Below are 57,671 nucleotides of genomic sequence, written 5' to 3' on the forward strand. Positions count from 1 at the left end.
CGATTACATCGAGATGTTCTATAACCCTAAACGCCGACACAGCAGTGCTATGCAGCTGTCTCCAGTAGAGTATGAGAAACGCTATTTCCTGAGCTTGGAGAGTGTCTAGGAAACCAGGGGCGATTCAGTTATTCATGGCGTCGTCCGCAAAGCCCTGCAGAAACGCCTGAAACGCGGGAAGCGCATCAGACCCTCCTTCGCCGGGTTCGCCTTGAATCGTCCAGATTGCGCGGCTTTGGCCGTTGCCCAAATCCCTCACTTCCATGGCTGCCCATAGATTACCGATATTGAGGCTGGTATGGATCAGGCTCCAGGTCATGGTCATTGCCTGGTCGTCGTGGGAGTTGAGTTGTTCGATAACGAAGTTGTTGTCCTTGAAGAGCTTCTTGCGGATCGAGCGCACGCCACTGCCCGTCATCTCGATATGACTCAACGCCGGAATGAATACCGCGAAGCCGGCGAAATTACCGACGATGCTCCAGACACTCGCGGCATCCGCAGCAATATCGACCTGCGAAACGACCTGGCAGCCTTGTGGATTGCGAATCAGCGTATCGGGTTTCAGTGCTTGCATGGTGTTGCTCCTCTGGGTGGGATGGATCAGATGAACTGGATGTCCTGGAGATACCGGCAGCCGCGCGCCAGCAGTGCAGGGCTTTTCTCCGGATAGCGTTCGCCCATGCGTTGCACGCCATCACGGGCGTTGGCGTGGGCAATGTGCGAGATGTCGCCGATGTCTTCCTCGAAGCCGTCGAGATAGAAGCCGAGCACGTCGTACAGGGCGTTGTTGCGGTCGATCTGCTGCAACTGCTGCTGCCAGTGCTCGACGCTGACGAACTCGAATTGCCGACCGCACTGACGAAACGCCGCGACATAGCGTTCCCAGCGCAATGGTTCGGGGTTATGCAGGTTGAACACCGCTTGGGCCGCGCGATAACGACTGACGTGAAAGCCGATGAATCGGGCAAGGAAATCCACGGGCATCAGGTCGAATTCGAGGTCCAGCGCTGGCACCTGACCCAATTGGAGCGAACCCTTGAGCATCAGCATCAGACGGTTCTTCAGTGGCTGACAGACGCCGCTGTGGCTGTTGAAGCTGATATTCCCTGGGCGGAAGAGATTGGCCCACACCCCATCCTGACGAGCCCGTTCCACAAGGCGCTCACCCACCCATTTGCTCAGGTTGTAGCCGTTGCGGATGTACAGCGGAGGTGTCGTGGCCGGTGGCTGCTCCAGTACCCGCCCGTGCTCATCCCGGGCGCTGCAGGCTGAAAGGGTAGAGATGAAGTTGAAGATCTTCTTGCTACGCCCCTCACACAGGCGAAGGCATTCGAATAGCGGCTCTACGTTGTCTGCCGCCAGCGCGGGGTAGTCGAGCACGTGGTTTACCTGCGCCGCGTTGTGAACAAGCGCGCCATAGCGAAGATCCAGGTCTTCGTAGTCCGTTTCGCTCAATCCGAGTCGGGGTTTCCGAAGATCCGCTTCCAGAACGCGAATCCGGCGCCAGTCCAGGCCGTCGATGCGGTTGTCGATCACTGCCTGGGCGAAGCGCTCTTCGGCTGAACAACCGTTGCCGCGGCGGACCAGGCAAGCCACCTCCGTCGCGCCCCAGGAAAGCAGCGCCTCGACGATATGCACGCCGAGAAAGCTGTTGGCCCCGGTGACGATCACCTTGTGCGGGTCACCCAATCGATCGATTGGCAGCACCTGCAGATCCAGCTCGCGTTCGGCATCGGCCACGGCCTGTGGGTTGAGCGCGCTTGCGTTGATCGCCTCACCGCTGACCAGGCTGGCCAGCCGTTGCAACGTGGGTGACTCGATGAAGCGATTGATGGAGATGCCTCGACCGAAGCGGTCACGCAGTGCCAGCAACAGCCGCGATAGCAGGATCGAATGCCCGCCCAGGTTGAAGAAGCTGTCGTCGGTCGAGATGTCCTCTTGCGGCAGTTCCAGCAGCTCGCTCCATAGCTCCAGCAGTTGTTTTTCCAGAGGGTCCGCGGCGGGTACGTGCGACCGCTGTCCGGAAAACTCGACCCGCGTTGCCAAGAGCGCACGGCGATCAACCTTGCCGTTGCTCGTGTAGGGCATTCGCACAAGTTCCTGATAGAGCAGGGGGCGCATGTAGTCGGGCAGGTGCTGCCGGGCATGGGCGCGAAGCGCTTCGACAGCATCGGGATGACGGGGCTGCGCGAGAAACGCCAGCACCCGGCGTTGCTCATCGATCACCACGGCAACCTGAGCGAACAGCCGACTGGCGCGCAGGCAATGTTCGATCTCTTCCGGTTCAACTCGAAACCCACGGATCTTCACCTGATTGTCGCGGCGCCCGCAGATTTCGATGCCGTTGACGGTCCATCGAGCGAGGTCGCCCGTGCGGTACAGGCGCAAATACTCACTCCCCGGTAGCTCAAGGCTGATGAAGCGTTCCGCAGACAATTGCGGATTGTTCAGATAGCCCAGACCAACGCCGGCGCCGCTGATGTACAGCTCGCCGACGCCATCCTGCGGGACGGGCTCAAGCCCCTCATCGAGCAGCAACACGCGGGTGTTGGCGATCGGCAGCCCGATATCGCGGTTGCTGTCGCCGACGCTGAACACCCGGGTGGTGGCCAGCACCGTGGTTTCAGTCGGGCCATAGATGTTGTGAACGTGGCACCGCCCGGCCAGGCGCTCGATGACCTCCGGCTCGCACACATCGCCGCCGGTGATCAGGTGCTGCAGGCTGGTGTCCTCCAGTTTCAGCAGGCTGAGTAGGGCGGGGGGTAAAAAGGCGTGGCTGACTTCCTGTCGGTGGATTAGATCTTCCAGCCGCGCGGGATCCCGCCGCTGGTTTTCATCCGGCACCACCAGTTCGGCACCGCAGACCCAGGTGGGGAGGATGTCGAGCAACGAGGCATCGAAGTTGATCGTGGAGAACTGTAGCACCCGGCTCTGTGGGCTCAGTTGCACATGGTCGCCGTACCAGGCCTGGAAGTGGCTGAGGTTGCCTTGGCTCAGCAGCACGCCTTTCGGTTGGCCGGTGGTGCCGGAGGTGTAGATGGCGACACAGGGTTCATCTGTGTTGGGTCGGCGCTGCATAAGCCCGGACAGGGGTTGCGGTGCCGGCGGGGGAAGGTGACTCAGGTCCAGTCTGGGAATTGACTCATCACACGCTGGGAAACTTCCGTCATGAATCAGCACCGTTGCGTTGGCGTTTTTCAGAATGAAGCGCAGCCGCTCGGCCGGGGTATCTGGATCCAGTGGCAGGTAGATGGCGGCACAGCCGAGGACCGCCAGAAGGCTCGCATACAACGCCAGCGACTTCGGCAGGCAGATCGCGATCAGCGCCGTGTCGTACCGATCAGCGGTCGGCAGCAGCGTCAGCAATTGCTGCTGAATCGCCAGCGCTTGAGCATGCAACGCCGCGTAACTGATGCGCTGACCATCGACGTTCAAGGCCGGGTGCCTGGCGTGAACCAGTAGGCTGTGTTCGAGGCGCTCGATGAGCGGCGTGTGGCTTTCCCGCAGCAGCGAGGCATGTTCGCGACGATTGAACACATGGAAGTAGGCCAGTCGCTCCAGCCAGCAAAGCGTCTGCTCATGGGGTTGTTGCGTAGGGGGAACAACGGCGGCTTCGCGAAAGTACTCCGGGTTACGCGAGAAACGGCTGACATGCAGCGCCACACGTTCTTGCAGGCTATCGAGAACCGTCAAACGCAGTTGTTGGCCGTTGCCTGAGCATTCCTTCGCCACAGGTTGCCGGTCGATCAAGCGTTGAGCCTTGGCGGTGCCGGACCAGTAGAGCAATTCCAGCTCAGGCAGCTCGTCGACATCCAGGCTGCTGCTGGCCACCCGCACGCTGAGGTGCGGGCAGCCCCCGAGCGCCGGTACGTCCAGGCTACCGTCCTCGATCAACAGGTGCGGGGTGACAAAAGGGCATGCCTCCAGCAGCGCTGTGTCGATGGCGTGATGCAGCGTATGGCCGTGCTGTTCCAGTTCGTCGCGCAGCCGGGCAAGGGCCGGGCTCCTGCCGGCCAGCAGGATATCCAGGCGCCTCATGACGTGCTCCCTGACGGCAGGTATTCGGCCAGGGCCTGTTGCACGCAAGTCGCGTCGAGCAGTGAGCTGCTTCTGAAAAAACGCAGGATGTTGCCCAACAGCGGGTGCTGGTGATTGATCGGCCAGGCCATGGCCGTCACCTCGGCGCGCAGCGCGCAGGCCACGTGATCCGGCACCTCGAGCGCGGCGATCAACTGATGGTCGAAGGCTTTCTGGATGTCGTTGGTCAGGTAATGGCCGATGAACACCGGCAGAAGCTGGGCGATGTGTTCTCGGTCCTGTTCGGGTGCCTGGCTCCAGTAGATGCGTGTCAGGCGAGCCCAGAAGGTCGAATGGCGACCTTCATCGAGCAGGTGATCGGCCATCAGCCCCTTGATCGAGGGTTTGACGCTGTCATCGCGGGCGAACGCGGCAACATCGTTGGTCAGGGTGTTTTCCGCGATGCCCACGCAAATCAGTTCCACCGCGTCGCGCAGGTGCTCCGGGGCCAGTGCGAGGGCGGCGGGAATGGCCCGGCTCAGTTCGATTTCCGCGGGCAGGGCGATGGGCTTGATGCCGGTCAGCTCGACGGTCTGCTGCATGAAGTCCATGGCCACCAGAGCGTGGTAGTCCTCATCCACCACCACGGTCATGGCGTCGTAGCGGCAGGCGAAGGGGAAGCGCACGGCGAAGCGGTCCTTGGCGATGGCCCGGGCGGTGCGGTCGACGATTTCGGTCTCGAAGATCACCACATCGTTGATGAACTTGTAGAGGCTCTGGACCAGGGCGAAATCGCGCAGGTGCGGGCATTCGCGAATAAAGGTGTCGCTGAGCACCAGCGGCTGGCGGCTGAGCGGATAGATCAGCCGCTCGTCGTCCTCAACCTGGCGCCGCGGCCGGGTGCGGATGGTGGCGCGGCTCTCCCAGCTCTCGGCGAAGGATTGGTAGTCGAGGCTGTTCATAGGCTGGCCTCGGTGATGTCCGCGTGCATCGACAGCCGCAAGCGATCCCAGAATGCCAGGCGGCTCTCCACGGCAGCGATGGCGGCGGTGTAGACCTCGCGTTCGCGCTGAGGGTCGCCATTGACCAGGCGTGCCAGCAGTTGCTCGGCAGCGGGGCCGTGGTCGTCGGAGTCGACCTCGATGTGCCGTTGCAAGTAATAGCGGAACGTCGGGGCGTGGCTGCCGGTGATGCCCCAGTCGTCAAGGATGCGCTGGAACATGGTCGGGATGACGCTTTCGCGGCCATGCAGGAACGCTGCGGCAACGACATGGGCGGGCGCATTGAGCGCGGTATCCAGCGTCTGCTCGACAAAATGCCGGGCGGCCTCGCTGGCACCCGCTTCATGCAGGGCGGCCCGGTGGTGCAGGCCGTCGCGCTGTAGCAGGACAAAGCGCTCGATGCTCTGCGTGCGCGCGCCGACCTCGCGCATCGCATCCAGATACAACTCGAAGTGGCTGTAATGACCCTGCTCCAGGCGGTCATCCGACTCTTCACCCAGCACGATCTCATTGATCAAGCGCGCGGCTTTGGGGTCTTGGGGCGGTAACCAGGGCAGCCGGGTGCAGGTCAGTTCCTGCTGCAGGCGCTTGGTCAGGGACATGAAATCCCAGACGGCGAACACATGGGTTTCCATGAACCGGCGCAGGACCGGCAGCGAGTCGATTTCAGCGAAGACAGGATGACGCGCCAATTCGTTTTTCTTTTCATGCAGAAGGTGTTCGAGCCTGTTCATTGCAAGTTCCTTTTTAAACTTCGCGACGTGGAAGTTGGTGTCCGGGATAGTTTTGATAGTTGCCAGGCAGGTTATTTCAGGTGACAGAAATCCCCTGGACTGAATCGCCAGTGAAAACGAGTTGATGACATGCAAGTTGCCGAGTGCAGCGCGGGCCGTGGCGTTGGCCAGGTAAGCCGGGCGTTCTCCGGTGATCGAAAGCTAAGGCAACTTTTCAATGTTCTGCAAGAGGCGGTGTTGGATATATTTCAAAGCGTGTTTTTCAAGGTTGATAGTTGCTCTTTAAAACAACTTCTATTTGTTTTATTGGGGTGAGAGTGTCCGCCTCGGCTATAAAGGGCCAAAGTTTTAATGCGGCGAGTGAATGCCTCACTCCGGGCACTTTTTTACGTGGGATGTTGCAGATTCGAATGTGAGGGGCAGCTGATCGTTATCGGCTCCTGCCCGGGGATGAGGCTCCTTCTGCAGGTCAATGAGGAGCACGCAACCGGGCCATGCAAAGGCCGATCAGGGCTGCGTGCTGGACTTAGAGTGTGCAGCAAACGCGCGGGCTGTCATGGAATTGGGTGGTGCAGGGGAAGGTGCCGCCGAGACGGGAGGCGCATCAGGACCGCTGGCGCGGCCCATGGCGGGCAGGGAGGGTTACGGCTTGGGTTGTTTGTCGAGGTAGCCGCGGATGGTTTTCAGGGCATTGCTCAGGTGGCGGTGAAGAATCGCCACGGCGTCTTCGATGGCTTTGTCGTTGGCGGCGTCGACCAGGCCGTTGTGGTCGTCTTGGGTCAGCTTGCCCAGTCCCATCGAGGACAGGTGGAAACGCAGGAAGCGTTCTTCCTGGCACAGCTCGTTGTCGATCAGGCGCAGCAGCTTCTTGCTCCGCGCCTTGCTGTACAGGGTCATGTGGAACAGCCGGTTCAGGCGACCGATTTCAGAGTGGCGGGTTTCGTTCTCAAGCTGGCGGATGTAATCGCGGGCCAGGGCGATGTCGTTGGCGTCGAGCATCGGAATGGACTGGCGCAGCGCTTCGGTTTCGAGCATCTCGCGCAGTTCGTAGGTTTCGACGGCGTCTTCGCCGATCAGCGGAGCGACCACGGCACCCTTGTGCGCCACGACTTCGAGCAGCCCCTGCGCTTCGAGCTGGCGCAGGGCCTCGCGCACCGGCATGCGGCTGACGCCAAACAGGGTCGCCAGCTCTTGCTGACGCAATGCCATGCCGGGTGCCAGGCGTCCGTCGAGAATGGCGCCGCGCAGGCGCTCCTCGATCACGCTTCGCGCGAGGTGCGGGGGTACCTGTTCGTCGCCCAGGATGGTGTTGAGGAGTTTGGATTTTCCGGCCACGCTACTTCTGCCCAATATTGGATCCAATCAAGCTAGTAATGGAGGCGATCCTTGTCAAACCTTCGGTTTGAACTATTCCGGCCTGTGGATAAGAGGTCTTGGTGGGGAACCGCGGTGCTATCGTGAATGAACTCTCGATTTAAGGGAAGCACCGCTCCGGCATGGCCTCGAACCCTCCGTCGGGTGCGTTTTGGCTGATATCACGGTGATTGCTCGGTGTCATTGTCTTTTCCCCGCTCAGGCGTCACCATCGGCGCTTTCCAGGGACTTCGCGGACCGTTCGTCTTGGCGATACGTTGGGCTGTTTATCTGACCATGCGCCGGGTGGGGCTGGCTCTGTTGCTTGGCCTGGCGCTGCTGGGCGGATTGCGTGCGGACTGGGATTTTTCCCAGATCAGCCGCAAGGCCCAGGCCCTGTATGGCCCACTGGGCGCCGGCCAGCAGCGTATCGACGCCTGGCAGCAATTGCTGGCGACGAAAAAGCAGCTCGGCGATGCCGAACGTCTGGAGGTGGTCAACCAGTTCTTCAATCGGCAACTGCGCTACGAGGAGGACATCGACCTGTGGCACGAAGTCGATTACTGGGCAACGCCAATCCAGTCGCTGATCAAGGGCGCGGGGGATTGTGAAGATTACGCCATCGCCAAGTATTTCAGCCTGCGCCGTCTCGGCATCCCTGCGGACAAGCTGCGCATCACCTACGTCAAGGCCCTGCGCCAGAACCGCGCGCACATGGTCCTGACCTACTATTCAAGCCCTGACGCCATGCCCCTGGTACTCGACAGCCTGATCGACGCGATCAAGCCGGCCAGCCAGCGTACCGACCTGTTGCCGGTATACGCCTTCAACGGTGAAGGTTTGTGGCTGACGGGCGCTGCGGGCAACAAGAAAGTGGGCGATACCAAGCGCCTGTCGCGCTGGCAGGATCTGTTAAAGAAGATGCAGGCAGAAGGATTCCCTGCCGAGCCGGTCTACTGAGGAGCTCAGATGTCACTGTTCAAACAATTGTTGCTCGCCATCTGCCTGTTTCTGGTGGTCGCTTTCAGCGGCAGTTTCATGGTGAGTCTGGAAAGCTCGCGCAGCCAGTACGTCAACCAGTTGCGTTCCCACGCCCAGGACGCCGCCACCGCGCTGGCCCTGTCGCTGACGCCCAATCTGGATGACCCGGCGATGGTCGAGCTGCTGGTCAGCTCGATCTTCGACAGCGGTTACTACGCCAGCATCCGCGTGGTGGACCTCGCGTCCAATACGCTGCTGGTCGAGCGCCATGCCGATCCTGATCCGGGCGGCGTGCCGCAGTGGTTCATCAAGCTGATCGGGCTGGAAGCGGCGGGCGGCGATGCGATGGTCATGCGTGGCTGGCAGCAGGCGGCGCGGGTCGAGGTGGTCAGCCATCCGATGTTCGCGTTGTCCAAGCTCTGGCAGAGCGCGCTGGGCAGCCTCGGCTGGCTGCTGCTCTGCGGTGGCTTGAGCGCGGTGGCCGGCGCGCTGTTGCTGCGTCGTCAGCTCAAGCCGCTGGACTATATGGTCGAGCAGTCCCACGCCATCGCTCGCCGGGAATTCCTCAGCCTGCCGGACTTGCCGCGTACGCCCGAGCTGCGCCGGGTGGTCCAGGCCATGAACCAGATGGTCGAGAAGCTCAAGGCGCTCTACAAGGAGCAGGCCGAACGCAGCGAGAAGCTGCGTATTGAGTCCTATCAGGACAGCCTCACCGGCCTGGCCAACCGTCGTTATTTCGAGATGCAGCTCAATGCCCGGGTCAGCAATCTTGATGAGACCAGCGACGGCTATCTGCTGTTATTGCGGGTGCAGGACCTTGCCGGTCTGAACCAGCGCCTTGGCGGCCATCGCACCGACCAGTTGTTGCAAGCGGTCGGTCAGCAGTTGAAGAGCGCGTGCGCCAACTTCCCGGAAACCAACAACCTGATCACCCGCAGCCGCGGTGGCGAGTTCGCGGTGCTGGCGCCGGGCATGAGTCATGACGATGCGATCAAGCTGGCCGAAGCGCTGGAGTCCGGCTTGCGCGGCATTTCTGATGTCACCCCGTCGGCGTGCATCGGTCTGGCACCGTTCAGTCCGGGGGATGAGCCCAAGGCTCTGCTGGCGCTGGCGGACGAGGCCCTTGCGCGTGCGCAGAGCCAGCCGGAGCCATCGTGGGTTTGCCTGGAGCAAGGCTCGGCGACGCAGGCCAGTGATATCCATCGCCAGTGGCACTCGTTGCTGGACGAGGCACTGAATCAGGGCCGCTTCGAGCTGTTCTTCCAGCCCGTGGTGGACAGCAACGCGCTTGACCGAGTGTTGCACTACAAGGTGCTTTCGCGGCTGATCGATGACCAGGGCGAGACCATCGCCGCCGGCCGTTTCCTGCCGGCGCTGGAGCGTTTCGGCTGGGCGACCCGGCTCGACCTGATGATGCTGGAGAAAGTCCTCAAGCAGATGCATGGCCACGACCAGTCACTGGCGCTCAACCTCTCGGCGACGACCGTCGTCAATCCGGCCAGCCAGCAAAAAGTCCTGGACCTGTTGGCTCAACACGCCGTCCTTGGTCCGCGGCTGACCCTGGAAATCGCCGAAGAGCAATTGCCGGAACAGTCCGTGCTGGAGCAATTGACCCGTCGCCTGCGCACCCAAGGCTTCAGCCTGAGCCTGCAGCACTTCGGCGGGCGCTTCAGCATGATCGGCAACCTGGCCCATTTGGGCCTCGCCTATTTGAAGATCGACGGCAGCTACATCCGCGCCATCGACGAAGAGCAACACAAGCGCATCTTCATCGAGGCCGTGCAGCGCGCAGCCCACAGCATCGACCTGCCACTGATCGCCGAGCGCGTGGAAACAGAAGGGGAGTTGAAGGTGTTGCGGGAGATGGAGATCCAGGGCGTGCAGGGCCGGCTGGTGGGAGAACCGGCACCCTGGGCGTGAAACCCGGCCCTGTTGCCAGGGCCGACGGGATTCAGATCAGGCCGCCGTGATCGTCTTCGTCGATCAGGTTATTCAGCCCGCCGAGGGCGGCACGGGCGGTGTTGCGGTTGAGCAGCTTGGCCTGGGCGCCGGGCGGCAGGTCGGTGATGCTGATCACGCCTTTGGTGGTCAGCACGTCGATCAGGTCTTCCAGCACCCGAATCATGTCCAGGTCGCTCTGCTTGAGCTGCTTGAGGCTGTTCTCGACCACATCGTCGGCAAACCACTCTAGAACTTCGGCGTGATCGGCGGGCAGTGTTTCCGTGGCTTCGGCAAAGGCGGCGGCTTCGACCCGAAGCAACTGGCCTGCCATGTCGCGTTGCACGTAGAACATGGTCATCCCTCGTGATTGTGGTTCCATCATCTTCTTCTTAAAGCACTCAGCAGCTTAGGCCATAAACGGCGCACGAGTATGCGCCGCCTATGGCCGCCAGGCAAAAAACCGCAGTGTCGTGCCGACCCGTGAGGGTCGGCACACGCCCAGCGATTACGTGTTGTTGTGGTCGATCTTGATCGTTGGGTCGGCACCGGTTACCAGCGAGTTGATCGAGGTTGAGGACCAGTTCACCCCTTCGAGCTTGATCGTCACGTCCGCGTTGGCAATACCGCCGGCGGCATTGAGCTTGCCTTCGGAGCTGACCTGCAGCGTCGACTCGCCGTTAACCGTGGTGATCTTCAGGTAGTTGTCGATGGTGCTGGCCTTCTCGCCCTGGAGCAGGTCGCTCAGGTCCAGACGGTCACCTTCGGCCGCCTTGAAGTCCTTGATGATGTCGTTGCCGATATCACCCGCCTTCCAGACGAAGGTGTCGGCACCGCTGCCACCGGTCATGGTGTCGTTGCCCTGGCCGCCGAACAGGATGTCGTTGCCCTCGCCACCCAGCAGGGTGTCGTTGCCGGTACCGCCGAGCAGGATGTCATTGCCCTTGCCGCCATCCAGGTAATCGTTACCGCCCTGGCCGAACAGAATGTCGTTGCCATCGCCGCCGTACAGCGTGTCGTTGCCGTCACTGCTGCGCGAGATATCGAACTCGCTGACGTGCTCGGTGACGTACTGGTGCATGGCCTTGCTGTCCACCGCACTGGCATCCAGCCCGGTCTTCAGCGCGACGTAGCTTTGCAGCGCTTCCACACCGTTGCCCGACACCTGCGAGAACATGATCAGGTCGCCGAACACGATGTCGTTGCCGTCGCCGGCATTGACCGTGTCGTTGCCTGGCAGCGTCGCCTCGGTGTGGCCGAGGATGGCGTTGGCCAGGTTGCTCGGGTCGATGTTGGTCTGCGGCACGCCGTCGGAGTCGTACGGTTTCAGGTCGTTGACGTCCACGCCGCTGCCGATGCCGATGGCCTCGATGGTCGGCGAGAGCGCCTTGAGTACCGCGTAGGCGCTCTTCGAGTTGGAGGTGGTGTCGGAGTCGGTATAGCTACCTTGGCCGGCCAGGCTCGACAGTTCGTAGGTCCCGTCGCCCTGGGCGTGCAGGGTACCGCTGAGGGACGAATACCAACTGCCGTTCTTGTACAGGTTCAGGTTGCCGCTGCTGTCGATGGTCAGCTTGTTGCTGCTGTCCAGGTTGACGTTGATCACCTGGCCGATCTTGTAATTGATCGACGTGAGGTAGGTGTCCATCGTCAGGTTGGCCTTGCTGCCACTGTAGGTGATCAGCGTCGGGTTGGTGCGTTCGCCGGTCTGGTAGTAGGTCGGCTGGCCGTCGGTAATGAAGAACGTCTGGTTGGTACCGGTGGCACCGGAGTCCTTCAGGGCCTGGAACCAGTTGGCCGTGGTCTTGAAGGCGTCCTCGTAGTTGGTGCCGCCGTTGGCCGTCATGGCGGTCAGGGCGTTTTTCAGGGTCTGCAGGGAACCGCTGTCGGCCAGGTTGACCGAAACGGTGGTCTTGACCTGCGTGGCGAAGTCCACCAGCAGGATGTTGACCGTACCGGAGCTGGCGCCCTGGACGCTGTTGGACAGCGTGGTGAATACCGACTGCAGGGCTTTCTGCGCCGCGTCCACCGAGTCTTTCATACTGCCCGAGGTGTCGACGATGAACGCCAGGTTGTAGTTCTGCCCGGCGACCACGTGCAGGCCGTTGATGTCGGCGGCGATGATGTCGTTGCCATCGGTACCGTTCCAGTTGTCACTGTCGGCGGTGGCGTTGGTCGCCACGGCGTAAGTGTCGCCGTACACGGTGACCTTGATGGTGCCAGGGGTGTTGGCGGTGCTGCCGTTGATGGTCTCGGTGGACGTGGCGTTGACCGTCACATCGAAGCTGCCGCTGTAGTAGGCCGGCGGCTTGATGGTCAGGGTGCTCAGGTTCCAGCCGGTGACGTCCACCGCGGTTGCGCCGACGGAGATGCTGTGACCGGCGCCGTCGCTGATCACCGAACCGCTCGGGATACCGGCGAGCTTGACCGCCAGGGTCTCGGAGCCGTCGGTGTCGGTCAGCGCCGAGCTGATGCCCACCAGCTTGACGGTGCCGTTCTCGCGGCCTTCGTTGAGTTTATAGCCGTCGTAGTAGCCCTTGCCGCTGGAGCCGTGCAGGTCGGAGACGGTGACGCCGGCCGCTGCCAGTGCGGCGACGGTCGGATACAGCGCGGTGCCGACCTGGCTCACGTCGATGGTTGCCCCGCCGTTGACCGACAGGTTGACGTCGTAGCTGCCCGGACCTGCCTGGTTGTAGTGGTAGATCTCGACGGTGTAGTAACCGCTCTTGGTCGGCGTGAAGGTGCCGTTGAGCTGGCCACCGGCGCCCCAGGTGGTGCTGGCCACGTCTTTACCGCCGACCACTACCGCCAGGCTGTCGTCGCCGACGCCGGTGAATTTGTAGGTCGAGCCGGCTTCCATGTACATCAGGCCGGAGGTCTTCGAGGCGATGCCCGGAGCAACGTCTCCGGTGGAAGCGACGTTGGTGGCGATGGCACTGGTCTGGCCTTTGCCGGCAGCGTCGATCACCGATTTCAGGGTGGCTGCGTCGGCGCCGTTGCCGTTGGTGCCCAGGCCGGACAGGCCGGTCCAGGTTTCTTTGGTCAGGCCGATCGAGGCCACGGCGTTGCTGCCGATGGTCAGGGTCGGTTTGTCGGCAACCGGGGTGATGTCGATTTTCAGCGTGGCTTCGTTGCCCAGATCCTTGCCGTCGAACGGCTTGTACTTGATCTGCGCGTAGTCGGCCTGCTGGTTGCCCACGCCGGTGCCGCCGTTGGCGGTAATGCCGGATTCGTTGGCTTTGGGCACGAACTTCAGGTTGCCGGCGTCGATGTCCGCCTTGCTGAAGACCTTGCCGGCATCGGCGCTGGTCAGGGTCTTCCAGGTGGTGCCGTCCTTGTATTGCAGGGTGCCGTTGGCCGGAAGCTGGGTGATGGTGACGCCCAGGGCGCTCTGCACGTTGTCCAGGTCGGTGACGCCGAGGCTGCTCCAGGTCACGGCCAGGTCGGTGTCTTCGGTGCCCGTCAGCTCGCCGCCCGCGGCGGTTGGCGCGTCGTTCACCGGAATCACGTTGACCGTAGTGGTGGCGACGTTGGAGGTGTTGACCCCGTCGGTCACCGTCACGGTGATGATCCGCGGCGTGTTGCTCGGGTCATCGCTGGTGTTGATGAACGTGATGTTCTTCAGCGCCTGGATGTAGTTGGCGATGGTGGCGTTGCCGGACAGCGTCAGCACCACTTTGTCGTTGGTGCTGTTGGCGTTGATGCTGATGCCGTTGACGCTGTTGCCCAGGTTCAGCGCATCGCCGGCCATGCGGTTGGTCAGCGTGACGGTGGCACCGGTCATATTGGTGCTGTCGATATCGGTGATGCTCAGGTCGATATCGCCGATGGACACGCCGGAGCCGGCCTGGCCTTCGGTGAAGGTGACCTGGTAATCCGCGCCGGTCTTGCCGCTGGAGTCGTTGGCGTCCAGATCCAGAATCGGTGCCGGTTCGAAGATCTGCGTCGTCACGCTGCCTGCGGTGCCGCTGACCACCACGCTCTCGAAGTTACCGCCGGTGGCCGAATCGACCTTGACCGTGAACTGCTCGGTGCCTTCGGTGACGTTGTCCTTGATGGTCGGGATGGTGAAGTCGACCTTGCTGGCGCCGGACGGGATGGTCACGGTGGTTACACCGGTGAAGTCCGAGCCGTTGGTGGCGGTGCCGGAGTAACTCAGCTTGACGGTCACCGCTGCCTGCGACGGGTTGCTCAGGTTGAGCGTGTAGGTCGCGGTGCCGCCCTCGGCCACCGAGGTAGTACCGGTGATGCTGATGGTGGTCGGGGTGTTGGTATCCGTGACCTGAGTGACCGCCGCCGTGGTGCTGTAGGCCAGGTTCTCGAAGCCGCCGCCGCTGGCGCCGGTGATCTTGGTGCTCAGGGTGGTGGCGTCGATGTACGGCGTATCCGCTGGCGCCGGCACGGTGATGCTGTTGGACAGTTGGTCCTTGCCGATGACGATGGTCGAGCCGTTGGACAGGGTCACCGTCACTGGCGACGCGGCCGGGTTGGTCAGCGTTGCGGTGTAGGTGATCTGGCCGCCTTCGGCTACCGAAGTGGTGGCGCTCAGGCTCACGGTGGTGGTGTCGATCGGGCCGTCGCTGACCGTGGTGCTCGGCGTACCGGCGGTGACCAGCTTCTCGTAGTTGCCGCCGCTGGTGCTGGTAATGCTGTTGGTCAGCGTCGGGTTGGTGGTGTAGACGTTGTTCGGCGCGGTGTAGTTGACCGTGCCGGTGCTTTGACCGACCAGGATGGTGATGGTCTGGTTGTTGGCCAGGGTCAGCACCAGGTTCGAGCCGGTGACGGGCGCGCTGACGGTCGCGGTGTAGGTGACGACGCCGCCTTCTACCACGCTTGGAGTTGCCGTCAGGGTCACGGTCGAGGTGTCGATGGTGTCGGTGACCGCAGTAACCGCAGGCGCCGAGCTGACATTCAGCTTCTCGAAATCGCCACCGCTGGTGCCGGTGATGGTGGCGCTGACGTTGCCGCCGTCCACATACACGGTGTTTTTCGGTCCATCGATAGTCACGCTGCCTTCGGTAGCGTTCTTGGCGATGGAGATGGTCGAACCGTTGCTCAGCGTCACCGTCATCGCGGTGCCGGCCGGGTTGGTCAGCTTGGCGGTGTAAGTGATCTGGCCGCCTTCCTGGACGCTGCCGGTCGCGGTGAGGCTTACACCGGTGGTATCGAGGTTGCTCGGGTTGTCGGTGACGGTGGTGCTTGGCGTTCCGGCCGTGACCAGTTTCTCGTAGTTGCCGCCGGTGACACCGGTGATGCTGTTGGTCAGCGCAGGGTTGGTGGCGTAGATGTTGTTCGGTGCGACGTAGTCGACCGAGCCGCTGCTGGCGTTGACCGCAATGGTGATGCTCTGGCCGTTGGCCAGGCTGATCACCAGAGGCGAGCCGGTGACCGGAGCAGTGACGGTGGCGGTGTAAGTCACCACGCCGCCCTCGGTCACGCTCGGCGTGGCGGTCAGCGTCACGGTGCTGGTGTCGATGGTATCGGTCACGGCCGTCACGGCTGGCGTGCTGCTGACGTTCAACTTCTCGAAATCACCACCGCTGGTGCCCGTGATGGTCGCGCTGACGTTGCCGCTGTCGACGTACACGGTGTTTTTCGGCGCATCGATGGTCACGCTGCCTTCGGTAGCGTTCTTGGCGATGGAGATGGTCGAGCCGTTGCTCAGCGTCACCGTCATCGCGGTGCCGGCCGGGTTGGTCAGCTTCGCGGTGTAGGTGATCTGGCCGCCTTCCTGGACGGTACCGGTCGCGGTGAGGCTGACACCGGTGGTGTCGAGGTTGTTCGGGTTGTCGTTGACGGTGGTCGACGGGGTGCCCGCAGTCACCAGCTTCTCGTAGTTGCCGCCGGTGACACCGGTGATGCTGTTGGTCAGTGCCGGGTTGGTGGCGTAGATGTTGTTTGGCGCGACGTAGTCCACCGAGCCGCTCGACGCATTGACCGCGATGGTGATCGACTGGCCGTTGGCGAGGCTGATGACCAGCGGCGCGCCGGTGACGGGCGCGCTGACGGTCGCGGTGTAGGTGACGACGCCGCCTTCGGTCACGCTCGGCGTCGCAGTCAGGGTCACGGTCGAAGTATCGATCGTGTCGGTGACGGCGGTTACCGCTGGCGTGCTGCTGACGTTCAACTTCTCGAAATCGCCGCCGCTGGTGCCAGTGATGGTGGCGCTGACGTTGCCGCTGTCGACGTACACGGTGTTTTTCGGGGCGGCGATGGTGATGCTGCCTTCGGTGGCGTCCTTGGCGATGGTGATGGTTTCACCGTTGCTCAGGGTGACCTTCATTTCCGTGCCGGCTGGGTTGGTCAGTTTGGCGGTGTAAGTGATCTGGCCGCCTTCCTGGACGGTGCCGGTGGCGGTCAGCGAGACGCCAGTGGTGTCGAGGTGAGCAGGGTTATCCGTCACGGTGGTGGACGGCGTTCCGGCCGTGACCAGCTTCTCGTAATTGCCGCCAGTAACACCGGTGATGCTGTTGGTCAGCGCTGCGTTGGTGTTGTAGACGTTGTTTGGTGCGACGTAGTCCACCGAGCCGCTGCTGGCGTTGACCGCGATGGTGATCGACTGGCCGTTGGCGAGGCTGATGACCAGTGGTGCGCCAGTTACTGGTGCAGTGACGCTCGCGGTGTAAGTGACGACGCCGCCTTCGGTCACGCTTGGGGTGGCGGTCAGGGTCACGGTCGAAGTATCGATCGTGTCGGTGACGGCGGTTACCGCTGGCGTGCTGCTGACGTTCAACTTCTCGAAATCACCGCCAGTGGTGCCGGTAATGGTGGCGCTAACGTTGCCGCTGTCCACGTACACGGTGTTTTTCGGGGCGGCGATGGTGATGCTGCCTTCGGTGGCGTCCTTGGCGATGGTGATGGTTTCACCGTTGCTCAGGGTCACCTTCATTTCCGTGCCGGCTGGGTTGGTCAGCTTGGCGGTGTAAACAATGCTGCCGCCTTCCTGGACTGAGTCAGTCGCGGACAGGGTCAGGCCAGTGGTATCCAGACGAGCCGGATCGTCGGTGACAACGGTGGTCGGGGTGCCTGCGGTTTCGAGGTGCTCGTAGTTGCCGCCAGTGACGCCGGTGATGCTGTTGGTCAGTGGTGTGTTGGTGTTGAGCACGTTGTTCGGTGCGATGAAATCGACCGAACCGCTGCTTGCGTTGACCGGAATGGTGATGCTTTGGCCGTTAGCCAGAGTAATGACCAGCGGTGCGCCGGTGACTGGAGCCGTTACCGAAGCGGTGTAGGTGACAACTCCGCCTTCTACCGCGCTAGCGGTGGCGGTGAGGGTCACGGTGCTGGTGTCGATGCTGTCGGTAACCGCAGTGACGGCAGCAGTCGGGCTGACTTCGAGGTGCTCGAAGTCGCCACCAGTGGTGCCAGTGATGGTGACGCTGACGCTACCGGCATCCACGTAAACAGTGTCTTTTGGTGCTGCGAAGGTCACGCTGCCTTCGGTCGCATCCTTGGCGATGGTGATGGTCTCACCGTTGCTCAAGGTGATCTTCATCTCGGTGCCAGCCGGGTTGGTCAGCTTGGCGGTGTAGACGATGTTGCCGCCTTCCTGCACAGAGCCGGTGGCGCTGAGGGTCAGGCCGGTGGTGTCCAAACGGGCCGGGTCATCGGTGACGACGGTGGTCGGAGTTCCTGCAGTTTCCAGGTGCTCGTAGTTGCCACCGGTTACGCCAGTAATGCTGTTGGTCAACGGGGTGTTGGTGTTGAGCACGTTGTTCGGTGCGATGAAGTCCACCGAGCCGCTCGAAGCGTTGACCGGGATGGTGATCGATTGACCGTTGGCCAGAGTGATAACCAGTGGAGCGCCGGTTACCGGGGCAGTGACGCTCGCGGTGTAGGTCACTACACCACCCTCGACTGCGCTAGCAGTAGCGGTCAGGGTCACGGTGCTGGTGTCGATGCTGTCGGTGACAGCAGTCACGGCCGCACTCGGGCTGACTTCCAGATGTTCGAAGTCACCGCCGGTGGTGCCGGTGATGGTCACGCTGACACTGCCCGCGTCGACATAAACGGTGTCTTTGGGTGCGGCGAAGGTGACAGAGCCTTCGGTGGCGTTCTTGGCAATGGTGATGGTTTCACCATTGCTCAAGGTGATCTTCATTTCGGTGCCAGCCGGGTTCGTCAGCTTGGCGGTGTAGACGATGTTGCCGCCTTCCTGAACGGTGCCGGTGGCGGACAAGGTCAGACCAGTGGTGTCCAGACGGGCTGGGTCATCGGTCACGACGGTAGTCGGCGTGCCTGCGGTTTCCAGGTGCTCGTAGTTACCGCCGGTGACGGCAGTGATGCTGTTGGTCAGCGGGGTGTTGGTGTTCAGCACGTTGTTCGGTGCGATGAAGTCCACCGAGCCGCTCGAAGCGTTGACCGGGATGGTGATCGATTGACCGTTGGCCAGAGTGATAACCAGTGGAGCGCCGGTTACCGGGGCAGTGACGCTCGCGGTGTAGGTCACCACACCGCCTTCAACCGCGCTAGCGGTGGCGGTCAGGGTCACAGTGCTGGTGTCGATGCTGTCGGTTACAGCAGTCACGGCAGCAGTCGGGCTGACTTCCAGATGTTCGAAGTCACCACCGGTGGTGCCGGTGATAGTCACGCTGACGCTGCCGGCGTCGACATAAACGGTGTCTTTCGGTGCTGCGAAGGTGACAGAACCTTCGGTCGCATCCTTGGCGATGGTGATGGTTTCACCGTTGCTCAAGGTGATCTTCATCTCAGTGCCGGCTGGGTTGGTCAGCTTGGCGGTGTAGACGATGCTGCCGCCTTCCTGGACGGAACCGGTGGCCGAGAGGGTCAGACCGGTGGTGTCCAGACGAGCTGGGTCATCGGTGACGACGGTGGTCGGAGTACCTGCGGTTTCCAGGTGCTCGTAGTTGCCACCAGTTACGCCAGTAATGCTGTTGGTCAGCGGCGTGTTGGTGTTGAGCACGTTGTTCGGAGCGATGAAATCGACCGAACCGCTGCTTGCATTGACCGGAATGGTGATGCTTTGGCCGTTAGCCAGAGTAATGACCAGCGGGGCGCCGGTTACCGGAGCTGTGACGCTCGCGGTGTAAGTGACGACGCCGCCTTCTACCGCGCTGGCAGTCGCCGTCAACGTGACAGTCGACGTGTCGATGCTATCGGTGACAGCAGTGACTGCTGCCGTCGGGCTGACTTCCAGATGTTCGAAGTCACCACCGGTGGTGCCAGTAATGGTTACGCTGACGCTACCCGCGTCGACGTAAACAGTGTCTTTCGGTGCCGCGAAGGTCACGGAGCCTTCAGTGGCATCCTTGGCAATGGTGATGGTTTCACCATTGCTCAAGGTGATCTTCATTTCGGTGCCGGCCGGGTTGGTCAGCTTGGCGGTGTAGACGATGCTGCCACCTTCCTGAACCGAGCCAGTGGCGGACAAGGTCAGGCCGGTGGTGTCCAGGCGAGCCGGATCGTCAGTCACGACGGTGGTCGGGGTGCCGGCGGTTTCCAGCTTCTCGTAGTTGCCGCCGGTGACACCCGTGATGCTGTTGGTCAGCGGCGTGTTGGTGTTCAACACGTTATTCGGGGCGATGAAGTCCACCGAGCCACTCGAAGCGTTGACCGGAATGGTGATCGACTGGCCGTTAGCCAAGCTGATGACCAGTGGTGCGCCGGTAACCAGGGCAGTGACGCTCGCGGTGTAGGTAACGACGCCACCTTCGACCGCGCTAGTAGTAGCGGTGAGGGTCACAGTGCTGGTGTCGATGCTGTCGGTGACAGCAGTCACGGCCGCAGTCGGGCTGACCTCGAGGTGTTCGAAGTCACCGCCGGTAGTGCCAGTGACAGTCACGCTGACGCTGCCGGTATCCACATAAACAGTGTCTTTCGGTGCAGCGAAGGTGACGGAACCTTCGGTCGCATCCTTGGCAATGGTGATGGTCTCACCGTTGCTCAAGGTGATTTTCATCTCGGTGCCAGCTGGATTGGTCAGCTTAGCGGTGTAAACAATGTTGCCGCCTTCCTGGACGGAGCCGGTGGCGCTGAGCGTCAGGCCGGTGGTGTCCAGACGAGCCGGGTCATCGGTCACGACGGTGGTCGGAGTGCCGGCGGTTTCCAAGTGCTCATAGTTGCCACCAGTCACAGCAGTAATGCTGTTGGTCAGCGGCGTATTGGTATTCAACACGTTGTTCGGCGCAATGAAGTCCACCGAACCACTCGAGGCATTAACCGGAATAGTGATCGACTGACCGTTAGCCAGAGTGATGACCAGTGGCGCGCCGGTCACTGGAGCCGTTACCGAAGCGGTGTAAGTGACCACACCACCTTCAACAGCACTGGCAGTCGCCGTCAGAGTAACGGTCGACGTATCAATCGAATCCGTTACAGCAGTAACTGCTGCGGTTGGGCTGACTTCCAGGTGCTCGAAATCACCGCCGGTGGTGCCGGTGATGGTCACGCTGACGCTACCCGCGTCGACGTACACCGTGTCTTTCGGCGCCGCGAAGGTCACGCTGCCTTCAGTCGCATCCTTGGCAATGGTGATGACCTCACCGTTGCTCAAGGTGATCTTCATCTCGGTGCCAGCCGGATTGGTCAGCGTGGCGGTGTAAACGATACTGCCGCCTTCCTGGACGGAACCGGTCGCGGACAAGGTCAGGCCAGTGGTGTCGAGGCGAGCCGGATCATCGGTGACCGTGGTGGTGGTCGTGCCGGTGCCTGCAACGAGGTTTTCGTAGTTGCCACCGCTCACGCCGGTGATGCTGTTGGTCAGCGCCGGGTTGGTGACGGTGACGTTGTTCGGTGCAGTGAAGTCAACCGAGGCCGAGCTCTGGCCGACCGGAATAACGATGGTCTGGCCATTGGCGAGGGTGACGGTGACCGGGGTGCCGGTAACCGGCGCAGTCACGGACGCGGTGTAGGTCACCACGCCGCCTTCGGTCACGCTCGGGGTGGCGGTGAGGGCGACGGTGCTGGTGTCGAATGTGTCGGTCACGCTGGTGACGGCAGGCGTACCACTGACCGCCAGGTTCTCGAAGTTGCCGCCATCGACTTTGTCGACGGTGACACTGATGGTCCCCGCGCTTTTGTAAACGTCGTCCGCCGGGGCGGCGAACGCCACGCTGTTGGTGGTCTGGCCGGCGGCGATGACGATGATCGCGCCGTTGGACAGGGTGACGGTGGTCGCGGTGCCAGCCGGGTTGGTCAGGGTGGCGGTGTAGATGATCTGGCCGCCTTCGGCGACGGTACCGGTGGCGCTGATGCTCAGGCCGGTGGTGTCGGTGCTTTCGGTGACGGTGGTCACCGCCGGGGCAGTATTCGGTACCAGGCTTTCGAAGTCGCCGCCGCTCACACCGGTGATGGTGGTGCTGATCGGCGTCTCGCCCTTGTAGACGTCATTTGGCGCAGTGAACTGTGCGGTGCCGCTGCTGCTGCCGACCGGGATGGTGATCGACAGTCCGTTGGACAGGGTCACAACCACCGGTGCGCCGGTCACCGGCGAGGTGACGCTGGCGGTGTAGGTGATCACGCCGTTTTCGGCCACGCTCGGGCTGGCGCCCAGGCTGACGGTGGTGGTGTCGGTCGAGTCGGTAACGGTGGTCACGGCCGGCGCCGGGTTTGGCACCAGGCTTTCGAAGTTGCCACCGGTCACGCCGGTGATGGTGGTGCTGATCGGCGCGGCGCCGTTGTAGACGTCGTTTGGTGCGGTGAACTGCACGCTGCCGCTGGTGCTGCCGACCGGGATGGTGATGGTCTGACCGGTGGACAGGGTGACGATCACGGGTGCGCCGGTCACCGGCGAGGTGACGCTGGCGGTGTAGGTGATCACGCCGTTTTCGGCAACGCTCGGGTTGGCGCCGAGGGTGACGGTGGTGGTGTCCACGCTGTCGGTGACGGTGGTGACGGCCGGGGTGGTGCTCGGCACCAGGCTTTCGTAGTTACCGCCGGTCACACCGGTGATGGTGGTGCTGATCGGCGTGGCGCCGTTGTAGACGTCGTTCGGCGCGGTGAATTCCACGCTGCCGCTGCTGCTGCCGACCGGAATGGTGATGGTCTGGCCGTTGGACAGGGTGATGACCACAGGCGAACCGGTCACCGGCGCGGTGACGCTGGCGGTGTAGGTGATCACGCCGTTTTCGGCAACGCTGGCGCTGGCGCCCAGGTTGACGGTAGTGGTGTCGATGGCGTCGGTGATGGTGGTGACGGCAGGCGTCGTGCTCGGCTCCAGGTTCTCGAAGTTGCCCCCCGACGCGCCGGTGATGGTCACGCTGACGGTGCTGCCGTTGGCGTACACGTCATTGGCCGGGGTCGGCACTTGCACGGTGCTGGTCACTTCGCCGGCCGCGATGGTGATCACTGCGCCGTTGGACAGGGTGACGGTCACCGGCGTTTGCGCCGGATTGGTCAGGCTGGCGGTGTAGGTGATCACGCCGCCTTCGGTGACGCTGCCGCCCGCGGTCAGATTGAGCGTGGTGGTGTCGAGGGTGTCGACGATCTGGGTGACCGCCGGGGTGGTATTCGGGGTGAGGGTCAGGCCGTCGCCACCGGTGGTGCCGGTGATGGTGGTGGAGATCTGGCGGTCATCCAGGTAGACGTTGTCGCTGGACGGAATCACCACGGTGACATTGCCGGTCAGCTGGCCAGCGGAAATGACGATGACCTGGCCGTTGGACAGGGTCACGCGCAGATCGGAGGTCGGCGCCTGGGTCAGGGTCGCGGTGTAGACGATCGCGCCGCCGGCCTCGGAAACGCTTGGCGTGGCGCTCAGCGTCAGGCTGCTTTCCTGGGTGGTGGCGGTGGCGTCGAGGGCCTGGGTGGTGGTGTCAGGCGCGCCCGTGAAGTCTTCATTCAACGTGGCGGCAAAGTTCAGGCCTTCGGTTTCATAACCAATAACCGGCGCCACGGAACCGGCGGTGGCGTCGAGCATCACCACACTATGGCCACCACCCGCAGCCCCACCGCCCTGGGACTGTGGACCCGCTGCGGTCGCTTCGAGGTCTTGCGTCGGGTCAGCACCGGCGGCGATGGCCTGCTGCAGCTCCTCGACCGAAGGCGCGGCCTGAGCGGCGATCTCCTCGATGTTGGTGGTGCTGTCCGGAGAGTCAGCGCTCCACTGCGTATCACGACCCAGGTCGATGGTGCGCCCGTCGGTCAACTCCAGGGTGATGGCGCCGGAGAGGCCCGTCAAAACCTGGTCGCCGGCAAACAGGCGGTCGCCTTCTACCAGTACACGTTGAACACCTTCAGGGGATACAGCCATTACCTGGCCAATAACACGTTGGACGATGGCGACAACACTGCTCATGACACTCTCCGAACTAACCGTTCTAATGTGGCTTCCATACGCATTGGGCTGTTGTTGCCGCTATCTGCTTGGAATGTTTCGCAAGACGTTCTAACTTACTGTCAAACTTATGGCGCCGAGTTCTTTTTAATTCTTTTGAGTCAAACTATTGACCCGGTGGTCGCCATCCTAAACAATCGGCTTACTAATGTCACATTGATATTTCAACCGGTGAAGCCCTGTTGATCTGTGATGTGGTTCTCATTAGGAAATTTCCGACACGCGGTTTCTTTTTATAGCCATTTTCTGGCGAGATGCCATGTTTTGCGCTGATTTGGGACAAAAAGGTCCCTGGGGAAAATACGAAATGCGTTTGCCCGTCCTGACTGCCGCAGCACTGTTTTTTGGCGCCAATTTTTGTTCCGCACAGACCCTGCCCCAAGCCATGCAACAAGCCCTCGAATCGCACCCGGAAATCCAGGCTGGAGTGAACGGTAGACTCGCGGCCGACAAACAGGTTCGCGTTGCCCAGGGCGGCTACCTGCCCAAGGTCGATGTGCTGGCCGGCTACGGCCGCGAAAGTACCGACAGCACCACCACCCGTGCCGCTGGCGGTAGCGACCACTGGGAAACCCTGAATCGCGGCGAGTCCAGCGTCCGTCTGCGGCAGATGGTGTTCGACGGCTTCGCCACCTCCAACGAAGTGGGTCGCCAGCAGGCCACCGCCAACTCCCGCGCCTATGCGCTGCTGGATTCCTCCGAGCGCACCGGCCTGGCCGTGTCCCGGGTCTATCTCGATGTGCTGATGCGCCGCGACATGGTGCGTCTGTCCGAGGACAACCTGCGCAGCCACGAACGCATTTACGATCAGATCCGCCTGCGCACCTCTCGCGGTGTAGGACGCCAGGCTGACATGGATCAGGCCGAAGCGCGCCTGGCCTCGGCAAAAAACAACCTGCTGACGGAACAAACCAACCTGGCCGATGCACAAACCAATTACCTGAGTGTCGTTGGTCAACTGCCCGATGAACTGAGCCCGCCTCCGCCGTTCATCGACCTGCTGCCAGCGACCCTCGATGAAGCCCGCCATCAAATGGTCGAAAGCAACCCGGCCCTGCGCTCGGCGGAATCGGACATCGCCGCCGCCGACAAGCAATACGAAACTGCCAAATCACGGTTCTACCCGCGCTTCGACGCCGAACTGGGCCGCAGCGCGAACAACAACGTCGACGGCGTGAGCGGACACAACAACGAGTGGCAGGCCATGGTGCGGATGAGCTTCAACCTGTACGACGGCGGTAGCGACAAGGCGGACCTGGAATCCAAGTCCTACATGGCGAGCCAGGCGCTGGATATTCGCAACAATGCCTTGCGTCAGCTCAATGAGGAGTTAGGCTTGGCGTGGAATGCTAAGCAGAACGCCGATGCGCAGGTGCCGATCGCTCAGCAATATGTCCAGCACAGCAGCAACGTGCGGACTGCCTACCAGAGCCAGTTTGGCCTCGGTGAGCGCACACTGCTCGACCTGCTCGACAGCGAGAACGAATTGTTCAGTGCCCAGCGCCGTCTGGCGGAAGTCAAAACCGTTCAACTGTTTACTCAGTACCGGATCAAAGCGACCATTGGTCAGTTACTCAGGAGCCAGGGCGTCGTGGCACCGATGGCAACCGTCGTACAGAACGACATCAAGCCCAGAGTAAACTTGCCCGGGCTCAACTGATTAACGGCCCCCCCTAGCCAGCAAGGAAGTCCGCGTGGATTCATCTGTCAGCAGAAACCTCACCCATGACCCGCGAAGCCTGCACGACGATCCGCTGCTGGACAGCCTGCTGTCGCTCTGCGTGTTGCACCAGAAGCCCGCGAGCCGCGCCATGCTCACCACGGGCCTGCCGCTGCCGGCGCAGCGCCTGAGTCCCGAGCTGCTCTCGCGAGCGGCGGCCCGGGCCGGGCTGCAAGGGCGCCTGTTGCAGCGCAAGCTGGAGCACATCCCGAGCATCGCCATGCCGACCATGCTGCTGCTCAAAGATGGGCGCAGCACCGTCCTGCTCGGCTGGGAGAATGAAAACACCGCGCGCCTGCTGCTCAGTGAGAGCGACGGCGGCGAGGTGCATGTCAGCCGCGAGGCACTGGAAGCGGACTACGCAGGCCGGGTGTTCTTCGCTCAGCCGCAGCACAAGTTCGATGTGAACCACGGCAACCTGATCCCCCGGGCCCGTTCCTGGTTCCGCGACACCCTCAAGCGCTCGCGCTGGCTCTACGCCGACGCCATCGCCGCCAGCCTGATCATCAACATCATCGCCATGGCCGCGCCGCTGTTCGTGATGAACGTCTACGATCGCGTGGTACCGAACCAGGCCACCTCGACCCTGTGGGTGCTGACGATCGGCATCGCCGGTGCGTATGTCTTCGACCTTATCCTCAAGGGCTTGCGCAGCCTCTGCCTCGATCTGGCCGGGAAAAAGACCGACCTGATCATTTCCGCCACGCTGTTCGAACGCATCGTCGGCATGTCGATGAAATACCGCCCGGCGCGGGTCGGCAGCTTTGCGCAGAACATCCACGAGTTTCAGGGGCTGCGCGACTTCCTCGCCTCCTTGACCCTGGCCAGCCTGATCGACCTGCCGTTCACCCTGCTGATCCTGATGGTGATCGGCATTATCGGCGGCCATCTGGTGTGGGTGCCCATCGTCGCCTTCCCGCTGGCCCTCGGCATCGGCTATGCCCTGCAGAGGCCGCTGACGGCGACGCTGGAGCGGACCATGGCCCTGGCCTCCGAGCGCCAGTCGAGCCTGATCGAGACCCTTGCCGGGCTGGATGCGGTCAAGGTCAACAACGCCGAAAGCGAACGCCAGTACATGTGGGAACAGACCATCGGCACCCTCAGCCGCCTTGAACTGCGGGTGAAAGTGCTGTCGGGCCTGGCGATGAATATCACTTTGTTGATCCAGCAACTGGCCGGGGTCGCGATGATCTGCTTCGGTGTCTACCAGATCATGGCCGGCAACCTCAGCATGGGCGGCCTGATCGCCTGCTACATGCTCAGCGGCCGGGCCCTCGGCCCGCTGGGCCAACTGGCCGGCCTGCTGACCCGCTACCAGCAGGCCAAGGTGACCATGGTGTCCACCGACCAGATGATGGAGCTGCCGCAGGAGCGCAATTTCGAAGAGCGCCCGCTGAGCCGTCAGGTCCTGCAGGGTGCCCTGGAATTCCGTGGTGTCGACTTCACCTACCCGAACCAGCAGAACCCCGCGCTGAAGAACATCAGCATGGCTATCCGTCCGGGCGAGAAGGTCGGCATTATCGGCCGCAGCGGCTCGGGCAAAAGCTCACTGGCCAAGCTGGTGGTGGGCCTGTACGAGGCCGACGCCGGCTCGCTGCTGGTGGACGGCGTGGATATTCGCCAGATCGACGTCAGCGAACTGCGCCACAACCTCGGCTATGTGCCGCAGGACATTCAACTGCTGGCCGGCACCCTGCGTGACAACCTGGTCAGCGGGGCGCGCTACGTCGAAGACGAGATGGTCTTGCAGGCCGCTGAGCTGGCCGGCGTGCACGAGTTCGCCCGGCTTCACCCGCAGGGTTATGAATTGCAGGTCGGCGAACGCGGCCAGAACCTTTCCGGCGGTCAGCGGCAGAACGTGGCCCTGGCCCGCGCGCTGCTGCTCAATCCGCAGATCCTGCTGCTCGACGAACCTACCGCGGCCATGGACAACACCGGTGAAGAGCGCCTCAAGCAGCGCCTGCAAGCGGTTATCGAACACAAGACGGTGGTGCTGGTGACACACCGCGCCTCGTTGCTGTCGCTGGTGGACCGGTTGATCGTCATCGACCGCGGGCAGATCGTCGCCGACGGCCCGAAAGCCGCCGTCATGGATGCGCTCAAGAAGGGGCAGATCAGTGTTGCTTAAGTCAGGAGTTGGGCGGTTCAAGGATGTCTTGCGCGGCTATTTCAAGGGTTCGCAATCGTTCGGCGGCGAGCCGCTGCCGGAGGTCAACAAGGCGCTGGTGGAAGATGCGCCGCGCATCGTCCGGCTGACCATCTGGGGCATCATCGCCTTCTTCCTGTTCCTGGTGCTGTGGGCCAACTTCGCCGTGCTGGACGAAGTCACCCGTGGTGACGGCAAGGCCATCCCGTCCTCGAAACTGCAAAAAATCCAGAACCTGGAAGGCGGTATCGTCGCGCAGATTTACGTCCATGAAGGCCAGGTGGTCGAGTCCGGGGCGCCGTTGCTGCGGCTGGACGACACCCGCTTCGTCTCCAACGTCGGCGAGACCGAGGCCGACCGCGTGGGCCTGTCCCTGCGGGTCGAGCGCCTGAGCGCCGAGGCCGAGGACCGGCCGCTGAACATCGACGCCGAACTGCGCAAAGCCGCGCCGAGCCAGGCGTCCAGCGAAGAATCCCTGTACCAGAGCCGGCGCCAGCAATTGCAGGACGAAGTCGGCGGCCTGCAGGAGCAATTGGTGCAGCGTCAGCAGGAACTGCGCGAGTTCTCCTCCAAGCAGGCGCAGTACCGCAACAGCCTGCAACTGCTGCGCCAGGAGATCGGCATGTCCGAGCCGCTGGTGGCGCAGGGCGCGGTGTCTCCGGTGGAAGTGCTGCGGCTCAAGCGCGCCGAAGTGGAAAACCGTGGCCAGCTCGATGCGACGTCCCTGGCGATCCCGCGGGCCGAGTCGGCGATCAAGGAAGTCGAGCGCAAGATCGACGAAACCCGTGGCAAGTTCCGCAGTGACGCGCTCACCCAGCTCAACGAGGCGCGCACCGACCTGAACAAAACCCAGGCCACCGGCAAGGCGCTGGAAGACCGGGTCAGCCGCACGCTGGTCACCTCGCCGGTGCGGGGCATCGTCAAGCAGGTGCTGGTCAACACCATCGGCGGCGTGATCCAGCCGGGCAGCGACCTGGTGGAGATCGTGCCGCTGGACGACACCTTGCTGGTGGAAGCACGGATCCGTCCGCAGGACATCGCCTTCCTGCACCCGGGCCAGGAAGCCATGGTCAAGTTCACCGCCTATGACTTCACCATCTACGGCGGCCTGAAGGCCAAGCTGGAGCAGATCGGTGCCGACACCATCACCGATGAAGAGGGCAACACCTTCTACCTGATCAAGCTGCGCACCGACCGCAGCCACCTGGGCACGGACGAGAAGCCGCTGCTGATCATCCCAGGCATGGTGGCTTCGGTGGATATCATCACCGGCAAGAAGAGCGTGCTGAGTTACCTGCTCAAGCCGATTATCCGGGCGCGGGCGGAGGCTCTTCGGGAGCGGTGATCAAGGTTTAACGTCCCGGCCATGAAAAAGCCCGCCGCCACATCACTGTGGCGGCGGGCTTTTTACATCCGGGCCGAGGGGCTCGGTCAGAGGAAGGTGACCTGGCCGCCTTCCAGTGATTTGACCCGGGCCAGCGATTCAACGCGGTAACCCTGGCTGTCCAGCTCGGCGCGGCCGCCCTGGAACGACTTCTCGATGACGATGCCCAGGCCGGCAACGGTCGCGCCCGCCTGCTTGATGATCGAGATCAGCGCCTGCGACGCCTTGCCGTTGGCCAGGAAGTCGTCGATGACCAGTACGCGGTCGCTGCTGTTGAGGTGACGCGGCGAGATGGCCACGGTGTTCTCGGTCTGCTTGGTGAAGGAATACACCGAGGCGGTCAGCAGGTTTTCAGTCAGGGTCAGGGACTGGTGCTTGCGCGCGAACAGCACCGGCACGCCGAGCTTCAGGCCGGTCATCACCGCCGGGGCGATGCCCGACGCTTCGATGGTGACGATCTTGGTCACGCCGGAGTCGGCGAACAGACGGGCGAACTCATCACCGATCAGTTGCATCAGCGCAGGGTCGATCTGATGGTTGAGAAACGCATCGACTTTCAGTACCTGGTCGGAAAGCACGATGCCTTCTTCGCGAATCTTCTGGTGCAGTGCTTCCACTGGTGTTTCCTCGGATGTAAGCAAAAGGCCCCGGCAATGAGCCAGGGCGATTAAAGGGGTGATTATCTACCGTTTGAGCATGGCACGGATATCGGCCAATGCCGTATTGCCTCGCGCTGCCTTGACCTCGGTGGGTGCGTCGTCCAGGCCTTCCCAGGCCAGATCGTCGGCCGGCAGCTCATCCAGGAAGCGGCTCGGCGAACAATCGATGATCTCGCCGTACTGCTTGCGCTTGGCGGCGAAGGTGAAGGCCAGGGTCTGGCGAGCCCGGGTAATGCCGACATACGCCAGGCGGCGTTCTTCCTCGATGGTGTCGGCTTCGATGCTGGAGCGGTGCGGAAGAATCTCCTCCTCCATGCCCATGATGAACACGTAGGGAAATTCCAGGCCCTTGGACGCGTGCAACGTCATCATCTGCACGCCCTCGGCGCCGTCCTCTTCTTCCTGCTGGCGCTCCAGCATGTCGCGTAGCACCAGCTTGCCGATGGCGTCCTCGATGGTCATGTCGCCGTCTTCGTCCTTCTCCAGCGTGCTTTTCAGCGCGTCGATCAGGAACCAGACGTTGCCCATGCGGAAGTCCGCGGCCTTGTCGCTGGAACTGTTGGTGCGAATCCAGTTTTCGTAATCGATGTCCATCACCATGCTGCGCAGCGCGGCGATCGGGTCTTCCAGCGCCACCTGCTCGCGGACCTTGTCCATCCAGGTCTTGAAGCGGTGCAGGCGGTCGGTGAAACGGGTGTCGAGGTGCTCGCGCAGGCCCAGCTCTTCGCTGGCGGCGTACATCGAAATCTTGCGCTCGGTGGCGTAGTTGCCGAGCTTTTCCAGGGTGGTCGAGCCGATTTCCCGGCGCGGCACGTTGATTACCCGAAGGTAGGCGTTGTCGTCGTCCGGGTTCACCAGCAGGCGGAAGTAGGCCATCAGGTCCTTCACTTCCTGGCGGCCGAAGAAGCTGTTGCCGCCGGACAGGCGGTACGGCACCTGATGGTGCTGCAGCTTCAGCTCGATCAGCTTGGCCTGGTAGTTGCCGCGGTAGAGGATGGCGAAATCGCTGTACGGGCGGTCGGTGCGCAGGTGCAGGCTGAGGATTTCCATGGCCACCCGCTCGGCCTCGGCTTCCTCGTTCTTGCAGCGGATCACGCGGATCTCGTCACCGTGGCCCATCTCGCTCCACAACTGCTTCTCGAACGCGTGCGGGTTGTTGGCGATCAGCACGTTGGCGCAGCGCAGGATGCGGCTGGTGGAGCGGTAGTTCTGCTCCAGCATGACCACTTTGAGCGACGGGTAGTCGTCCTTGAGCAGCATCAGGTTTTCCGGCCGCGCGCCGCGCCAGGCGTAGATCGACTGGTCGTCGTCGCCCACCACGGTGAACTGGTTGCGCGTGCCGATCAGCATTTTCACCAGCAGGTACTGGCTGGCGTTGGTGTCCTGGTATTCGTCCACCAGCAGGTAACGCACGCGGTTCTGCCACTTTTCGAGGATGTCGGCGTGCTCTTCGAAGAGTTTCACCGGCAGCAGGATCAGGTCGTCGAAGTCCACCGCGTTGAACGCCTTCAGTGTGCGCTGGTAGTGGGCGTAGACGATGGCGGCGGTCTGTTCCTTGGGGTTGCGGGCTTTTTCCAGGGCTTCGGGCGGCAGGATCAGGTCGTTTTTCCAGGCGCCGATCATGTTCTTGATCTCGTCGACGCCGTCGTCCCCGGAGTATTCCTTCTGCATGATGTCGGTCATCAGGGCTTTCACGTCGGTTTCGTCGAAGATCGAGAAACCGGGCTTGTAGCCCAGCCGCTGGTGTTCCTTGCGGATGATGTTCAGGCCGAGGTTGTGGAAGGTCGACACCGTCAGGCCGCGGCCCTCGCCCTTGCGCAGCAGGGTGCCGACCCGCTCTTTCATCTCCCGCGCGGCCTTGTTGGTGAAGGTCATGGCCACGATGTACTGGGCGCGAATCCCGCACTGCTGGATCAGGTAGGCGATCTTGCGGGTGATCACGCTGGTCTTGCCGGAGCCCGCGCCGGCAAGTACCAGAAGCGGGCCGCCGACGTAGTTCACGGCTTCTTGCTGCCGGGGATTGAGTCGGGACATGACGTAAACCGGGGGTGGTTGAAAAATAGCCGCGCAGTTTAACAGGGGATCGTCGCCATGGCGCGACCGTCTGACAGTGTGACGCAGCACAATATCCAGATTTGCCGGCTTTGCTACTTTCCATCAGGATGCGTGCCCGGATTGAACGGTTTTCCAGAAACGGCAACGCCGTGCTCCAAGTGAAAATCATTTACATTAGTGCGTGGTGTCGTTTTCCTATCATTCAGCGTCAATGACTGCGTCCGCGTGCTAACTAAGGAGAGAGCTTGTCTACGCCTGCCGAACCGTTGCGTTTGCTGCTGCTGGCCGAAGAGCCCGAATGGGCCGTCGCCCTTGGTGAATCGCTGTTGCCGTTGGCGGGCGCCGCGGTATTGCTGACGGCGCCGAGCTGGGAGTCGGTGGACAGCCTGTTCGCCCGCGACCGCAACGCCGTCGTCCTGGCCACGCCGGGTCGCCAGCCGGCGCCGGGCCGCTGCGACCTGCCGATGGTGCTGCTGCTGGACGCCGAACCGGCCAGTGCGCCGCCCGGCGTCAGCGACTGGCTGGTGCGCGGACAATTGGGCAGCGACACCGTGCGCCGCTGCCTGCGCCATGTGCGCGAGCGCGGTGTGCTGGAAAACACCCTGCAACGCCTCGCCGAGCAAGACCCACTGACCGGCATCGCCAACCGCCAGGGCTTCCAGACCCTGCTGGCGGCACGCCTGGCCGAGAACGAAGGCCGTGGCGTTGCCCTTGGCCACCTCGACCTCGACAACTTCCGCCATGCCAACGACGCCCTCGGCCACCAGGGCGGCGACCGCCTGATCCTGCAGGTGGTGGGCCGGCTCAAGAGCCAACTGGAAGCCGGTGACCGCCTTGCCCGCCTGGGCAGCGATGAATTCGCCCTGCTGATCGACACCCGCCGCGAGCCGCAACGCGCCGAGTGGATGGCCGAACGCATCGTCGAAGCCCTCGCCGAACCCTACTGGATCGACGGTGAAAGCCTGCTGGTCGGCTGCAGCCTGGGCGTCGCCCACGCCCGCGCGCTGGCCGGTGCCGACCCGCTGATGTGGCACGCGCACATCGCCATGCAGCAGGCCAAGAGCACCCACGGCTGCACCTTCCACATCTTCGACGAACGCATCAACCAGAACGCCCGCAGCATGGCCGACCTGGAAAGCGAGCTGCGCCGCGCCCTGCGCCGCGACGAACTGGAACTGCACTACCAACCGCGCCTTGACCTGAGCGAAGGCCGCATCGTCGGCCTCGAAGCCCTGGTTCGCTGGCGCCATGCCGAGCGCGGCCTGCTGCCGCCGAGCGAGTTCGTCCCGCTGGCCGAGCAGAGCGGGCTGATCGTGCCGCTGGGTTACTGGGTGATCTCCCGTGCGTTGCGCGATGTCCAGGTTTTGCGCGAGCGCGGGCTGGCGCCGCTGCACATGGCGGTGAACCTGTCGTTCCGCCAGTTCCAGGACAGCCAGTTGCTGGCGACCCTGAGCCGCTTGATCGTGCAGCACGGCGTCGATGCGCGCTGGCTGGAATTCGAACTGACCGAAACCGCGGTCATGCGCCGCAATGACCTGGTCAAACAGACCATGGACGCCCTCGGGCGGCTGGGCGTGCGTTTCTCGCTGGACGACTTCGGCACCGGCTTCTCGTCGTTCGTGCACCTCAACAGCCTGCCGATTGCCCTGCTCAAGGTCGATCGCAGCTTTGTCGCCGGCATGGAACAACGTGAAGAAAACCGCAAGCTGGTCCACGCCATGATCAACCTGGCGCACAACCTTCACCTCGAAGTGGTGGCCGAGGGTGTGGAAACCGTCGAGCAATTGGAGCTGTTGCGCAGTTTCGGCTGCGATCAGGTGCAGGGTTACCTGATCAGCAAGCCGCTGGCGATCGAGCCGCTGGTGGAGTTTTTGCTGGCGAATGCGGCGCAGCGGCCGGTGGCGTTGTAATCAACGCGGAGGCCAAAAGGCGCCAGTCAGCAGACCTGAGAATGGCGATCAGGCGCTAGCCGACAGTTTTTCAGCGCTCTCAAGATCGAGCGCCGCCCGGGCGGCGCATCGCGAGCAAGCTCGCTCCTACAGACAGAGGTTTGCAACGTGCCTATGTCTGTCAGGCCATGGTTGGCAGCCTTGTTTGTACGACGCGGTATCGAGTCGACCTCAACAGCTTCCCCGCGACTCATCGCCAAACGCCAAGGGCGGACAACACCTCTCTGGCAGGCCATGGCACGTTGCAACAAATGTAGGAGCGAGCTTGTCGGGGCGCCGAACCGTCGCGATGCGCCGCGCGGGCGGCGCTCGATCTTGATAGCGCTGAAGAACTATCGGCTAGCACCTGGTGAACCTGCGAGGATGTAGGTACCCCAGCAGCGATATCAAGGCCGAACAGGCATTCCCACACCCGCCCCGCCCATCATCCGCTTCATCCGCCATTCAAACGCCCACGTCAGGCAAATCGCCGCGCACGCCAGTCCCAGCGCCAGTCCCCACCACACCCCGACCGCGCCCATGCCCAACGGGAACGCCATGATCCACGCCGCTGGCGCACCAATCAGCCAGTAGCAGCACAGGCCGACCAGGAAGGTGGTCTTGGCGTCCTTGAGGCCGCGGATCGAGCCCATGGCGATGGTCTGGATGCCGTCGAACAGCTCGAACCACGCCGCCACCATCAACAGGCTCACCGCAAGCTGAATCACGCCGGTGAAGGCCGGGTTGTCGCGGTCGAGGAACAGGTTCACCAGCGGCTCCGGCACCAGCCAGAACAACACCGAGAAGCCCAGCATCAGCGCCGCGCCAAAACCGATGCCGATCCGCCCGGCATGCCGCGCCGCCAGCAGGCGATCAGCGCCGTAATGCAGGCCGACGCGCATGGTCACCGCATACGACAACCCCGCCGGCACCATGAACGCGGTCGAGACGATCTGCAGGGCAATCTGGTGCGCCGCCAGTTCGGTGCTGCCCATGGTGCCCATGCACAGCGCCGCGAAGGCGAACAGCCCGACCTCCACGGTGTAGGTGCCGCCAATCGGCAGGCCCAGCCGCCACAACTCGCGCAGGGCCGGCAGCGACGGCCGCGAAAGCTGCTTGCGAATCGGGTAGGGCGCGTAGGCCGGGTGCTTGCGGATATACAGCGCCAGGGCCACCGCCATGCAATTGGCGACGATCGCGGTGACCAGGCCGATGCCCATCAGGCCAAGTCTGGGCAAACCGAACATGCCTTCGATCAGCGCATAGTTGAGCAGGAAATTGAGCACCGTCCCCACCACGCTGATGACCATCACCGGCGACGAGCGCCCCAGCGCGCTGGTGAAACCGCGCAGCGCCATGAACGTCAGGTAGCCGGGCAGGGCGAACGGCAGCAACAGCAGGAACTGGCTGGCGTTTTCGACGTTGCCGGGCGTCTGCCCCAGCAGCAGGAGCACCGGCGACAGGTTCCACAGCACCAGCGCCGCCACCACCGCCATCACCCAGCCCAGCCACAGCCCGGCCTGGGTCAGGCGGGTGGCGCCGTCGGTGTCGCCGGCGCCGTGGCGGATCGCGACCAGGGTGCCCACCGCGGCAATCACGCCGAGGCAGAAAATCGACACGAACGAATAGCTCGCCGCGCCCAGCCCGCCGCCGGCCAGGGCTTCGGGGCTGATCCTGGCCATCATGAAGGTGTCGGTGAGCAGCATCAGCATGTGCGCCAACTGCGAGGCAATCAGCGGCCCCGCGAGCCGCAGAAGTGCCTTGAGTTCATGAGTCGACGCGGCCTGCATGATCGGTGTCCTTGCCTGAAGAAGAGAGAAGCCAGCAATTTTCGGCCTTTGCAGCGCGGCGCACAAAAGGATAAAAACGATCACTGGCATGATTAAAACTCATGCGAAGATGCGCGCCAGGAGGTTCGCCCATGTCCCAACGTCTTCCCCCGCTGTACGCGCTGCGCGCCTTCGAGGCGGCGGCGCGGCACAGCTCGTTCACCCGCGCGGCGGATGAGTTGAACGTCACCCAGAGCGCGGTGAGCCGGCATATCCGCACGCTTGAAGAACACTTCGCCTGTCGCCTGTTCGTCCGCAACGGTCGCAGCCTGCAACTCAGCGAAGCGGCGCGGCTGTTGCTGCCAGGCGTGCGCGAAGGCTTCGCCGCGCTGGAGCGCGCCTGCAGCACCCTGCGCAGCGAAGACGGCGTATTGCGCATGAAGGCGCCCTCGACCCTGACCATGCGCTGGCTGCTGGCGCGGCTGAGCCGCTTCCGCCATCTGCAACCCGGCAACGAGGTGCAACTGACCAGCGCCTGGATGGATGTCGACCATGTGGACTTCAACCAGGAGCCGTTCGACTGCGCGGTGCTGCTGGGCGACGGGCACTTTCCGCCGGACTGGGAAGTCAGCCGGCTGTTCGCCGAACTGCTGGTGCCGGTGGGTGCGCCCGAGTTGCTGAAAGAGGGCCCGTGGACCGTGGAGCGCCTGGCCGCCTGCGAGCTGCTGCACCCGACCCCGGACAAGCGCGACTGGCGCACCTGGCTGGCGCGCATGGGCCTGACCGAGCAGATTTCGCTCAAGGGCGGCCAGGTGTTCGACACCCTGGAGCTGGGCATGATCGCCGCGGCGCGGGGCTACGGCGTGTCGATGGGCGATCTGCTGATGGTCGCCGAGGACGTCGCCCAGGGCCGGCTCAGCCTGCCGTGGCCGTCGGCGGTGGCCAGCGGCCTGGATTACTTTCTGGTCTGGCCGCGCACCCGCCCCGGCGGCGAGCGCCTGCGCCGCCTGAGTGATTTCCTGCAGGGCGAAGCCCGGGCCATGCAGTTGCCAGAAGTGGAAATGCTGCAGGCAAATGAGCTCAACGGCAGCGAATGATCGTTTGCGCTGAATATCCGGGCGGGGCACTCAAGTAATCCGCTAAAAAGCCGAATCTAAAGGGCGAGGGCCTCAGGAGAAAGGCCCGGTCTTTTTATGCCGACGGTGCAGCGATCACGATGATCCCTGCCGGATTGCCAGGAGTTTTCATGTCTCGACCTCGCGCCCGAATTGCCTCGCAGCTCGGTATCGCCCTTGCCGCCGTGCTGGCCGTGGTGATTACCGGCAGCACCCTGTTCGCCCTGCGCTCCCTCGACCACGCCAACCTGATCACCCGTCAGGAACACTTGGCCAGCGAAGCGCGGTTGTTGGCCGACCAGCTCAACACCTTCCACAGCACCCTGCGTGAAAGCACCCAGCGCCTCGCCGGCCTGTTCGAACAGCGCTTCAAGAGCGGCCTCAGCGTGCAGGCCGGTACGTCGATTCCGGTGGCCGGGGTCGCGACGCCGGGCCTGTTCCTCGACGGTCAGGCGCTGAATAACGACTTCAGCGAAGTGGACGAATTCCGCAACCTGACCGCCGGCGCCGCCACCGTGTTCGTGCGCAGCGGCGACGACTTCGTGCGCATCAGCACCTCGCTGACCAAGCAGGACGGCAGCCGCGCCATCGGCACCCTGCTGGACCGCCAGCACCCGGCCTACGCCCGCCTCATGGCCGGGCAAGCCTACGTCGGCCGCGCGCTGCTGTTCGAGCGCTCGTACATGACCCAGTACACCCCGGTGCGCGACAGCGCCGGGCAAGTGATCGCCGTGCTGTTTGTCGGCTTCGACTACACGGACGCGCAGAACGCCCAGTTCGCCAACCTCAAGCGCTTCCGCATCGGCCAGACCGGCTCGCTGGCGCTGCTCGACGATCAGCAGCGCTGGCTGGTGGCGCCGGCCGGGGCGACCGCCAACGAGTCGGCCGCGCAACTGGGCGATGTGGTCGCACACCCTGGCGAGGGGCGCTTCTGGAATGACGGCAGCGAGGCGCTGTACAGCGTTGCCGCGCCGTTCGCCGATGGCCCGTGGACCGTGCTGGCGAGCATGCCCGAGGCGGAAATTCGCGCGGTGACCTGGAGCGTCGGCATACGCCTGGCCATCGGCAGCCTGCTGTCGATGCTGCTGGCGGTGGGCGCCACGCTCTGGCTGCTGCGGCGCAAGCTGCGCCCGCTGAGCGATCTGGTGCATCAGGCCGAAGCCCTCGGCGATGGCGATCTGAATGTGCGTTTGAAGGTGACTAGCCAGGATGAAATCGGCCAGCTCGCGCAGAGCTTCAACCAGATGGGCGAAGCGCTGGCGAGCATGGTTCTGCGGATTCGCGAGGCCGCGCAGCAGGTCGGCAACCGTGCCCACGCCCTGGCCGATTTGTCGTCCGGCGCCTGCGACGGCATGGAACAGCAGTCCGGCGAGATCAACAGCATGGCCGGCGCGGTGGAAGAGTTCAGCGCCACCTCGATGAACATCGCCGACAGCATGGGCAGCACTGAGCGCATGGCTCAGGACAACGCCCAGCAGACCCGCATCGGTCGTTCATCGATGGAGGACGCTTCGTCGTCCCTGCAACAGATTGCCGGCGCGTTGGGTGACACCGCCAAGGTCATCGACATCCTCGGCGCCCGCTCCCAGGAAATCGGCGGCATTGTCGGGGTGATCACCTCGATTGCCGAACAGACCAACCTGTTGGCGCTCAATGCCGCCATCGAAGCCGCGCGGGCTGGCGAGCAGGGCCGCGGCTTTGCCGTGGTTGCCGACGAAGTGCGCAGCCTCGCGGCGCGCACCCGCAAGGCCACCGATGAAATCTCGGTGATGATCGACAGCGTGCAACAGCAGACTGGCAACGCCATCAGCACCATGGAGCAGGGCAATCGCCTGATGCAGGAAGGTCTGGAACGGAATGTCCGGGTGGCCGAGGCGCTGATGCGAATCGACGAGCAGAGCCGCAGTGCCGGCGAGCAATTCGCCGCCATCACCACCGCAACCCAGGAACAGAGCGCCACGGCCACGTTGCTCAGCAGCAACCTGCAGAGCATTGCGCTGGCCAACAGTGAACAGCGGGAAGTGGCGAGCAACCTTGCGGCGACGGCGCGCGAGCTGGAGGGTTTGGCGGGGCAGTTGCGGGAGGAAGTGGGGCGGTTTCGGGTCGGGCGTTGACTAGAGATTGGGGCCACTTCGTGCCCCTTCGCGAGCAAGCTCGCTCCTACAGGGTTTTGATCCGGTGTGCGCCGGTGACCTGTAGGAGCGAGCTTGCTCGCGAAGCACTTCAGACATGCAACATCAACGCCTCAGCACAAGCCGCAAGCGACCGCCGCTCACTCTCCGCATACAACTCCAGTTCGTCCTGCACCCGCCGCCCCAGCGCGTCCTCGAACGCGTCGCGGTTGGCATTGCTGCCATATTCCGCCTGACCGTCATCCCCAAGGTTGGACTGGAAGATCCCCGCCGCGCTGACCGGCAGAAAGTCCTCGTACACCAGCGCCTCATAGTGGATATGCCCGGCCTCGATCAGCGCCTCCAGGCCGGTCGGCCGCTGCGCTGAATCCCGCGCGGCGAGGCCCTTTTCCGTCGGGAAATAACGGAAATACGCCAGGCCCTGCTCGCGCATCTGCCGCAGGTCGTCCGGGAACGCGCGGAACTGCTCGGCCAGCAGGCTCATGTAGCGGTTGGCATTGCTTTCGGCCGGCGCGCCGCCCAAGGCGTCGCGGGTGGCGTCGAGCAGTTGGTCGTAGAGCTGGCGCCCTTTCGGCGTCAGCGCCGCGCCGCGCTGTTCGATTTCTCCGAAGCGCGCGGTGTGGCTGCCCTCGGCGTCACTGAAGGCGATGGTCTCCTGCAACGCCTTGAAGCTGGTCTGCCGCAGCAGGATCGGATGGCGCCGGGTGGGCGGGCCTTCGATCACCGCCTTGGGCGGAATCCCCGCGGCCGGCATGCCGAGCTGGATCGCGTCGATATCCAGGGTGCGCGGGGTCAGGTGATTGATATGCGGGCCTTTGAACGCCACCACATCGGCGATCAAACGGTGCTGGTCGTGCAGTTGCGTGTACTGCTCGGCGGTCACCGTCGCCTCATGGTGCCAGCGGAAGGTGTGCAGGGCTTCGTTGACGAACGCGCTGGCATCCTCGTCATTAAGGCCGCCATCGCGCTCGCTTTGTTCGATCAGTTGCAGCGCGCGCGGGGTGAAGATCTGCCGCTGTTCGAGGATCGAGCGGGCCAGCTCGCGCAGGGCCGGATCGTCGATCAGTTCCAGGCGCAGCAGCGAGGTGAAGACCCGGAACGGGCTGATATGCAGCGACTGTTCATGCACCGGGCGAAACGCCGTGGAATGCACCGGCACGCCCGCCGGGCTGAGGTCGTAATAACCCACGGGCTGCATGCCCATGACCGCGAACAGGCGGCCGATGGTGGCCAACTCTTCCGCCGTGCCGACGCGGATGGCGCCGTGGCGCTCCTGGTCGAGGCGTTCGATTTCGCCGGTCCAGCGCAGGGCCTCGGCGACTTCCGGCCGGCTGGCCATCACCTGTCGATTGACCTCGCTCACCAGCGTCAGCAGCGTGCCGTAGAGCGGGACTTCCTGCTTGTACATAAGCGACATGGCGGTGGAGAACCGTGCGCGGATGTGGTCCGGGCTGACGAAATCTTGAGCGGGCATCGCAAGCTTCCTGGTGAGTAATCGGGGCACTGATACATGAAAGCGAGGAATGCTGTTCGACTTCAAGCGAAAAAAAGTCGAGCAGTCATTCCGTCAATTCAGGACCTATCGTTCGCGACTTGCTGATTGATCCAGTCCACCAGGCAGCGCACCTTCGGCACCTCGGCGGCGTGCTCGGAAAACGCCAGGAAGTGCGCGCCGTTGCTACGCATGCGATGCGGCCACGCCACCACCAGTTTGCCCTCGGCCAACTCGGTCTGCGCCAGGTAACTCGGCACCAGCGCCACGCCGCAGCCGGCCTGGGCGGCGCTCAGGCACATATGAAAGGTGTCGAAGCGCGGGCCGTGATAGCTGTTGGCCGAGTGCAGGCCCTGTTCGAGAAACCATTCGTGCCAGGCTTCCGGGCGGGTGGTGCTTTGCAGCAGCACCAGGTCGCCCAGCTCGCTGGCGTCATTTAGCGTGCGGCCCTGCAACAGCTCCGGCGCGCACACCGGCAGCACGTCCTCGCCGAACAGCTCGATGCAGGTCGCCCCCGGCCAGGTGCCCTGGCCATAGAAAAACACCACGTCGGCCTTGGCCTGGAGCAGGGCGAAGGGCTCCATTTCATTGCGGATATCCAGGTGGATGTTCGGGTGGCGCTTGCCGAAGCCCTTCAGGTGCGGGATCAGCCAGCGCACGCCGAAGCTGGGCTGGGTGGCGACCTTGAGCACTTCGGTCTGCTCGCCGTACGACAGGATGTAGCGGCTGGACATGTCCACCTGGGTGAGGATCTTGTTCACCTCCGCCAGGTACAACGCGCCGGCCGGCGTCAGTTGCAGGCGCCGGCGGATACGCAGGAACAGATGATGGCGGAGCATTTCTTCCAGTTGCGCCACCTGCTTGCTCACCGCGCTCTGGGTCAGGTGCAGTTCCTCGGCGGCGCGGGTGAAGCTCAGGTGCCGGGCGGCGGCTTCGAAGCACTGCAAGGCGGCCATCGATGGCACCAGACGTTTGGACATGGCAGCGGCTCCTGGCCGAAAGGTCATTACCTGGCGGAATGATGTACGGAATAAAGGTCGTTTGTTGCGCCAGAGTGATCGGATTAATACTGATCCCCACAACGATTACAACCTCTCACCGCCTTGCAGGAGAACAACATGGTTGATGGATTGCTTGACCGCCTGGGTGTCCCGGCCAGCGCCTATACCCACGGCAACCATCCGGTTCACACCCCCATCGACGGCAGCGTGATCGCCTCGGTGCACCTGGAGCCGGCCGCCGCGGTCAGCGCAAAGATCGACCAGGCCCAGCAGGCCTTCCTGGCCTGGCGCAATGTGCCGGCGCCGCGTCGCGGTGAGCTGGTGCGCCTGTTTGGTGAAATCCTCCGCGAGTACAAGGCGCAACTGGGCGAACTGGTGTCGGTGGAAGCCGGCAAGATCACCCAGGAAGGCCTGGGCGAAGTGCAGGAAATGATCGACATCTGCGACTTCGCCGTCGGCCTGTCGCGCCAGCTCTACGGCCTGACCATCGCCTCCGAGCGTTCGGGCCACCACATGCGTGAGAGCTGGCATCCGCTGGGCGTGGTGGGGGTGATCAGCGCCTTCAACTTCCCGGTCGCGGTCTGGGCCTGGAACACCACCCTGGCGCTGGTCTGCGGCAACGCCGTGGTCTGGAAGCCTTCCGAGAAAACCCCGCTGACCGCGCTGGCCTGCCAGGCGCTGTTCGAAAAAGCCCTGGCCGCCTTCGGCGATGCGCCGCAAGGCCTGAGCCAGGTGATCATCGGTGACCGCGACGCTGGCCAGGCGCTGGTGGACGACCCGCGCGTGCCGCTGGTCAGCGCCACCGGCAGCACCCGCATGGGCCGCGAAGTCGGGCCGCGAGTGGCGGCGCGTTTTGGTCGCAGCATCCTCGAACTGGGCGGCAACAACGCCATGATCCTCGCCCCCAGCGCCGACCTCGACCTCGCCGTGCGCGCCGTGCTGTTCAGCGCCGTCGGCACCGCTGGCCAGCGCTGCACCACCCTGCGCCGGGTGATCGTGCACCGCTCGGTCAAGGATGAAGTGGTGGCGCGGGTCAAATCCGCCTACGGCAAAGTGCGTATCGGTGATCCGCGCGAAGGCAACCTGATTGGCCCGCTGATCGACAAGGCGTCGTTCCAGTCCATGCAGGACGCCCTGGCCCGCGCCCGTGATGAAGGCGGCCAGGTGTTCGGCGGCGAGCGTCAACTGGCCGAGCAGTATCCGAATGCCTATTACGTGGCGCCGGCGATTGTCGAAATGCCGGGGCAGACCGAGGTGGTGCGCCATGAAACCTTCGCGCCGATTCTCTATGTGCTGACCTACGATGACTTCGACGAAGCCCTGCGCCTGAACAACGAAGTGCCACAGGGGCTTTCGTCCTGCATCTTCACCACTGATTTGCGCGAGGCCGAGCGTTTCCAGAGTGCCGCGGGCAGCGACTGCGGGATTGCCAACGTCAACATCGGCACCAGCGGTGCGGAGATTGGCGGGGCGTTTGGTGGTGAGAAGGAAACTGGCGGTGGTCGTGAGTCGGGGTCGGATAGCTGGAAGGCTTACATGCGCCGGCAGACCAACACCGTGAACTATTCCCGGGAGCTGCCGTTGGCGCAGGGGATCGTGTTCGACTGACTGACGTCATCGCGAGCAAGCTCGCTCCTACAACAACTGTAGGCGCGAGCTCACTCGCGAGAAGGCCCTAAAAATGACATGACCACCGCCGGAGCCAGGCCATGCCCGAACTGCGTCAACAATGCTTGTGGGAATACGTCACCCCGCCCGCGGCGCCCGCTGCGGCATTGGCGGCCGAGGTCAAGGCCGATGTCTGTGTGATCGGTGGCGGCATCACCGGTCTCTCGGCGGCGCTGCACTTGCTCGAACAGGGCAAGTCGGTGGTGCTGCTGGAAGCCAGCGTCATCGGCCACGGCGGTTCCGGGCGCAATGTCGGGCTGGTCAACGCCGGCACCTGGATTCGCCCCGATGACGTCGAGGCCACCCTCGGCCAGCAACAGGGCAGCCGCCTGAACACGCTGCTGGGCGAAGCCCCGGCGGAAGTGTTCGCCTTGATCGAGCGCCTCGGCATCGACTGCCAGGCGCGTAACGAAGGCACGCTGCACATGGCCCACAACGCCACCGGCGTGGCCGACCTGCAAGCCCGTCACGAACAATGGACCCGCCGCGGCGCCGACGTCGAACTGCTCACCGGCGCCCGCTGCGAGGACTACTGCGGCACCGACAAGATTTCCGCCGCGCTGCTCGACCGCCGCGCCGGCACCATCAACCCCATGGCCTACACCCGCGGCCTGGCCGAGGCGGTCACCCGCCTCGGCGGCAGGATTTATCCACAGTCCCCGGTGCAAGGACTGGCGCGCAACGGCAGCGGCTGGCAGGTGAAAACCGCCAAAGGCGCCGTCAGCGCCGAGAAAGTGGTGATCTCTACCGGCGCCTACACCGAAGGCGACTGGACCGACCTGCAGCGCCACTTTTTCCGTGGCTATTACTATCAGGTCGCCTCGGCGCCGCTGCACGGCGCCGCCGCCGATAACGTGCTGAAACACGGCCAAGGCTCCTGGGATACTCGCACCGTGCTCAGCAGCATCCGCCGCGACGACCAGGGCCGCCTGCTGCTCGGCAGCCTCGGCCGGGTCGACAACAAACCGGCATGGTTCGTCCGCAGTTGGGCCGACCGCATCCAGAGCCACTACTTCCCGCAACTGGGCAAGGTCGAGTGGGAAATGCACTGGACCGGCTGCATCGACTTCACCCCCGACCACCTGATGCGCCTGTTCGAGCCAGCGCCGGGCATCGTCGCCGTGACCGGCTACAACGGTCGCGGCAACACCACCGGCACGGTGATCGGCAAGGCGTTCGCGCAGTTCCTGCTGCAGGATGATCCGGACGCGCTGCCGATTGCGTTCTCACCCATGAAGCCGGTGGCGGTGCCCGCGCTGCGGACCGGTTTCTATGAAACCGGGTTCTCGCTGTATCACGCCGGGCAGTGCCTTCGCGTGGTGCTTTAGGCCTTCTTGAGCCAGTTGAGGAAACCGCCTTTCTTGATCACGGCGGGTTTCTGCAAAACCAACGACTGGCTGTTCTGCTCGCGCACGTGCTGCAGCTTGCTCAGTGCAGCCTTCACCTCGTCGCGTTTCTCCAGGCAGTCGCGCACCTCGGCCTTGTCGATGCGATAGAGCAGGCAACTGGTCAGCGTGCGGAATTCGGCGTTGGAGGCGTCGCCGTCCAGCAGCCCTTCGACGCCCAGCACTTCGCCCGGGCCCATGCGCCCGGCTTCCAGTAGCCGCTCACCGTCGTGGACCGCCGCCGACACCACGCCGGTGCCAATCACCAATACATGCTCGGAAGCCTGATCGAGGCCGAGGATCACCTGATCGGCCGGGTATTCGATGGCGATCATGCGCTGGCTCAGGCTGTCTTTTTCCTCGCTGCTCAGGGCACGGAAGATCCGCACATCCTCCAGCAGGCTGCGCTGGCGGCTCCACGGGCGGGGCTGGCTGTCGCCATTCCAGATGACGCCGGCAGCGACGAGGTGACGGTGGGCGAGGTCGAACATCTGGTTGCGCACCGGGTTCTTCTGGTCCATTGAACTGACGAAGCCGCTGGCCTCGTACTCCACCGATTCCAGGGTCGAAGCCTTGATCGTCGCCTTCGGCTTGGGCGTGGTCAGCAGCGCGCTGCTGCCTTGCAGGGTCTTTTCCAGCGCGTCCAGCACCTTGCGCGGTCGCACACTGGCCGGCACCACCACGGTAATGGACACGCCGTGAACATCGTTGGGCCGGCTGAAATTGAGCAGCTTGGCCTTGGCCGCCACCGAGTTGGGGATCACCGCCATGCTGCCGTTGCCGGTGAGCAGGCGAGTGGCGCGCCAGTCGATATCGATCACCCGGCCTTCGGTGCCGTCGATGCTGATCCAGTCATCGATCTGATAGGGCCGAGTGGTGTTCAGCACGATGCCGGAGAACACATCGCTCAGCGTGCTTTGCAGCGCCAGGCCGATGACGATCGCCATCACCCCGGACGTCGCCAGCAGGCCCTTGACCGGCAACTGCATCACATAGGCCGCGGCGGCGACGATCGCCACCAGGAAAATCACCGCGCCCACCACATCCTGCAACAGCCGTCCGGTGTGCCCGCTGCGGGCAATCAGCAACAGGCCGATCACCACCGTCAACGTCCGCGCGGCGAACAGCCACCAGACAATTTCCAGCACCGTCGCCAGCAGATTGCGCGCGACATCCTCGGGCCAGGGCGGCGGCTGCAGCGGGCTGATCCCGGCGCTCAGCAGCACCCCGGTAAACAGCAGGAACGCCACTACCCGCGCGGCGATGCGCCAGTTGCGCTTCTCGAGGGGAATTGCGCGCCACAGCAGCAGATCGAGCCCGAGCAGGAAAATGCCGAGCAGAAGAGGGTAGTCCTGGAGGAGTGCGGGCATGGAGTTCTCTGGCGTGGTGGGCGCTGATGGTTTCAACTGTTATTCGAAACAATAGATTTCACAATGCCTTGTAGCCGTTTTCTGTAGGGCTCTTCTGAATCATACTCCGCGGCCTGTTGCTCTGTTGCGCCCGCCTGGGTGGCTGCTTAGGCTCCGAGCGTCGCTGATTTTCAGTGATCGGGTGTCGCAGCCCAGAGCATAGCCAGAACCTCATTTCAGATCGCGGGTCGCCTTTGGTCCGTGTGTCCCTGTTATGGCGGTTGTGCGCGGGGCACCTTCGGGTGCGCCGGTTCCTATGCCCGGTCTGCGAACCCGCGTACAGCTGCCACCCCATCCGTTTCGCAGCGCCATGGCGGCAGCTCCATTGCATAGGAGTTGCAAGATGAAAAAGCCCGTCCCCGATCCCCCGACCCTCGAACTCACCCGCGTGTTGACCTGCCCGGTCCCGTTCGGCCCGACCGATTTCCATGGCAATCCGATGTTCATCGCCCGCGAAGGCATCTGTGCCGAAGACGCGCTGGTCCATGTCAGCCAGATACTCAACAGTGTCCAGGCCTTCGCCCACGACAGCGCCGAATACTTGTGCTTGAACGACCAGGCGATGGCACTGGGGATCGCCCAGCAGGCGGAGATGGCGAAAGCGCTGGTGGATGCGGTGCTGGCGGGCGTCACGCGTAGTGGTAGCGGCAGGCCAGGATAGTCAGCGTTCCCGCTTCATAGAGATAGATCAGGCGATGCTCTATGGTGATTCGGCGGGAGTGATAGCCGCTCAGGTCGCCCTTGAGTGCTTCAGGCTTGCCCGAGCCGGAAAAAGGCGTTCGCAAGCACTCCAGAATCAGTCGATCTATCACTGCGGATATTGCCTCGTCACTGGCCTTCCAATGCTGGTAGTCCTTCCAGCCATTGGGGGTGAAAGAGACTGAAACGTTGTGGCGGGCTTCTTGTTTATTGCGCTGTTTAGTCTTCTGTTGGGACATTCAATGACATCTCCTGCGTGAAGACCTTTCCAGCTTTATGTTGCGCAATGGACTCGCGCAGCCATGCCGCATTCTTCTCGTTACCAAGGAGGTAGACGGTTTCCGCCATCGAGTTGTAATCCTCAAGGGACATGACCACTACAGGTTCACCGCGTTGGCGGGTAATCACCGCCGGCTCGTGATCCCGGCAAACGTCATCCATGGTCTGTTTCAAATTGGCACGTGCCTCGCTGAAAGTAAGAATCTGCATGATGTGATTTCCGTAGGAGAGCAGGCGGGGATGAACTGAGAGCGAATCATGGTACAGAGCATTGTACGCATCAAGGTCGATTCGTCTGAAGTTACCCAGGCACAGTTCTTACTGCTGCCCCGCCGGCCGATACTGCAACGCCTCCGCGAGATGCTCCCGGCGAATATCCCTGGCTTCCTCCAGGTCCGCCAAGGTCCTCGCCACCTTGAGCAAGCGATGCGCGGCGCGCAGTGAAAGGGTCAGCCGCTCGCACGCATTCTCCAGCCAGCGCTCGTCCTCTGTGGATAACCCGCAGTGCCGGCGCAGGCCGGGCAGATCGAGGAAGGCGTTGGCACATCCCTGTCGGCGCTGCTGACGTTCGCGGGTGATGGCGACTTGATGGGCGAGGGTGGCGCTGTCGGGGCCGTTGTCGGTGGTGGGTGAGAGGGCGGTGGCTTCCCGGGCGACGGTGAGGTGCAGGTCGATGCGGTCGAGCAGCGGGCCGGAGAGTTTGTTGCGGTAGCGCTGGATCATTTCGCTGCTGCAACGGCAGCGGCCAGTGGGGTCGCCGAGATATCCACAGGGGCAAGGGTTCATCGCCGCGACCAGTTGAAAGCGTGCCGGAAAGCGTACCCGGTCCCGCGCCCGCGCCACCACGATCTCGCCTGATTCCAGAGGCTCGCGAAGCACCTCCAGCACGCGGCGCTCGAACTCGGGGAGTTCATCGAGAAACAGGACGCCGTGATGGGCGAGGGTGATTTCGCCCGGGGTCGGGCGCGAACCACTGTAAGACCTATCAGAAAATGCTAAAAACTCACCAAATACATTGGAATTTGAGAAATCATGGACTCTTTCGGGAAGCCAGTCCGTCAAATCAGCCGTACGTCTCGCGGCGTTACGGGGTCGGTGCCCAAAATGGGTAGGTACGAATCGACCTTGGAGCGAGACATGATGGAGCTCATCCGCTTTGATCGGCGGGTAAGGCTGTTCAGTCCGCAGCCTTTGACTGTCAGCTACCGCGATGAGAAGGGCAACGCTCGCTCGTATACGCCAGATGGGTTGATCCAATTTCAGCATCTTGATCCTCCCGAGCCTTCAATTCTTTATGAAGTGAAGTTTCGAGAGGACTTCCGCGCCGCATGGCGCACCTACCTGCCTAAATTTCGGGCAGCAAAGGCGTACTGCAAGGAAAAGGGCTGGATATTCCGGGTTTACACCGAGGTGGAAATTCGAACCGTCTACCTTGCGAATGTGAAGTTTCTATGGCCGTACATCGCTCGCAAGGTTGATCCCGTGATGAGGGACCACATCCTCAATGTGCTTTGGGATCTGGGTGAGGCTGACCCCGACTTCCTCCTGCATGCGCTGTCTTCAGATCCCAAAGGTCGGGCGCTTTTGATCCCAACTCTCTGGCATATGCTCGCCACCGGCGATATTGGCTGTGACCTGGATCTGAAGCTCACCATGAACTCGCGAATTTGGCCGATGAAAGAGGCTCAGTCATGAAAACGATTCGCCCTGGCAGCTTGGCCTATTGGCGAAACCAAGCCTGCATTGTCTTGGAACTCAAAGGCTTGCTAGAGGCTGTTGTCCGCATGGCCGAAGATCAGTCAACGCAGATTGTTCGTGCTGCTGAGCTGCGAGCTTCTCCGGTGGCCGAGTCCACTCTCACCGCTAAACATATTTTCGCTGAGGATCGCGATTGGGCCGAAGCAGTTGAACGTCATAAGCTCATTCAGCCGTTGCTGGTGGATGGCCGGAAAAGCCTGGAAGAAGTGCAGGCTGCTGCTGAAGCATCAGGTAGAAGCGTCTCGACGATCTACCGATGGATCAAGCGGTTTGAGGAAACGGGGCTGGTTTCTTCGCTGCTGCGTTCGGCCAGGCAGGACAAGGGACAGTTTCGTCTGGACCAGGAGTTGGAAGATGTCATCAAGAGGTGGATTGAGACCGCTTACCTGGTTGAAGAGCGGCCGTCCGTCAAGAAGCTGCATGACGATATTAAAACCGAGTGTGAAGAAATCGGTTTACAGCCTCCGCATATCAACACAATTCACCAGCGGGTCAGGGGTATTGATGAGCAAGAGCGGCACAAAAAACGGCTGGGTCCTAGGTCTGCAAAAGACAAGTATCGACCTTTGAGAGGATCCTTCCCTACGACGGACGTTCCTAACTCAGTAGTGCAGATTGACCACACCCCTGTGGACGTGATCATCGTCGACGAGGTCGATCGTCTTCCTATTGGTCGACCAAACCTCACCATGAGTATCGACGTGCACACGCGCATGATCGGTGGATTCTTCTTTTCTTTAGACCCGGTTGGGGCGAACTCCGCGGCACTCTGCATCGCTCATGCCGTGATGCAAAAGAGCTACTGGCTAGCGGCTCGAGACATTCCCGCAGAGTGGCCTGTCTATGGCCTGATGCAGAAAATCCACGTGGATAACGCGAAAGAATTCAGGGGCCGTGCCCTTACCCGTGGATGTGATGAATACGGGATCATCTTGGAAAACCGGCCTAGGAAACAGCCGAATTATGGCCCGCACATCGAGCGTGCATTCCGGACCTTCATGGCCAAAGGTCACCAACTGCCAGGGACCACGTTCTCCAACACCCTCGACAAGCTCGATTACGACTCTGAGGGCAAGGCGTGTATGACGCTGAAGGAGCTTGAGTTGTGGTTCACGATCTTCGTTGTTTATGTCTACCACAACGAACCGCACAAGGGGCTTGGTGGTATTTCACCGATCAACTATTACAGTCAGTGCGTGCACGGTACGCCGGACAAGCCTGGCGTGGGACTGCCTGAACCCATAGAGAACGAAGAAAAATTCCGGCTGGATTTTACTCCCTACTTCTTGAGGACCGTCCAACGTCACGGCGCGAAGATTGATGGTATTCACTACTACGCCCCAGTCTTACGTAGCCGCATCGTTGAAAAAGGGGATAACGGAAAGGGGCGTACATTCATTTTCGTTCAGGACCCTCGAGACATCAGCGTCGTTTACTTTCTTGACCCTGACGAAAAAATTTATCATCCGATCCCGTACTTCAATTCCAGTCATCCTCCTATCAGCGTCTGGGAGCTGCGCGAAGTGACACGGCGCATCCTTGAGGCACCAGGCGGCAAAGTCAACGAAGCCGCGATTTTCGAAGGCGTGCGCCGCATGCGTGCTGTTGAAAAGGAAGCCATCGAGAAGACTCGATTGGCTAAAAAAGCTCGCTCCTCTGAGAAGCGAAAGCGGCGCATGGCCGAAAGGCGAAAAGGGTGGGCGGGTGTTCATACTGTACCCGAACCGAAATCTGTGTCTGAGCCAGTGGTGGTCTCTCCAGATGCCGTCGAGCCCTATGACGAAATCGAGATAGGTTGATGCCATGAGCGACTTCGAACACCTAGTGGAATCGCTTGCCGAAAGCTGCCGACAAATGAGCGACTCGGAGCGAATTGATCAACTCATGGTTCCTAGATGGTTGGGATACCCTCGCGCCAAAGAGATCGATACGAAGCTTGAGTGGCTCTTCACCCATCCAAGGGTCACTCGGATGCCGAACATGTTGTTGATAGGCCGCACCAACAATGGGAAAAGCGGGCTGGTTGGACGCTTCGCTGCTCGGCATCTCCCCTCTGACAATCCGGGGGGAGAGAACATCATTGTTCCGGTGCTCTTGATTCAAACCCCACCAAAGCCTACCGAGGCAGGTTTGTACACCGAGATCATCCAGCCATTGCTGAAGCGACTTCCTCACGGAACCGTTGCTGACAAACGCGCGAGGACGGTTGAGATACTCAGGAAGGTACAGCTCAAGGTTCTTATCCTCGATGAGATGCACAACATGCTTTCCCTCACAGCGCCTGCGCAGCGTGAGTTTCTGAACGCCGTTAAGTACCTAACCAATCAGCTTAGGATATCCATAGTCGGTGTCGGTGACGATACGCTGATCAGTGCGGTGAGCATTGATGCCCAGATCCAGAATCGGTTCCCATCCGAGATCCTCCCACGATGGAAGGTGGGGTCTGAATTCAACCGGCTGCTTGCTTCGTTTGAAAAAGTCTTGCCGTTGCGAAACGCTTCTGGCTTGGTTGAGCCGATGATGGCCATGAAATTGGCGGCCTTGTGCGAGGGAACAATTGGCGAGCTGTCGGAGCTGCTGAACAAAGCTTGCACCTATGCGATCAAGGGTGGCCAAGAACAGATTACGACTGACGTGTTGAACAAGTGTGGGTACATACCACCGTCTGAACGAAAGAGGTTGACCGCGGAGATATAGATGCTGCCCATCCATCCGCAGCCTAAGCAGGGCGAAATCCTTTCCTCCTGGTTGGTGCGGTTGGCCTTTTCAAATGGCTTTCCCTTGCACACATTCTTCAACAGTTTGCTGGGGTACAAGGGCGCCATTTGGACGCGGGACATTGATCGACATCCATCAGAGCAATTTCTCCAACTGGTCAATGAGCAAACACAGCAGCCGCTCTCAGTGCTTCGTAGCATGACGCTGAGCGCTTATGAAGGGACGTATTTTCCGGAACTGCCTTTGCATGGAGACGTTACCTGGCTACTGGCGTTAGGTGTCTATCATCGAGACCACAAACGTGCTGGAGTGCAGTACTGCCCGTTGTGCCTGAAAACAGATTCAACCCCCTACTACCGCATGTTGTGGCGCATTGCGTCCACAGTGATTTGCCCCGTGCACTACTGCGCGATGGAGGATGACTGCCCTCGGTGTCATGCGCCGGTGATGTTCCATCGTCATGGCATTGGCAGGCACAAAATTCCCTACGTCGAGGATCTCCGCCATTGTTATCAATGCTCTCTTGATTTGGGTGGCGTAAGTCCACGACAACCTGAATGGCCGGACTGCCACTCGCTGAGTTTTATCACCACATTGATCGCCCATCCCGAGCTCTCGCCCTGGAGGTATCTGCACATTAATGCGCAGTGCAGCATTCCATTTTTCATCGGGCTCAGAGCAATACTGAGGTTGCTGAACTGCAGATATGGGCCCAGGTTTGAACCAATTTTTTGTGGTGAGCTCGGTACGCCGGCGTTGCCTCCGTCCAGGCAGGACTTCGAGTATCTACGCAGCGAACGTAGGCTCACCTTAATGCTGCGTGCGGCTTGGCTGCTTCAAGAATGGCCAGACCGATTTATCGAAGCCTGTCACGTTGCGCATCTGTCGCGTAGCAGAATCACGGAATACCCAGATCTGCTGCCGTTCTGGCTAGAGGAGGCGATTTCTCGGCTCGATCAACGAATCTATTCGCCCAATCAGCAGGAGGTCCTTGCTGCGGCCGCTTACCTGGTCAGGAAAGGCGAGCAAGTGAGTTGGGAAGCCCTAGGTGAGTTGTTTGGTGTGCAGAGAGATTGGGCGAAGCGGTTGATGAAAATGACGCGCTAAGTGCTACCTGCAGCGTGATGGCTTGAGCTTCCCGATAAAATTTTACTTTGAGGGTGGCTTGTGGCCATTACGCGGCTAGTCTTGCATGAATCTGTTGCCGGCTTGAAGGGGGGGGAGATGGCGACATTTATTCATGCTTGTAAACCAGTCGGGCACTTCCTCGGTGCCATCAGCTTATTTATGCTCGGTGGGACCCATCTTGCCGCAGCTCAGTACCCTCCCGCTCCGGACCTAGCAAGTCTTCCTGCTTGGGCTCAAGAGAAGGCAGCGCCGGTCAAGCGCGCGTTCGTTGTCGGTATTGGGGACTATAGATATGCGAAACCAGAGCATCTGGATACTCCGCAGCACGATGCAGAGCTGGTCTCTAAGGCTTTGAGACAACTGGACCCGAACGTGTCCATCATGCTCTTGACGCAACATGCCGGAGATCAACAGCCCGCAAGTGATCTGGCCAGAACTCCGTTGCTCAAGCAATTCAAAATATTTAAAGATAGTTTGCAGCCCGGCGATATAGCGATTTTATATTTTAGCGGTCACGGTATCGAGGTAGACGGTTTAAATTATTTGGTGCCGGCAGACGCTGAACCTAGTCCAGCAGGGGACGAGACTAGCCGGTACATCAGCTTAAGCTATCTAATTCGAGAGATTCAGCAGACACGAGCTGGACTAACAGTTATTGTTCTGGATGCCTGTCGGAGTAGCCCATTTTCTTCTACAGCAGTTAGAGAAGAGCCGCTCCGACTCACGGATGCAGTACCGCCCGCCGCTATCGAAGCTATCGTGCCAAACCAATATATGGCGTCAGGGGCTCGGCAAAATCTGCAGCCTAAGGGATTCTTAATCTTCTTTGCGGCTCAGGCTGGGCAAGTTTCGTTTAGCCTAACTGATAGAGATGATCCACGTGATGGCAGTATCTTTACTCGAAGCCTACTTCGGTTGCTGACGACCGAGAATCAGCCCGCTTTCGAAGTGTTCGGCATGACGTCCGGTGTCGTTAGTCGCATGACCAATTTTCGGCAAAACCCACTGATCGCGAGCTATAACGCGGGGCGGGTGATGTTCATGGACAATCATAATCTAGCGAATGATGAGTTGGAAGTATGGGTCCGTACAGTAAGCAATAAGTCTGACGACCAGTTAATTGGTGCTTTAAGTGCCTTCATAGATAGATACCCAACAGGAATATTTACTACGGCTGCTCGAGCTCGACTGAGTTTCTTGGAACCTCCACGTTTTCCTATAGAAGATTTTCAATTCGAAAGGCACGGTATAGTCCAGCAGAAAATAGATATTGGCGTGCTCGGGGGAGCGCTGAGAGTCCCCGAGTTAAGAGGGCGCATAAACACAACAGCAATCGCTCAGTATGACGTAAATGTCAGAAATATTCCGACGAAATCAAATTCAAAAGTGCTCGCAAGTATCAAGCAAGGGCAACGTGTAGCCGTCTTGGAGGACAAAGCGGCCGAAGGCTGGACGCAAGTTATGCTTGAGGACGGGACCACCGGCTATGTTGGCAGTGTCCGGCCGCAGACCATGTCTGCTGAAAGCATCAAGCTCAAAGACCGCGACTTTCCCACTCCGAGTGACCTAGCGGTCATAGATCGTTGGGGAGATAAGTTAGGCCGGGGGCGCTCCACGATCGAGATCAACGTTGGAGTTTTCAGCGGCGAGAACGCTACTGAAGCGGCCCAAGCCGCGTTACTGCATGGTTTGCGTCTTCGAGCTCTAATCGAAGCGCAAGGGGTGTCCCCATCAAACTTGGTAATGCGGCTGGATAGTCCAGATGTTCCCCCCGACGTCGTGAGCATCAGCCTAATGACGGAGAACTCGAGATGATTATCCGCCAACTCTTCTTTGGGGCGATTCTGCTGATATTGCCTTTAGGCCTGTCTCAGGCTGATTGGCTCAGCACAACCTATCGGTCACCCAGCTATGAACTCATCTTGCTACAGCCCAAAATCATCGGTGGTAGGGAGGCGAATCAAGGAGATGATCCGTGGCAAGTCGCGCTGATTCGCGGCAACAACTACGGGCCGGATCGAAGACCATTCTGCGGAGGCGTCCTAATCGCTGCCTCCTGGGTCCTAACTGCTGCTCACTGCATAGGCAAAGATGCTCGAGCGTCCCAGATCAGTGTGCTTGTGGGCTCCACTGATGTGGGGACCTATGGTGGTGCAAGGCGCATTGAGGTGAAGGCGGTCCATGTAAACCCGCTTTACCTTGCGGCAGTCCCTCCAGTTGATGACATTCCCGGTCAGCCACCAAGACATGATCTGGCGCTATTGCAACTCGCGTCATCAGCAACTGGCAGCAACACAGACACGATTCGGATTCTGCCTCTGGAGGAGGAGGACAAAGCTCTCGCCCCTCAGAGCAATGCTAGGGTGACTGGGTGGGGGGCAACGTCTCCCGGAGCCAAAGAAGGGGTTCGTGATTTACGGACCGTGGACTTGAAGATCGTTTCCCGGGAAACGTGCAATGACATCGTTTCTTATGACGGGCGTATCCCTGACTACATGGTATGTGCGGGGTTTTCTAATCCAAAAAGTACAAACGGACAGGACTCTTGCCAAGGTGACAGTGGCGGACCACTGACCGTAAGGCTGGCTGATAACCGACGTTACCTCGCTGGAATCGTTAGTTGGGGAGAGGGCTGCGCGATCAGGGAGCGCCCAGGTGTTTATACAACGGTCGCTCGATACAGCGCTTGGATTGCTGACTGCCAACAAGGGCGGGAGACCTGCACTACTAAAACTTCTGTCGCACTAAATACCAACGGCGAATGATAGAGCAGTTCAAATAACAATGCGGAGTCCGGACGATGATCCAAAAAAGGCTATTCACCGTTTTTGGCGGTGCGCTGCTCTTGGCAGGGTGCTCAAATAAAAACATTCACCAAGACATGCACGAATTCAAGCAGGCGGACCCAGTATCCGGATTGCAAGTGGCGATCGGTAAATGCATTTCTTTCACACCTCTGACCGATCAAAAATCAAATGACGAGCAAACCAGATCATTCCTGGCAGCGGCGGCGGCTGGCGCTATAAGCCAGGGGGTCAACCTGCTTGGGAAGGCCCTGACCAAGGCCGGGGAAAGCAAGACTTGGTCGATACGAGGATCACGAAACTTTGAATCGATGGCTAGCGACTTCCCGCAATGTGTTCAGGTCGTCCGCGGGAGATTTAATACCCGGGGACCAGCTGACGAGCACTGGGCACTTCCCTTAGGGTCCAACTGGCCTGCCGATACCAAGAGCAGACTTGATGAGAGCGGACTATACCTCGCCGGCGTACCTGAGTTTCTTTTCGAAGGGCGCATAGTCCTCTCAGAAGACTCCAAGGCCTTCACCATTCGTCCAGTGGTCGCTAACTACATCGCGCCAATCGACACACGATTCCTGCGCCCCAGCAAGGTACGCACATCGGCGCTCTTCTTTGCAATTACCCCACCTGGAACTAATCCTACGCTAGAGGACAATCCCGCTGCTGCAGTGTCCCTTGGCACCTTGGAACCTGGGATGACCCGGCTCTATAAGTTAGATATTCCTAATTCAAGCCCGTACGAATCGCCTTGGTCCACCCTGAGCAGTGAGGATACGACTGTTCCGCTTACCATCACCGTGTTGTTGACCGAATCACAGAATGAACAGGAGTTTCTCGCCTTTATGGGAGCGGTCCTGAGCGATCCTGATGTCGCGGCGGCTGCGACTACGGAGGTGTCAAATCGATTGATACCTTCAGCTCGCAAAGCTGCGAAGCAGGTTGCAGAGGATAAGGAGAGCGAATTGATCGCTGCGCGTGAAGCTGCGTATCCCACAATCCGGAAGAATTTGGCAGCTTGTGTGAGTGCGGCTGAACCCGAATCTATGCGCGAGGCAGCCAACAATGCTAAAGCTGCAATGTTGGCCTACTACAAAGCTGATCGGGGGACGAAGGAAAAGACGAATAAATTCAGTCCCGAGACGATCGATGGATTTAGGACCGACGGTAACCCCAATACGCTGAAGAAGGCTTGTGATGACAAGCTAAGTGAGCTGCAGTAGTCGGCATAGGCCTCATCAAAATCTACGTCATAGCCCGGCCAGGATTTGCGCTGGCCGGCCCAATAGAGTTCCAAGCGGACACTCTAAAAATGTAAAGTAAGTAATATTAATTTTCCAATTTTGTATTGGGTCTCAGAGTCTTTGTGAGCTTGGCCTACATGTTAATGTATATAGGGGGAGCATCCTTGTGTTTGATAGGTTGTTTTTCTCCAGGTAGCCATACACAAAGACGAGACCATATTTGCTGACAGCAGCAATATAGGGAGATGACATCTTCAATTTCAATTGACTCGAAACTGTCCAGCTTTTTTTCCGCTGCGTGGCACGCTTCCTTTATTAGGTCGAGAATTTTTTCGACGCTCGAATGATCAATGCCATCTTCGAAGTTATTCTTCGCAACCGACATGACTTCAGCAAAAATGTCGAGATATTCCTTTCGGCCATCGGGAGCTGTTATGGAAGCATCATAGCCCCACCAGTGAATATTTTTCTGCGCCATTACGCCGCCTAAAAAATTAGCGGTCTGACATGCCCAAGCGTAGACTTTGAAACCCGCCAATGCGCCCCCGTCATTCTCCACAACTGCTCCAATGCCATCGGTGTCAATAATTGCTACGCTCGAACCGTGGCTCATCGAGAAAATAGCGCGTTTCTCTCCCAATAGTTGGTCATGAAGTCTATCTCGCAATGCGTCGCCATCAAATAGTTTTATATCAGTATGTGCAGCTATCTTCTTTGCAACTGCAAGATTGTCTGCGGTTTGGCTGTCGCTATTAGTGACGAAGAAAATAGTCATTTTTTGGCTTTCCGTAGCGTAAGATCTCGAGCAACTCTCAGCAATTCAGTCATATACTGCTTGCCAATCTCTGTCCCCTCTCCAATGTTCCTAGCCAACTCCGCCGCGCTATAAGTCTCACCAGTAAGCGTCCGCCACGCTATGGTCTCCCCTGGGAGTTCGCGTAGCAACGTAGAAAATACGTCACGACTCACTGTAGATGACATTGAATGACTTGGTAAGCCCGATTTCAGCTCTAAAACTTCACATATACCAGCAAGGAAATTCCTCAGCGAGGGAGATCTGGCTGCTGCTCTGTGAATATCTAAGCTTCGCAATATTTCATATCTATTAGGAGATTTCCCAATTTTTAGAACTTGGCTTGCCAAATATTTTGGGTAGGGAATTGATTCTGGCAATGGCATGCGTTCGATAGTGCGCATGGCAGAGTTATTCTTTGCTAGAGAACTAGCGACTTTGTCATCAGCGAACAGCCAGGCTTCGATAGTAGGTACGGCACAAAATACAGGTATCGAAGGGTTGCCGAGTTGAAGCTTCGCTTCTTCTCTAGAATCAAATACACTTGGTTCATCAGCATCTATCAATGCTATATATTTAGTGCTCCCCTCGTTAGTAAGGTTTTTGATGGCTTTTGCTATGCGATGTTTTCCATTGCAAACCTTAATGGTTGGGTCAAGATGTGGGGCCATGGCGTACAAGATGTTTTCAACAATGGCTGCATCCGTATTTCCTTCTACAAATATGACTAGCTTTGAAAATTCCGGTAGTGTTTTTCTCTGGTTAGGTATTATTGATTTTATCATGATTTATCCTCGATTCTGTATTGATATACTTTGATTGTCGTTGATTATGGCTAAAGCATGGTTATCTTCTTGATTTTTCTATCCAAGTCTGCACTCCGATTGCGGTTTTCTAGTAGGTGATTAAAGAATAAAAACTCCTAGTTGCAAGCATTGATATTTCCAAAGTTCGAGTGCGCTCAGCTTGAAGGGGAATAGTTCACTGAAATCCACAGCTCATTCACCAAGATATTTGACTTGGTAATGCCATGGTCGAAAACTCTGTTTTCCTTTAGTGCGGGCCGGTTGCTGAAC

At 61.1% G+C, this 57,671-nt stretch carries 39 protein-coding genes and 2 pseudogenes (1 of these 41 running past the window's edge); 21 read left to right on the forward strand and 20 right to left on the reverse strand.

The window, feature by feature from the left end:
• Window positions 1-109 (forward strand): IS3 family transposase (locus CKW37_RS30660; RefSeq protein WP_135192744.1); only part of this gene is annotated, 109 nt, incomplete at its 5' end.
• 15 nt (window positions 110-124) lie between these two features.
• Here CKW37_RS30660 and CKW37_RS30665 read toward each other — a convergent pair.
• Genes CKW37_RS30665 through CKW37_RS30680 form a run of 4 tightly spaced genes read right to left on the reverse strand, consistent with a single transcriptional unit; the run spans window position 125 to window position 5,752 of the window.
• A complete protein-coding gene (locus CKW37_RS30665) occupies window positions 125-574 on the reverse strand; it encodes an SRPBCC family protein (protein ID WP_095159850.1) in 450 nt (149 codons plus the stop codon).
• A 26-nt stretch (window positions 575-600) separates the two neighbouring features.
• Window positions 601-4,038 (reverse strand): amino acid adenylation domain-containing protein, encoded by a 3,438-nt coding sequence (locus CKW37_RS30670; RefSeq protein WP_095159851.1) that lies wholly within the window; start codon window positions 4,036-4,038, stop codon window positions 601-603.
• Window positions 4,035-4,979 carry a diiron oxygenase gene (locus CKW37_RS30675; protein WP_095159852.1) on the reverse strand — a complete coding sequence of 315 codons (945 nt, stop codon included), beginning with the start codon at window positions 4,977-4,979 and terminating at the stop codon, window positions 4,035-4,037. Before CKW37_RS30675 ends, CKW37_RS30670 begins: the two co-directional genes overlap by 4 nt.
• Window positions 4,976-5,752 (reverse strand): DUF3050 domain-containing protein, encoded by a 777-nt coding sequence (locus tag CKW37_RS30680; protein ID WP_095159853.1) that lies wholly within the window; start codon window positions 5,750-5,752, stop codon window positions 4,976-4,978. The genes CKW37_RS30675 and CKW37_RS30680 overlap by 4 nt, the downstream gene beginning before the upstream one ends.
• Before the next feature lie 129 nt (window positions 5,753-5,881).
• Here CKW37_RS30680 and CKW37_RS32710 point away from each other — a divergent pair, with 129 nt between their 5' ends.
• Window positions 5,882-6,067 (forward strand): hypothetical protein, encoded by a 186-nt coding sequence (locus CKW37_RS32710; protein WP_143502170.1) that lies wholly within the window; start codon window positions 5,882-5,884, stop codon window positions 6,065-6,067.
• 327 nt (window positions 6,068-6,394) lie between these two features.
• On the opposite strand, the gene CKW37_RS30685 is transcribed toward CKW37_RS32710, so the two are convergent.
• Window positions 6,395-7,087 carry a GntR family transcriptional regulator gene (locus tag CKW37_RS30685; RefSeq protein WP_095159854.1) on the reverse strand — a complete coding sequence of 231 codons (693 nt, stop codon included), beginning with the start codon at window positions 7,085-7,087 and terminating at the stop codon, window positions 6,395-6,397.
• A 216-nt stretch (window positions 7,088-7,303) separates the two neighbouring features.
• On the opposite strand from CKW37_RS30685, the gene lapG reads away from it, so the two are divergent.
• Both lapG and lapD read left to right on the forward strand, forming a co-directional pair.
• Complete coding sequence (lapG, locus tag CKW37_RS30690; RefSeq protein ID WP_177454505.1) at window positions 7,304-8,065, forward strand: cysteine protease LapG; 762 nt, start codon at window positions 7,304-7,306, stop codon at window positions 8,063-8,065.
• Between the two features lie 9 nt (window positions 8,066-8,074).
• A complete protein-coding gene (lapD, locus tag CKW37_RS30695) occupies window positions 8,075-10,006 on the forward strand; it encodes a cyclic di-GMP receptor LapD (RefSeq protein ID WP_095159856.1) in 1,932 nt (643 codons plus the stop codon).
• Window positions 10,007-10,037: 31 nt separating this feature from the next.
• On the opposite strand, the gene CKW37_RS30700 is transcribed toward lapD, so the two are convergent.
• Window positions 10,038-10,379 (reverse strand): tryptophan synthase subunit beta, encoded by a 342-nt coding sequence (locus tag CKW37_RS30700; RefSeq protein ID WP_095159894.1) that lies wholly within the window; start codon window positions 10,377-10,379, stop codon window positions 10,038-10,040.
• A 153-nt stretch (window positions 10,380-10,532) separates the two neighbouring features.
• Window positions 10,533-23,276, reverse strand: coding sequence for a retention module-containing protein (locus tag CKW37_RS30705; protein ID WP_095159857.1), 12,744 nt, complete (start codon window positions 23,274-23,276; stop codon window positions 10,533-10,535).
• Between the two features lie 346 nt (window positions 23,277-23,622).
• Here CKW37_RS30705 and CKW37_RS30710 point away from each other — a divergent pair, with 346 nt between their 5' ends.
• From CKW37_RS30710 to CKW37_RS30720, 3 genes are read left to right on the forward strand one after another with little or no spacing between them, the layout of a single operon-like run.
• Window positions 23,623-24,975 (forward strand): TolC family outer membrane protein, encoded by a 1,353-nt coding sequence (locus CKW37_RS30710; RefSeq protein WP_095159858.1) that lies wholly within the window; start codon window positions 23,623-23,625, stop codon window positions 24,973-24,975.
• Between the two features lie 34 nt (window positions 24,976-25,009).
• Window positions 25,010-27,163 carry a type I secretion system permease/ATPase gene (locus CKW37_RS30715; protein WP_095159859.1) on the forward strand — a complete coding sequence of 718 codons (2,154 nt, stop codon included), beginning with the start codon at window positions 25,010-25,012 and terminating at the stop codon, window positions 27,161-27,163.
• A complete protein-coding gene (locus CKW37_RS30720; protein WP_095159860.1) occupies window positions 27,153-28,526 on the forward strand; it encodes an HlyD family type I secretion periplasmic adaptor subunit in 1,374 nt (457 codons plus the stop codon). Before CKW37_RS30715 ends, CKW37_RS30720 begins: the two co-directional genes overlap by 11 nt.
• An 86-nt stretch (window positions 28,527-28,612) precedes the next feature.
• Here CKW37_RS30720 and xpt read toward each other — a convergent pair whose 3' ends face one another.
• Window positions 28,613-29,182 (reverse strand): xanthine phosphoribosyltransferase, encoded by a 570-nt coding sequence (gene xpt / locus CKW37_RS30725; RefSeq protein WP_095159861.1) that lies wholly within the window; start codon window positions 29,180-29,182, stop codon window positions 28,613-28,615.
• A gap of 66 nt (window positions 29,183-29,248) precedes the next feature.
• On the reverse strand, window positions 29,249-31,258 hold the full coding sequence (gene rep / locus CKW37_RS30730; RefSeq protein WP_095159862.1) for a DNA helicase Rep: 2,010 nt from the start codon (window positions 31,256-31,258) through the stop codon (window positions 29,249-29,251).
• A 266-nt stretch (window positions 31,259-31,524) separates the two neighbouring features.
• Between rep and CKW37_RS30735 the strand changes: the two genes are divergently transcribed.
• Window positions 31,525-33,189 carry a bifunctional diguanylate cyclase/phosphodiesterase gene (locus tag CKW37_RS30735; RefSeq protein ID WP_095159863.1) on the forward strand — a complete coding sequence of 555 codons (1,665 nt, stop codon included), beginning with the start codon at window positions 31,525-31,527 and terminating at the stop codon, window positions 33,187-33,189.
• A gap of 425 nt (window positions 33,190-33,614) precedes the next feature.
• Here the strand turns inward: CKW37_RS30735 and CKW37_RS30740 are convergent, their stop codons facing one another.
• Window positions 33,615-34,997 carry a NorM family multidrug efflux MATE transporter gene (locus CKW37_RS30740; protein ID WP_095159864.1) on the reverse strand — a complete coding sequence of 461 codons (1,383 nt, stop codon included), beginning with the start codon at window positions 34,995-34,997 and terminating at the stop codon, window positions 33,615-33,617.
• A complete protein-coding gene (locus tag CKW37_RS32875) occupies window positions 34,975-35,130 on the reverse strand; it encodes a hypothetical protein (RefSeq protein WP_159985348.1) in 156 nt (51 codons plus the stop codon). Before CKW37_RS32875 ends, CKW37_RS30740 begins: the two co-directional genes overlap by 23 nt.
• Here CKW37_RS32875 and CKW37_RS30745 point away from each other — a divergent pair.
• The 3 genes and pseudogenes from CKW37_RS30745 to CKW37_RS33885 all read left to right on the forward strand — a co-directional run bounded on the left by CKW37_RS30745 (window position 35,129) and on the right by CKW37_RS33885 (window position 38,205).
• Complete coding sequence (locus CKW37_RS30745) at window positions 35,129-36,073, forward strand: LysR substrate-binding domain-containing protein (RefSeq protein WP_095159865.1); 945 nt, start codon at window positions 35,129-35,131, stop codon at window positions 36,071-36,073. The genes CKW37_RS32875 and CKW37_RS30745 overlap by 2 nt on opposite strands.
• 149 nt (window positions 36,074-36,222) lie before the next feature.
• A pseudogene (locus CKW37_RS33880) lies at window positions 36,223-37,338 on the forward strand (Cache 3/Cache 2 fusion domain-containing protein); the annotation flags it as partial.
• Window positions 37,339-37,473: 135 nt separating this feature from the next.
• Window positions 37,474-38,205 carry a methyl-accepting chemotaxis protein gene (locus CKW37_RS33885; RefSeq protein WP_371864352.1) on the forward strand — a complete coding sequence of 244 codons (732 nt, stop codon included), beginning with the start codon at window positions 37,474-37,476 and terminating at the stop codon, window positions 38,203-38,205.
• Window positions 38,206-38,314: 109 nt separating this feature from the next.
• Here CKW37_RS33885 and CKW37_RS30755 read toward each other — a convergent pair whose 3' ends face one another.
• Window positions 38,315-39,697, reverse strand: a complete 1,383-nt coding sequence (locus CKW37_RS30755) for a VOC family protein (RefSeq protein ID WP_095159867.1) — start codon at window positions 39,695-39,697, stop codon at window positions 38,315-38,317.
• Between the two features lie 98 nt (window positions 39,698-39,795).
• Window positions 39,796-40,695 (reverse strand): LysR family transcriptional regulator, encoded by a 900-nt coding sequence (locus tag CKW37_RS30760; RefSeq protein WP_095159868.1) that lies wholly within the window; start codon window positions 40,693-40,695, stop codon window positions 39,796-39,798.
• Between the two features lie 138 nt (window positions 40,696-40,833).
• Here CKW37_RS30760 and CKW37_RS30765 point away from each other — a divergent pair, with 138 nt between their 5' ends.
• Both CKW37_RS30765 and CKW37_RS30770 read left to right on the forward strand, forming a co-directional pair.
• Window positions 40,834-42,324, forward strand: coding sequence for an aldehyde dehydrogenase family protein (locus tag CKW37_RS30765; protein ID WP_095159869.1), 1,491 nt, complete (start codon window positions 40,834-40,836; stop codon window positions 42,322-42,324).
• Window positions 42,325-42,425: 101 nt separating this feature from the next.
• Window positions 42,426-43,712 (forward strand): FAD-binding oxidoreductase, encoded by a 1,287-nt coding sequence (locus tag CKW37_RS30770; RefSeq protein ID WP_095159870.1) that lies wholly within the window; start codon window positions 42,426-42,428, stop codon window positions 43,710-43,712.
• Here CKW37_RS30770 and CKW37_RS30775 read toward each other — a convergent pair.
• Window positions 43,709-45,139, reverse strand: coding sequence for a mechanosensitive ion channel family protein (locus CKW37_RS30775; protein ID WP_095159871.1), 1,431 nt, complete (start codon window positions 45,137-45,139; stop codon window positions 43,709-43,711). The genes CKW37_RS30770 and CKW37_RS30775 overlap by 4 nt on opposite strands.
• Before the next feature lie 382 nt (window positions 45,140-45,521).
• Between CKW37_RS30775 and CKW37_RS30780 the strand changes: the two genes are divergently transcribed.
• Window positions 45,522-45,839, forward strand: a complete 318-nt coding sequence (locus CKW37_RS30780) for a DUF6124 family protein (RefSeq protein ID WP_095159872.1) — start codon at window positions 45,522-45,524, stop codon at window positions 45,837-45,839.
• On the opposite strand, the gene CKW37_RS30785 is transcribed toward CKW37_RS30780, so the two are convergent.
• The 3 genes and pseudogenes from CKW37_RS30785 to CKW37_RS30795 form a co-directional block, all read right to left on the reverse strand.
• Window positions 45,808-46,116 carry a Txe/YoeB family addiction module toxin gene (locus CKW37_RS30785; protein WP_095159873.1) on the reverse strand — a complete coding sequence of 103 codons (309 nt, stop codon included), beginning with the start codon at window positions 46,114-46,116 and terminating at the stop codon, window positions 45,808-45,810. The genes CKW37_RS30780 and CKW37_RS30785 overlap by 32 nt on opposite strands.
• Entirely contained in the window at window positions 46,097-46,366 is a 270-nt protein-coding gene (locus tag CKW37_RS30790) for a type II toxin-antitoxin system Phd/YefM family antitoxin (protein ID WP_095159874.1), read from the reverse strand. The genes CKW37_RS30785 and CKW37_RS30790 overlap by 20 nt, the downstream gene beginning before the upstream one ends.
• Window positions 46,367-46,474: 108 nt before the next feature.
• A pseudogene (locus tag CKW37_RS30795) lies at window positions 46,475-47,128 on the reverse strand (ATP-binding protein); the annotation flags it as partial.
• Between the two features lie 165 nt (window positions 47,129-47,293).
• On the opposite strand from CKW37_RS30795, the gene CKW37_RS30800 reads away from it, so the two are divergent.
• From CKW37_RS30800 to CKW37_RS30830, 7 genes are all read left to right on the forward strand, one after another.
• Window positions 47,294-47,851: a TnsA endonuclease N-terminal domain-containing protein gene (locus CKW37_RS30800; protein WP_218241408.1), complete on the forward strand. Its 558-nt coding sequence runs from the start codon at window positions 47,294-47,296 to the stop codon at window positions 47,849-47,851.
• Window positions 47,848-49,713, forward strand: a complete 1,866-nt coding sequence (locus tag CKW37_RS30805; protein WP_095159876.1) for a helix-turn-helix domain-containing protein — start codon at window positions 47,848-47,850, stop codon at window positions 49,711-49,713. Before CKW37_RS30800 ends, CKW37_RS30805 begins: the two co-directional genes overlap by 4 nt.
• Window positions 49,714-49,717: 4 nt before the next feature.
• Window positions 49,718-50,611 carry a TniB family NTP-binding protein gene (locus tag CKW37_RS30810; protein ID WP_256587897.1) on the forward strand — a complete coding sequence of 298 codons (894 nt, stop codon included), beginning with the start codon at window positions 49,718-49,720 and terminating at the stop codon, window positions 50,609-50,611.
• Window positions 50,612-51,739 (forward strand): TniQ family protein, encoded by a 1,128-nt coding sequence (locus tag CKW37_RS30815; protein ID WP_095159877.1) that lies wholly within the window; start codon window positions 50,612-50,614, stop codon window positions 51,737-51,739.
• A gap of 117 nt (window positions 51,740-51,856) precedes the next feature.
• A complete protein-coding gene (locus tag CKW37_RS30820; protein ID WP_143502174.1) occupies window positions 51,857-53,575 on the forward strand; it encodes a caspase family protein in 1,719 nt (572 codons plus the stop codon).
• Window positions 53,572-54,525, forward strand: coding sequence for a serine protease (locus tag CKW37_RS33890; protein ID WP_095159879.1), 954 nt, complete (start codon window positions 53,572-53,574; stop codon window positions 54,523-54,525). Before CKW37_RS30820 ends, CKW37_RS33890 begins: the two co-directional genes overlap by 4 nt.
• Window positions 54,526-54,560: 35 nt before the next feature.
• A complete protein-coding gene (locus CKW37_RS30830; RefSeq protein ID WP_095159880.1) occupies window positions 54,561-55,781 on the forward strand; it encodes a hypothetical protein in 1,221 nt (406 codons plus the stop codon).
• A 154-nt stretch (window positions 55,782-55,935) separates the two neighbouring features.
• Here CKW37_RS30830 and CKW37_RS30835 read toward each other — a convergent pair whose 3' ends face one another.
• The 3 genes from CKW37_RS30835 to CKW37_RS30845 all read right to left on the reverse strand — a co-directional run.
• A complete protein-coding gene (locus CKW37_RS30835) occupies window positions 55,936-56,577 on the reverse strand; it encodes a hypothetical protein (protein ID WP_095159881.1) in 642 nt (213 codons plus the stop codon).
• Window positions 56,574-57,380: a DUF4276 family protein gene (locus CKW37_RS30840; RefSeq protein WP_095159882.1), complete on the reverse strand. Its 807-nt coding sequence runs from the start codon at window positions 57,378-57,380 to the stop codon at window positions 56,574-56,576. The genes CKW37_RS30835 and CKW37_RS30840 overlap by 4 nt, the downstream gene beginning before the upstream one ends.
• Before the next feature lie 176 nt (window positions 57,381-57,556).
• A protein-coding gene (locus CKW37_RS30845) for a hypothetical protein (RefSeq protein WP_095159883.1) crosses the window boundary here: on the reverse strand, window positions 57,557-57,671 show its final stretch. The gene runs 1,142 nt beyond the window's last position; only the last 115 of its 1,257 coding nucleotides appear in the window; its start codon lies beyond the right edge, outside the window; the stop codon is at window positions 57,557-57,559.

Origin of the sequence: Pseudomonas sp. Irchel 3E13, from assembly GCF_900187455.1 — a bacterium.
Classification (GTDB): Bacteria; Pseudomonadota; Gammaproteobacteria; order Pseudomonadales; family Pseudomonadaceae; genus Aquipseudomonas.

Excerpts from the sequence above, each read along its gene's own strand:
- CKW37_RS30680 (WP_095159853.1), bottom strand. The coding sequence starts at position 5,752 with ATGAACAGGCTCGAACACCTTCTGCATGAAAAGAAAAACGAATTGGCG.
- CKW37_RS30710 (WP_095159858.1), top strand. The coding sequence starts at position 23,623 with ATGCGTTTGCCCGTCCTGACTGCCGCAGCACTGTTTTTTGGCGCCAAT.
- CKW37_RS33890 (WP_095159879.1), top strand. The coding sequence starts at position 53,572 with ATGATTATCCGCCAACTCTTCTTTGGGGCGATTCTGCTGATATTGCCT.
- CKW37_RS30665 (WP_095159850.1), bottom strand. The coding sequence starts at position 574 with ATGCAAGCACTGAAACCCGATACGCTGATTCGCAATCCACAAGGCTGC.
- CKW37_RS30780 (WP_095159872.1), top strand. The coding sequence starts at position 45,522 with ATGAAAAAGCCCGTCCCCGATCCCCCGACCCTCGAACTCACCCGCGTG.
- CKW37_RS30755 (WP_095159867.1), bottom strand. The coding sequence starts at position 39,697 with ATGCCCGCTCAAGATTTCGTCAGCCCGGACCACATCCGCGCACGGTTC.
- CKW37_RS30740 (WP_095159864.1), bottom strand. The coding sequence starts at position 34,997 with ATGCAGGCCGCGTCGACTCATGAACTCAAGGCACTTCTGCGGCTCGCG.
- CKW37_RS32710 (WP_143502170.1), top strand. The coding sequence starts at position 5,882 with ATGCAAGTTGCCGAGTGCAGCGCGGGCCGTGGCGTTGGCCAGGTAAGC.
- CKW37_RS30830 (WP_095159880.1), top strand. The coding sequence starts at position 54,561 with ATGATCCAAAAAAGGCTATTCACCGTTTTTGGCGGTGCGCTGCTCTTG.
- CKW37_RS30810 (WP_256587897.1), top strand. The coding sequence starts at position 49,718 with ATGAGCGACTTCGAACACCTAGTGGAATCGCTTGCCGAAAGCTGCCGA.
- CKW37_RS30835 (WP_095159881.1), bottom strand. The coding sequence starts at position 56,577 with ATGACTATTTTCTTCGTCACTAATAGCGACAGCCAAACCGCAGACAAT.
- CKW37_RS32875 (WP_159985348.1), bottom strand. The coding sequence starts at position 35,130 with ATGGGCGAACCTCCTGGCGCGCATCTTCGCATGAGTTTTAATCATGCC.
- CKW37_RS33885 (WP_371864352.1), top strand. The coding sequence starts at position 37,474 with ATGGCCGGCGCGGTGGAAGAGTTCAGCGCCACCTCGATGAACATCGCC.
- CKW37_RS30840 (WP_095159882.1), bottom strand. The coding sequence starts at position 57,380 with ATGATAAAATCAATAATACCTAACCAGAGAAAAACACTACCGGAATTT.
- CKW37_RS30790 (WP_095159874.1), bottom strand. The coding sequence starts at position 46,366 with ATGCAGATTCTTACTTTCAGCGAGGCACGTGCCAATTTGAAACAGACC.
- CKW37_RS30805 (WP_095159876.1), top strand. The coding sequence starts at position 47,848 with ATGAAAACGATTCGCCCTGGCAGCTTGGCCTATTGGCGAAACCAAGCC.
- CKW37_RS30765 (WP_095159869.1), top strand. The coding sequence starts at position 40,834 with ATGGTTGATGGATTGCTTGACCGCCTGGGTGTCCCGGCCAGCGCCTAT.
- CKW37_RS30760 (WP_095159868.1), bottom strand. The coding sequence starts at position 40,695 with ATGTCCAAACGTCTGGTGCCATCGATGGCCGCCTTGCAGTGCTTCGAA.
- CKW37_RS30670 (WP_095159851.1), bottom strand. The coding sequence starts at position 4,038 with ATGAGGCGCCTGGATATCCTGCTGGCCGGCAGGAGCCCGGCCCTTGCC.
- CKW37_RS30785 (WP_095159873.1), bottom strand. The coding sequence starts at position 46,116 with ATGTCCCAACAGAAGACTAAACAGCGCAATAAACAAGAAGCCCGCCAC.
- CKW37_RS30675 (WP_095159852.1), bottom strand. The coding sequence starts at position 4,979 with ATGAACAGCCTCGACTACCAATCCTTCGCCGAGAGCTGGGAGAGCCGC.
- CKW37_RS30700 (WP_095159894.1), bottom strand. The coding sequence starts at position 10,379 with ATGTTCTACGTGCAACGCGACATGGCAGGCCAGTTGCTTCGGGTCGAA.
- CKW37_RS30815 (WP_095159877.1), top strand. The coding sequence starts at position 50,612 with ATGCTGCCCATCCATCCGCAGCCTAAGCAGGGCGAAATCCTTTCCTCC.
- lapD (WP_095159856.1), top strand. The coding sequence starts at position 8,075 with ATGTCACTGTTCAAACAATTGTTGCTCGCCATCTGCCTGTTTCTGGTG.
- CKW37_RS30775 (WP_095159871.1), bottom strand. The coding sequence starts at position 45,139 with ATGCCCGCACTCCTCCAGGACTACCCTCTTCTGCTCGGCATTTTCCTG.
- rep (WP_095159862.1), bottom strand. The coding sequence starts at position 31,258 with ATGTCCCGACTCAATCCCCGGCAGCAAGAAGCCGTGAACTACGTCGGC.
- CKW37_RS30745 (WP_095159865.1), top strand. The coding sequence starts at position 35,129 with ATGTCCCAACGTCTTCCCCCGCTGTACGCGCTGCGCGCCTTCGAGGCG.
- CKW37_RS30820 (WP_143502174.1), top strand. The coding sequence starts at position 51,857 with ATGGCGACATTTATTCATGCTTGTAAACCAGTCGGGCACTTCCTCGGT.
- CKW37_RS30705 (WP_095159857.1), bottom strand. The coding sequence starts at position 23,276 with ATGAGCAGTGTTGTCGCCATCGTCCAACGTGTTATTGGCCAGGTAATG.
- CKW37_RS30770 (WP_095159870.1), top strand. The coding sequence starts at position 42,426 with ATGCCCGAACTGCGTCAACAATGCTTGTGGGAATACGTCACCCCGCCC.
- CKW37_RS30800 (WP_218241408.1), top strand. The coding sequence starts at position 47,294 with ATGATGGAGCTCATCCGCTTTGATCGGCGGGTAAGGCTGTTCAGTCCG.